Origin of the sequence: Hoskinsella mucinilytica (assembly GCF_045223415.1) — a bacterium.
Classification (GTDB): Bacteria; Bacillota_I; Bacilli_A; order Erysipelotrichales; family Erysipelotrichaceae; genus Hoskinsella; species Hoskinsella mucinilytica.
In genome coordinates this window covers 1-51,557 of the sequence record NZ_JBEQZJ010000031.1, presented here as the reverse complement: position 1 = coordinate 51,557, position 51,557 = coordinate 1, and the positions used below count along the sequence as shown (strand labels likewise).

42 protein-coding genes are annotated in these 51,557 nt (G+C 35.5%); 38 read left to right on the top strand and 4 right to left on the bottom strand.

Translation table 11 applies throughout. From position 1 onward, the window contains the following. Positions 1 to 344: 344 nt before the first annotated feature. Positions 345 to 1,955 (bottom strand): LCP family protein, encoded by a 1,611-nt coding sequence (locus tag UGRO018_RS12140; RefSeq protein WP_416326757.1) that lies wholly within the window; start codon positions 1,953 to 1,955, stop codon positions 345 to 347. Positions 1,956 to 2,270: 315 nt separating this feature from the next. On the opposite strand from UGRO018_RS12140, the gene UGRO018_RS12135 reads away from it, so the two are divergent. The 18 genes from UGRO018_RS12135 (at position 2,271) to UGRO018_RS12050 (ending at position 28,071) form a co-directional block, all read left to right on the top strand. Continuing rightward, positions 2,271 to 4,541 carry an ATP-dependent helicase gene (locus UGRO018_RS12135; RefSeq protein WP_416326756.1) on the top strand — a complete coding sequence of 757 codons (2,271 nt, stop codon included), beginning with the start codon at positions 2,271 to 2,273 and terminating at the stop codon, positions 4,539 to 4,541. A 9-nt stretch (positions 4,542 to 4,550) separates the two neighbouring features. Further along, the gene (ligA, locus tag UGRO018_RS12130) at positions 4,551 to 6,530 is read left to right on the top strand and encodes an NAD-dependent DNA ligase LigA (RefSeq protein WP_416326755.1); all 1,980 of its coding nucleotides are present in this window, start codon (positions 4,551 to 4,553) and stop codon (positions 6,528 to 6,530) included. Next, the gene (locus tag UGRO018_RS12125; RefSeq protein ID WP_416326754.1) at positions 6,530 to 7,624 is read left to right on the top strand and encodes a CamS family sex pheromone protein; all 1,095 of its coding nucleotides are present in this window, start codon (positions 6,530 to 6,532) and stop codon (positions 7,622 to 7,624) included. The genes ligA and UGRO018_RS12125 overlap by 1 nt, the downstream gene beginning before the upstream one ends. 19 nt (positions 7,625 to 7,643) lie before the next feature. After that, positions 7,644 to 7,937 carry an Asp-tRNA(Asn)/Glu-tRNA(Gln) amidotransferase subunit GatC gene (gatC, locus tag UGRO018_RS12120; protein WP_416326753.1) on the top strand — a complete coding sequence of 98 codons (294 nt, stop codon included), beginning with the start codon at positions 7,644 to 7,646 and terminating at the stop codon, positions 7,935 to 7,937. 1 nt (position 7,938) lies between these two features. Next, entirely contained in the window at positions 7,939 to 9,360 is a 1,422-nt protein-coding gene (locus UGRO018_RS12115) for an amidase family protein (RefSeq protein WP_416326752.1), read from the top strand. Next, entirely contained in the window at positions 9,357 to 10,781 is a 1,425-nt protein-coding gene (gene gatB / locus UGRO018_RS12110; protein ID WP_416326751.1) for an Asp-tRNA(Asn)/Glu-tRNA(Gln) amidotransferase subunit GatB, read from the top strand. Before UGRO018_RS12115 ends, gatB begins: the two co-directional genes overlap by 4 nt. A 48-nt stretch (positions 10,782 to 10,829) precedes the next feature. Further along, positions 10,830 to 11,432, top strand: a complete 603-nt coding sequence (locus UGRO018_RS12105) for a hypothetical protein (RefSeq protein WP_416326750.1) — start codon at positions 10,830 to 10,832, stop codon at positions 11,430 to 11,432. 34 nt (positions 11,433 to 11,466) lie between these two features. Beyond that, on the top strand, positions 11,467 to 12,801 hold the full coding sequence (gene rlmD, locus UGRO018_RS12100) for a 23S rRNA (uracil(1939)-C(5))-methyltransferase RlmD (protein WP_416326749.1): 1,335 nt from the start codon (positions 11,467 to 11,469) through the stop codon (positions 12,799 to 12,801). Positions 12,802 to 13,324: 523 nt separating this feature from the next. After that, positions 13,325 to 14,281: a substrate-binding domain-containing protein gene (locus UGRO018_RS12095; protein WP_416326748.1), complete on the top strand. Its 957-nt coding sequence runs from the start codon at positions 13,325 to 13,327 to the stop codon at positions 14,279 to 14,281. Continuing rightward, positions 14,265 to 15,728 carry a sensor histidine kinase gene (locus UGRO018_RS12090; protein WP_416326747.1) on the top strand — a complete coding sequence of 488 codons (1,464 nt, stop codon included), beginning with the start codon at positions 14,265 to 14,267 and terminating at the stop codon, positions 15,726 to 15,728. The genes UGRO018_RS12095 and UGRO018_RS12090 overlap by 17 nt, the downstream gene beginning before the upstream one ends. 33 nt (positions 15,729 to 15,761) lie before the next feature. Beyond that, on the top strand, positions 15,762 to 17,243 hold the full coding sequence (locus tag UGRO018_RS12085) for a response regulator (RefSeq protein ID WP_416326746.1): 1,482 nt from the start codon (positions 15,762 to 15,764) through the stop codon (positions 17,241 to 17,243). A 156-nt stretch (positions 17,244 to 17,399) separates the two neighbouring features. Next, positions 17,400 to 22,727 (top strand): alpha-N-acetylglucosaminidase TIM-barrel domain-containing protein, encoded by a 5,328-nt coding sequence (locus UGRO018_RS12080; RefSeq protein ID WP_416326745.1) that lies wholly within the window; start codon positions 17,400 to 17,402, stop codon positions 22,725 to 22,727. A 112-nt stretch (positions 22,728 to 22,839) separates the two neighbouring features. After that, a complete protein-coding gene (locus tag UGRO018_RS12075; protein WP_416326744.1) occupies positions 22,840 to 23,214 on the top strand; it encodes a YkvA family protein in 375 nt (124 codons plus the stop codon). A gap of 24 nt (positions 23,215 to 23,238) precedes the next feature. Next, positions 23,239 to 23,652, top strand: a complete 414-nt coding sequence (locus UGRO018_RS12070; RefSeq protein WP_416326743.1) for a DUF3788 domain-containing protein — start codon at positions 23,239 to 23,241, stop codon at positions 23,650 to 23,652. Positions 23,653 to 23,812: 160 nt separating this feature from the next. After that, positions 23,813 to 24,295 (top strand): MGMT family protein, encoded by a 483-nt coding sequence (locus UGRO018_RS12065; protein ID WP_416326742.1) that lies wholly within the window; start codon positions 23,813 to 23,815, stop codon positions 24,293 to 24,295. 204 nt (positions 24,296 to 24,499) lie between these two features. Next, positions 24,500 to 25,324, top strand: coding sequence for a PRD domain-containing protein (locus UGRO018_RS12060; protein WP_416326741.1), 825 nt, complete (start codon positions 24,500 to 24,502; stop codon positions 25,322 to 25,324). 107 nt (positions 25,325 to 25,431) lie between these two features. Beyond that, positions 25,432 to 26,847: a PTS transporter subunit EIIC gene (locus tag UGRO018_RS12055; RefSeq protein ID WP_416326740.1), complete on the top strand. Its 1,416-nt coding sequence runs from the start codon at positions 25,432 to 25,434 to the stop codon at positions 26,845 to 26,847. Further along, positions 26,848 to 28,071 (top strand): neutral/alkaline non-lysosomal ceramidase N-terminal domain-containing protein, encoded by a 1,224-nt coding sequence (locus UGRO018_RS12050; protein WP_416326739.1) that lies wholly within the window; start codon positions 26,848 to 26,850, stop codon positions 28,069 to 28,071. Positions 28,072 to 28,098: 27 nt separating this feature from the next. Here the strand turns inward: UGRO018_RS12050 and UGRO018_RS12045 are convergent, their stop codons facing one another. Next, a complete protein-coding gene (locus tag UGRO018_RS12045) occupies positions 28,099 to 28,821 on the bottom strand; it encodes a UTRA domain-containing protein (RefSeq protein ID WP_416326738.1) in 723 nt (240 codons plus the stop codon). A gap of 83 nt (positions 28,822 to 28,904) precedes the next feature. On the opposite strand from UGRO018_RS12045, the gene UGRO018_RS12040 reads away from it, so the two are divergent. The 7 genes from UGRO018_RS12040 (at position 28,905) to UGRO018_RS12010 (ending at position 35,447) form a co-directional block, all read left to right on the top strand. Then, complete coding sequence (locus UGRO018_RS12040) at positions 28,905 to 29,723, top strand: polysaccharide deacetylase family protein (RefSeq protein WP_416326737.1); 819 nt, start codon at positions 28,905 to 28,907, stop codon at positions 29,721 to 29,723. A 70-nt stretch (positions 29,724 to 29,793) separates the two neighbouring features. Further along, on the top strand, positions 29,794 to 30,327 hold the full coding sequence (locus UGRO018_RS12035) for a flavodoxin family protein (RefSeq protein ID WP_416326736.1): 534 nt from the start codon (positions 29,794 to 29,796) through the stop codon (positions 30,325 to 30,327). A 69-nt stretch (positions 30,328 to 30,396) separates the two neighbouring features. Next, positions 30,397 to 31,161: a peroxide stress protein YaaA gene (yaaA, locus tag UGRO018_RS12030; protein ID WP_416326735.1), complete on the top strand. Its 765-nt coding sequence runs from the start codon at positions 30,397 to 30,399 to the stop codon at positions 31,159 to 31,161. Between the two features lie 194 nt (positions 31,162 to 31,355). After that, on the top strand, positions 31,356 to 32,657 hold the full coding sequence (locus UGRO018_RS12025) for a PTS sugar transporter subunit IIC (protein ID WP_416326734.1): 1,302 nt from the start codon (positions 31,356 to 31,358) through the stop codon (positions 32,655 to 32,657). Positions 32,658 to 32,696: 39 nt separating this feature from the next. Continuing rightward, positions 32,697 to 33,470, top strand: coding sequence for a MurR/RpiR family transcriptional regulator (locus UGRO018_RS12020; RefSeq protein ID WP_416326733.1), 774 nt, complete (start codon positions 32,697 to 32,699; stop codon positions 33,468 to 33,470). Continuing rightward, positions 33,467 to 34,651 carry a MalY/PatB family protein gene (locus UGRO018_RS12015; RefSeq protein WP_416326732.1) on the top strand — a complete coding sequence of 395 codons (1,185 nt, stop codon included), beginning with the start codon at positions 33,467 to 33,469 and terminating at the stop codon, positions 34,649 to 34,651. Before UGRO018_RS12020 ends, UGRO018_RS12015 begins: the two co-directional genes overlap by 4 nt. Positions 34,652 to 34,709: 58 nt before the next feature. Then, a complete protein-coding gene (locus UGRO018_RS12010) occupies positions 34,710 to 35,447 on the top strand; it encodes a nucleoside/nucleotide kinase family protein (RefSeq protein ID WP_416326731.1) in 738 nt (245 codons plus the stop codon). Positions 35,448 to 35,474: 27 nt separating this feature from the next. On the opposite strand, the gene UGRO018_RS12005 is transcribed toward UGRO018_RS12010, so the two are convergent. After that, entirely contained in the window at positions 35,475 to 35,675 is a 201-nt protein-coding gene (locus UGRO018_RS12005) for a cold-shock protein (RefSeq protein ID WP_416326730.1), read from the bottom strand. Between the two features lie 281 nt (positions 35,676 to 35,956). On the opposite strand from UGRO018_RS12005, the gene UGRO018_RS12000 reads away from it, so the two are divergent. The 9 genes from UGRO018_RS12000 to UGRO018_RS11960 all read left to right on the top strand — a co-directional run bounded on the left by UGRO018_RS12000 (position 35,957) and on the right by UGRO018_RS11960 (position 47,093). Beyond that, positions 35,957 to 36,430: a hypothetical protein gene (locus UGRO018_RS12000; RefSeq protein WP_416326729.1), complete on the top strand. Its 474-nt coding sequence runs from the start codon at positions 35,957 to 35,959 to the stop codon at positions 36,428 to 36,430. A 146-nt stretch (positions 36,431 to 36,576) separates the two neighbouring features. Further along, the gene (locus UGRO018_RS11995) at positions 36,577 to 37,215 is read left to right on the top strand and encodes a Crp/Fnr family transcriptional regulator (protein ID WP_416326728.1); all 639 of its coding nucleotides are present in this window, start codon (positions 36,577 to 36,579) and stop codon (positions 37,213 to 37,215) included. A gap of 6 nt (positions 37,216 to 37,221) precedes the next feature. Continuing rightward, positions 37,222 to 38,067 carry a MurR/RpiR family transcriptional regulator gene (locus UGRO018_RS11990; RefSeq protein ID WP_416326727.1) on the top strand — a complete coding sequence of 282 codons (846 nt, stop codon included), beginning with the start codon at positions 37,222 to 37,224 and terminating at the stop codon, positions 38,065 to 38,067. Between the two features lie 12 nt (positions 38,068 to 38,079). After that, positions 38,080 to 38,883 carry a Cof-type HAD-IIB family hydrolase gene (locus UGRO018_RS11985; RefSeq protein WP_416326726.1) on the top strand — a complete coding sequence of 268 codons (804 nt, stop codon included), beginning with the start codon at positions 38,080 to 38,082 and terminating at the stop codon, positions 38,881 to 38,883. 13 nt (positions 38,884 to 38,896) lie between these two features. Further along, on the top strand, positions 38,897 to 39,718 hold the full coding sequence (locus tag UGRO018_RS11980; protein WP_416326725.1) for a purine-nucleoside phosphorylase: 822 nt from the start codon (positions 38,897 to 38,899) through the stop codon (positions 39,716 to 39,718). Between the two features lie 322 nt (positions 39,719 to 40,040). Beyond that, complete coding sequence (locus UGRO018_RS11975; RefSeq protein ID WP_416326724.1) at positions 40,041 to 43,646, top strand: collagen-binding domain-containing protein; 3,606 nt, start codon at positions 40,041 to 40,043, stop codon at positions 43,644 to 43,646. An 18-nt stretch (positions 43,647 to 43,664) separates the two neighbouring features. Then, the gene (locus UGRO018_RS11970; protein WP_416326723.1) at positions 43,665 to 45,191 is read left to right on the top strand and encodes a SpaA isopeptide-forming pilin-related protein; all 1,527 of its coding nucleotides are present in this window, start codon (positions 43,665 to 43,667) and stop codon (positions 45,189 to 45,191) included. 80 nt (positions 45,192 to 45,271) lie between these two features. Next, the gene (locus UGRO018_RS11965) at positions 45,272 to 46,144 is read left to right on the top strand and encodes a class C sortase (RefSeq protein ID WP_416326722.1); all 873 of its coding nucleotides are present in this window, start codon (positions 45,272 to 45,274) and stop codon (positions 46,142 to 46,144) included. Next, positions 46,128 to 47,093 carry a Cna B-type domain-containing protein gene (locus UGRO018_RS11960; RefSeq protein WP_416326721.1) on the top strand — a complete coding sequence of 322 codons (966 nt, stop codon included), beginning with the start codon at positions 46,128 to 46,130 and terminating at the stop codon, positions 47,091 to 47,093. The genes UGRO018_RS11965 and UGRO018_RS11960 overlap by 17 nt, the downstream gene beginning before the upstream one ends. A gap of 26 nt (positions 47,094 to 47,119) precedes the next feature. On the opposite strand, the gene UGRO018_RS11955 is transcribed toward UGRO018_RS11960, so the two are convergent. Further along, a complete protein-coding gene (locus tag UGRO018_RS11955) occupies positions 47,120 to 48,127 on the bottom strand; it encodes a D-alanyl-D-alanine carboxypeptidase family protein (protein WP_416326720.1) in 1,008 nt (335 codons plus the stop codon). A gap of 158 nt (positions 48,128 to 48,285) precedes the next feature. On the opposite strand from UGRO018_RS11955, the gene vanR reads away from it, so the two are divergent. The 4 genes from vanR to UGRO018_RS11935 form a co-directional block, all read left to right on the top strand. Further along, complete coding sequence (vanR, locus tag UGRO018_RS11950; RefSeq protein ID WP_416326719.1) at positions 48,286 to 48,978, top strand: VanR-ABDEGLN family response regulator transcription factor; 693 nt, start codon at positions 48,286 to 48,288, stop codon at positions 48,976 to 48,978. Then, positions 48,968 to 50,068: a sensor histidine kinase gene (locus UGRO018_RS11945; protein ID WP_416326718.1), complete on the top strand. Its 1,101-nt coding sequence runs from the start codon at positions 48,968 to 48,970 to the stop codon at positions 50,066 to 50,068. Before vanR ends, UGRO018_RS11945 begins: the two co-directional genes overlap by 11 nt. Further along, entirely contained in the window at positions 50,065 to 51,180 is a 1,116-nt protein-coding gene (locus UGRO018_RS11940) for a sensor histidine kinase (protein WP_416326717.1), read from the top strand. The genes UGRO018_RS11945 and UGRO018_RS11940 overlap by 4 nt, the downstream gene beginning before the upstream one ends. 18 nt (positions 51,181 to 51,198) lie before the next feature. Beyond that, positions 51,199 to 51,557: hypothetical protein (locus UGRO018_RS11935; RefSeq protein WP_416326716.1), on the top strand; the 359-nt coding region annotated here is incomplete at its 3' end.

Sequence of the window (51,557 nt, the reverse complement as noted above, 5' to 3'; positions counted from 1 at the left end):
TTGGCTTCTGAAATAATGGTGAAAAAGCTTGGGTTAAAATGAAATGCAAAAGGGGTGGGTATGAAGAATGGGCAGAAGAATCGGCTACCTATCATCGCAAAACAAAGAAATACGAAATACTGCTAGAATGTCCAAAATGCCATGGTGTAATGATTTGGCATAATAAGAAAGTTGAACAATGGGAATCAGGATTTGATCCTGAAGATTTACCTTTTTCATCATCAATTTTTATAATGCCTTCTAAGCTAAAATGTTCATCTTAGATAACTTTTTAGCTTTTTTCTTTGGGTTTACTGCTAGAAGAACTTTCCTATAAAATAAAAAAAGGACCGAAGTCCTTTGCATTAATGTGGATCAATTGCCATATCAGACCAAACAAGTGTAGGGTTCTGATTTAAAGCAGGAGAATCTTTATATAAATCTGTTAAGTCAAAATGGAAGTTGTTCATTTGTAATTGATGAGATGCGCCATCATAAGCATTTAAGAATGCTTGTACTTCTGAGCGACTAAACAAATAGCAATCACTGGTACCTAAACTTGCCGTACTTGCGGCGATTTGATAATCATAAGCACCTGTATCACTTGTGATAGAGGAAATGGTCCAGGATGACATATCTTCTAACTCATTGGAGACAAAATCGGCAATCTTATCACTAGGCATATTTGTGATGACGTAGTTTGGCACGATATCAAGAAGATCATTCAAATAGCCAAGAGCAGATGGAGAAACCATCTTATTGATGATAGCTTTGATGATGCGTTGTTGTGCACGTTCTCGACCGGGGTTATCATAGCCTAATGTTTTTCTATGTCTAGAATAGGCAAGCGCTTGTTTTCCGTTCAAATGCTGTTTTCCTTTGGTAAGACAAATCAAATCATCTTTGGCAAAGCTTCTATTTTCATCTTGTTCACAGAAATCGATTTCAACATCAACGTCAATACCACCAATGGTATCGATGATCTGAATCAAAGAGTTAAATCCCACACGAGCATAAAAATCAATCTCAATATTGAAGTAATTCTCTAATGCATTTACACTATTTTCGATGCCATCATTTCCAGTATGCGCAAGCTTATCATTTTGATAATTCATTGCCGGATTTGGAATATATCCATCTCTTGGTAAAGATACCATATCAATGTGTTTTGCGATTGGATTGACGATAAGGATCAAGTTTGTGTCGGTTCTTGTTTGTTGATCCGGGGAACCCATATTATCCAGACCGCTTAAATACACTGTAAAGGTTTCTTTTGTGATATCTTTGGTAGATGCGGAAGCACTGGATTTCACTTGCGTTTCGTATGATGCAATGGTTTTGACTTTATCTTTGAATCCATCAATATTGGCGGCAGACATATTATAATAGGTTTCGGATATACCGATTGCTTGAATGCTTTGTATATCGATCATGTCTGTGATCAACTGGGTATAATCAATAGATTCAACTTCTATGTAATTGGTCACATTCTTATTTTCCAACTGTTGCTTGATGAAATCGGCACTGTTTTTATCTGTACCGGTTTGAAAACCGATGGATACATTTTCTAAATCGCTTTCCTTATTGATGCTGGAATCTTTTGGTACGATGATCATCATATTGGTAGTGGTTTCCTCACTACTTACTGTGGAGGAAGATACTTTTTTCAATGTGGATCTTGTCTTATCAAGAAAATATCCACCGGTACCAAGCATGACACATAACAATAAAATAAATACTCTTTTTACATAAACGGCCCATCTTGGAAGTTTTTTCAAAGAAAGGATGAAGAGAATTGCGAAAATGAGTGCACACACAACAGCAGCGATCATGATCCATTTTTGGGGAATGATACGAAATGTGAATGCCACATAAAATGCCATTATCATAATGACGAGAAGTATCAATAGGAAAAAAAGGTCAACCGTTCTTGTATAATAACGCTTGTTTTTTTTCTTTTTTGTTTTATTTGCCATATTTTATACACCTCAACCTTTTCAATTATAGTATACTTCCTTTTAAAATACTATGAATTTTTTATGAATATTTCGTAAGAAAGTAAGCGAAATATCCTTATTATGAAATGGATAACATTGGGTAGTCAAAAAAATAAAACACACTCTCATTTATCAAAAATCAATGAAATCATACTTTTCGTCCTATCCAAAAAAAGATGGGTGAAAATACAGTAAGGGTCAAGCAAAAATCATCTACTTAAAATTACCTTACAATCTTTCATTTGCATAGAGATTTAAAGTGGTTTATGATATACTATTGCAAGAGGTGATTTTGTGTCGTTATTAGATCAATTAAATGAAAAACAAGCAGAGGCAGTGAGATGTGTCGATCATCATCTGCGTATCATTGCAGGGGCAGGAAGCGGTAAGACCAGAGTCGTGACGACCAGAATCGCTTATCTGATCGATGAGCAACATGTTTATCCGAATAAGATCTTAGCCATTACGTTTACCAATAAGGCCGCAAAAGAGATGAAAGAGCGTGTGGAAAACATCTTGGGCGATGTTGCACATGCGGTACAGATCTCAACGATTCATTCTTTTTGTGTACGTTTGTTGAGAGAGGATATTTTGGAATTAGGCTATCCCAGAAATTTTACCATTTTAGATAGCGATGATCAGAAAAGTATATTAAAAGATGCATATAAGCAACTACAAGTTGATGTAAAGTCTTATAGCTATAATGGAGTATTGTCTTATATCAGTGGCAATAAAACGAATTTTATCGATCCTAATGTAGCAAAAATGAATGCTGGGCCATGGGCAGGAGAACAGATAAAGGCAGATATCTATGCTTTTTATCAGAAACGTCTACAAGAAATGTATGCCTTGGATTTTGATGACCTGTTGATTTTTGCTTATCATATTTTAGATCAATTTGATGAGGTAAGAGCAAAATGGCAAAGAAGATTTCGCTATGTTCATGTAGATGAGTTTCAGGATGTCGATAATCTACAATATGCAATCATAAAGAAAATCGTAGGAGATGATTCTTATTTATGTGTGGTAGGAGATCCTGATCAGACCATTTATACATGGCGTGGAGCACAGGTTGATATCATCATGAATTTTGAAAAGGATTTTCCAGATTCTAAAACGGTTATTTTAAATCAGAATTATCGTAGCACGCAGCAAATCCTAAATGGAGCGAACGCATTGATCAAAAACAATCGCAATCGTATTGATAAGGACTTGTTTACGGAAATAGAGGGGGATAGTCGTATCATTCATTTTACTGCAATGGATGGGGATAATGAACCTGTTTGGGTAGCGGGTAAAATCAAAACATTACATCATGCACATATCCATTACAGAGATATTGCGATATTATACCGTAGCAACTATTTATCTAGAGGATTGGAAAAAGCGTTATTGGATGCACATATACCATATCGTATTTATGGAGGCGTAAGATTCTATGATCGTGCGGAAATCAAGGATGCATTGAGTTATTTAAGATTGCTTGCGCCGGCAAATGAAGAAGATCCAAAGGAAATGTTTAAAAACCTTGCGGTAAAAAGAGTCATCAATTCTCCGAAACGAGGAATCGGGGCAAAGACGTTGGAATTGATAGAAACGCAGAGTCAACATGATGATACGAATATGTATGAAGTTTTGAAGCATTATGAGATCGGTAAAGGAAAAGCCAGAGCAAGTATTTTGGAGTTTGTGCGTGTGATAGAAGAGTGTCGTAGCTTACTTGATACCATCAGTATCGATCAATTGATGGAACGTGTATTAGAAGAAAGTGGCTATCTACATATGTTAAGAGAGGATAAAGAAATCGAGCGATTGGAAAATATCAAGGAATTGATCAATGATATCGCAGATTATGTAGAAAAAAATCCGGAGGGAAGCTTAAATGATTACCTGCAAGAGATATCCTTATATACAGATAAAGAAGAAAGTGATCGTGGCGAATTTGTACAATTGATGACCATTCATGCCGCAAAGGGTCTGGAATTTGACCATGTGTTTGTATATAGTTTGTGTGAAGGTATTTTCCCGAATGAAAAAAGTGTCGGTGAAGGCGGTCAAGAGGCGTTGGAAGAAGAGCGACGTCTTGCCTATGTTGCTTTTACCAGAGCAAAGAAGCAATTGTTTTTAAGTGATTCTTATGGATATAGTTATATTCTGGATAAAGTTAAGACAACTTCAAGATTCATTGCGGAAATACCTGAGGAGTATTTAGAAGATGTTGGTGCGAAACCAAAAAATACGTTCTCCTCTGATATCGATGCCTTTTCAGGTGCGGATTTTCTATCTATGCAATCACGAAGAGCACCTTCCTTTTCTAGACGAGAGGAAGCACACTTAGATGATATGGTGCAAGAAGCACCGCAAAAACTTGCTACAAGTATAGAAAAACCTGTAGATAAACCGAAGAAAAAGGGTAAGATAAGAAAAGGAGATCTGGTTAATCACGTATCCTTTGGAGATGGTGTCGTGATCAAACTGGAAGGTGAGCTAGCTGTCATTGCTTTTGATCAAAAATTCGGTATCCGAAAGATTATGGCAACTCATCCATCTCTTACAAAAAAATAGGAGGTTTCTATGAGTCAGCAAAGAATATTGGAATTACGCCGTATCTTAGATCGGCTTTCTTATGAGTATTATGTATTAGATCAACCAACGGCTTCGGATCAGGAATATGATCGCTATTATCAAGAGCTTGTATCCTTAGAAGAACAGTTTCCGGAATATAGAGATCCTAATTCTATCACGCAACGTGTCGGTGGTGTTGTTTTGGATGCTTTTACTAAGGTTGAACATCAACGTGCCATGCTTTCTTTAGGAAATGCATTCAACTATGAGGATCTAAAAGCATTTGATGATCGTGTAAGAGAAGTAGAACCACAAGCTCGTTATGTTGTGGAATTGAAAATAGATGGACTTGCGATGTCACTCATTTATCGTAATGGAACTTTTGTACAAGCGCTCACTCGAGGAGATGGCGTGGTTGGAGAAGATGTGACACATAATGTTCGTACCATTGCAAGTATTCCCATGCATATTCCTTTGATGGATGAAGTAGAGGTGCGTGGAGAGGTTTATATGCCCAATGCTTCCTTTCAGATGTTGAATGAACAACGTGCAGAAAAAGGGGAAGAGTTGTTTGCGAATCCAAGAAATGCTGCCGCAGGTTCTATTCGACAATTGGATAGTAAAGTTGCCGCCAGTCGCAAATTAGATGCTTTTTGGTATTATTTTGTCAATGCACAAGATTTTGATATCCATGGACATGAAGAGGCATTAGAAAAAATGGAAGACATGCATTTGCGTGTGAACCCATTACGTAAGCTATGTGAAAGCATTGATGAGGTATGGAGCTTTATCGAAGAAATTACAGAACAAAGAGAACAGCTTCCTTATGCGATCGATGGCATTGTCATTAAGGTTGATTCTTTAGATGCACAACAACGACTTGGTACAACGATCAAGGTGCCGAGATGGGCAATTGCTTATAAATTTCCGGCTGAGGAAGTGATTACGAAGTTATTGGATATCACGCTTAGTGTTGGAAGAACAGGAAAGGTTACACCTAATGCGGTTTTAGAACCGGTTCGTGTCGCAGGAACAACCGTAAGTGCCGCAACCCTTCATAATGAAGATATGATCAAGGAAAAAGATGTAAGAATCAATGATGATGTTGTGGTTAGAAAAGCAGGCGATATCATACCTGAAGTTGTGCGAGCTTTGATTGAACGACGAGATGGGACTCAAGGAACCTATCATTTTCCAAAAGAGTGTCCGATTTGCGGTAGTGAATTGGTAAGACTTCCGGATGAAGCTGCCCATTATTGTATCAACCAAGATTGTCCTGCAAGGGTAGTGGAAAGCATCATTCATTTTGCCAGTCGTGATGCAATGGATATCGATACACTTGGAGATAAAAAGGTGGAATTCTTTCATGGCAAAGGCTTATTGAATTCGGTAGAAGATATTTATCGTTTGAAAGAACATAAGGAAGAAATCTTAGGCTTTGAAGGATTCAAAGAAAAGAGCACGCAGAAAATGTTAGATGCCATTGATGATAGTAAACAAAACCCGCTTGAAGATCTGATCTTCGGACTAGGCATTCGTCAGGTAGGAAAAAAAGCCGCTAAGATCTTAGCGAAACGCTTCTTGACCATGGATGCGTTGATGAAAGCAAGTCATGAGGAATTAACTGCCATTAAGGATATCGGAACCATTACTGCAACCAGTATCATTGCCTTTTTCCATGAACCTAAGAATATAGAATTGATTTATCATCTGAAGGCTTATGGGTTAAGGATGGATAGTGATCCAGAAGAAATCAAGGAAAGTATCTTTACCGGAAAAACGGTGGTTTTGACCGGAACCTTACAAAGGATGAGCAGAAATGAAGCCAAAGCAATATTAGAAGGTTTGGGTGCAAATGTCAGTGGTTCGGTGTCTAAGAAAACAGATTATGTGATCTATGGCGAGGCTGCCGGTAGTAAGCTTACCAAAGCCAATGATTTGGGAGTTGCGACAATGGATGAGGAAACCTTTATGGAAGAGGTGAGCTGATGAAGAAGTGGAGAAACGCTAGTATCATCATGTTGCTGTTGGTATTTGCTTTGAGTGGCTGTAACAATAAGCAAGATGATAATAAAAAGACAGATAACACGAAAGAGACACAGGCAATTAATGAAGATGATTACTCAGCATTATTGCCTTTCAACGTGAGCGATGCCAGATACATGCATGCCGGGCAGGTAGACAATCTAAATGATACGGTAGCGATCAGTAATGGGTTGATGGAGCTTAGCAAGGAACATTTTTCCCCCAAGACTTATGCATATCGAGAAAGTCAATTCCTTGATTATAATGCATTGAATACCACCCTTTTGGGAAGTGCCAGTGAAACCAATCCCAATGGGTTAAATCCATCAGCAGAAGCTGTGTTTCAGACAAAAGTGAATGGTACCTCAAATGAATTAAGCGGACCTCGTTTGTTGTTGGATGTATTTGAACTTGATTGGTATCAAGGGGAAGAATTAAAAGGCTTGTCTGTCAGTATGGTGATCAGAAGCAAGATCACCAAAGATGAAGTTCAGCATACCATTGATGAAACAGCATTAAATAGCTATTTGAACGTCAATTCTCAAAAACTGATAGAATATTTACGAGATACTTATCCACAGGTAAAAAATCTACCGATTTATTTAACTGTTTTTGATATCTCAAGTGATCAAGATGGTGTTCCGGGACACTTTATCCAACAGGCATATTGTGAATCTAGAACCGTAAGTCTTTCATCAATTGAAGATAAATGGGTGTTATTTCCCACAAATGTTAGCGGTAAAGCCGATGAAGGTGTCAATACGGCATTTACACAATATCGCAATCAATTAGATGAATTGGGCTTGTGGGAAAATAATTCAATGATCGGAACCGGAAGATTTCAAGATGAGCATTTAACGGAATTAAAGATCAAAGTAGTTGCACATGCGAAAACAGGTGCAGAGATGAATGCAATCGTTCAAATTCTAAATGAAAATTTATCGTTGTTTACTTCAACCGATTATCGAATTACAGTAGATATCAGCTGTGATGATACGCATTATGCAGTGATCGAGCGAGTTAAGGGAAGCAGCAAAACAACAACGATATATATATAAAGGTGATAAGGAGGAACTTATGGAGACTTTTGATAAAGCGTATTTTGAAAGACTTGCCCATGACATTATGTTTGATGTCAATGAGCAGGAGGTAAAGGAGCTTCAGGAAGAATTTAAAGATTTGATGGAACAGATCGATGTATTAGATGAGATCAACACAGATGACGTAGAAGAAATGATTTATCCATTCGAAGCAGAAACGCTCTTTCTAAGAGAAGATGAAGTAAAAAATGTTTTGACCCAAGAAGAAGCATTGGGCAATGCAGCGAGCGTACGTGCAGGTCATGTACATGTTCCAAAGGTGGTGAAGTAATATGGATTTTCAAATGATAGAGAAAAAAGAAGTAGAAACAAGAGTAAAAGAAGCCTTGGAAAAGGCAAAAGGTTTACAGGAAAAGCTAAATGCGGTAGTAACCTTCTGTGATGTGGAAGAGCAATTAAAAGCGTTGGATTCCATCGATCCAAATGCTCCATTTTACGGTATGCCGATCGTTTTAAAAGACAATGTGAATACATTAGGAATCAAAACAACCGCAAGTTCACGTATTTTAGATAACTATATCCCGGTATACAATGCGGCTATCGTGGATAAATTAAAAGCGGCAGGAGCTGTTATCATTGCAAAGGCAAGTATGGATGAGCTTGGTATGGGTGGAACAAATAAGAATGCATATACAGGTATGGTTCATAATCCATGGGATACCAATCGTATTTCAGGTGGTAGTTCAGGAGGTAGTGCAGTTTTAGTAGCAAGCGGTGCAGTACCATTTGCCATTGGTACTGATACAGGTGATAGTGTGCGTAAGCCAGCTGCCTTTAATGGTGTTATCGGTATGAAGCCCACTTATGGAAGAATTTCACGTTATGGTATCATTCCTTATGCATCAAGTTTAGATCATGTCGGTTATTTTACAACTGCAATCGAAGATGCAGCCAAAGCATTAGAAGTGTTAGCAGGAAGAGATGATCGTGATATGACCAGCTCTTATCAAGAAGTAGAAGCATATGCTTCTCAAATCAATGCCGACATCAAAGGTAAAAAGATTGCCATTTTAGAAAATGTACAACAAGGAGTTACAAATCCTGAAGTAAAAGCAAATTTCGATGCCTTGATGGAATCCTTGAAAGAAAAAGGTGCTATCGTGGAAGTCGTACATTTTGATGATAAGCTAATGAAAGCCATTCTTCCGGTATACTATATCATTGCCAATGCAGAGGCTACCGCAAATCATTCGAATTTGGATGGTATCCGATTCGGTATGAGAGAGGATGGAGCAAGTGTGGAAGAAGTTATGATCAATTCTCGTACCAAAGGTCTATGTTCTTATGTAAGAAAACGTTTTGTTATCGGAAGCTTCTCTTTATTTGAGGAAAATCAAGAAAAGATTTTCCGTAAGGCACAAAAAGTCAGAAGATTGATCGTAGAAGAATTGGCACATTGTTTACAGGAATATGATGTTGTTATCGCAAATGCCAGCAGTGATGTTGCGCCTCTTGCACAAGAAAGCAAGGAAGAGCATTTAGATAGTGATGCTTTGGTTGCGGAAAACTATATGGCAATTGGTAACTTTAGTGGTTATCCAAGTATGACGATGCCTACCGGCTTTGTGAATGGATTACCGATCGGTATCAATATGACAGCAAAACCTTTTGAAGAACAAACCTTATTTAATATCGGTAAGGCGATTGAAGAGATTACCGGATTAAAAGGAAATGATGTGGAGGTGTCAAAATGAAGTTTGAAACAGTCATTGGAATTGAGATCCATTGTGAATTAAAAACCAAAACCAAAATGTTCTCCAGTGCTCCTGTTTCCTTTGGAGAAACAGCAAATACATGTGTCAATGAAATAGATTTAGGACATCCAGGAACCCTTCCTTGTGTAAATAAGGAAGCAGTACGTCTTGCGATAAAAGCGGCTACTGCACTACAATGTACGATCGATCCATTGGTAAAGTTTGATCGAAAGAATTATTATTATTCTGATTTACCAAAAGGATATCAGATCACACAACAATTTCATCCGATTGGAAGAAATGGTAGCATCGTCATTGAAACAGAACAGGGTAGTAAAGAAATTCGTATCAATCGTATCCATATGGAAGAAGATACCGCAAAACAATTCCATTCAGATGCAGGTACATTGATTGACTTTAATCGTGCAGGAACACCATTAGTGGAAATCGTAAGTGAACCGGATATCCGTAATGGAAAAGAAGCCGCAGCTTATGTAGAGAAACTAAGAACGTTATTATTTTATTTAGGTGTCAGTGATGTTAAGATGGAAGAAGGAAGCATGCGTTGTGATGTGAATGTTTCCATTCGTGAAGAAGGCAGTGAGGTGTTCGGTACAAGAACAGAAATCAAAAACCTAAACTCCATCAGCAATGTACAAAAGGCCATTGATGCTGAAGTAGCTCGTCAAAAAGAAGTGATCGAAAGTGGCGGAACAGTTGTTCAAGCGACAAGACGATATGACGAAACACAGAAAACAACTGTGATGATGCGTAAAAAAGAAGGAAATGTGGATTATAAATATTTCCCTGAACCTAATATTACCCCAATTCGTTTGAGTGAGGATTGGATCAAAGAAATTCAAGCGAATATGGAAGAATTGCCTGATGCAAGAAAAGCTCGTTATATGAGTGAATTAGGCTTGAAAGATTATGATGCAGGTGTATTGGTAAACAATAGAGATCTTGCGGATTTCTTTGAATTGGTATGTAAGTATACCAAAGATTACAAAAAAGCTGCAAACTGGGTCATTGTAGATATGATTGCAGCCCTGAACAAAGCAAACTTAAAACTGAGTGAAAATCCATGTGATCCAAAACATTTGGCTACCATGATCGATATGGTCAATGCCGGTGAAATCAGTGGTAAACAAGCAAAGGTTGTATTTGAAGAAATTATGAAGGGTAAGGATCCAAAACAGGTAGTTGAAGAAAAAGGTATGAAACAGATGAGTGATACATCCCAACTATTATCTATCGTAACTACAGTGTTAGATAACAACCCACAATCCATTGAAGACTTCAAAAATGGGAAAGACCGTGCTGTTGGTTTCCTAGTCGGTCAGGTAATGAAAGCCAGCAAAGGTCAAGCAAATCCAGCTATGACAAATAAAATGATTCAGGAAGAACTGAAAAAAAGATAGCATTATGAACCTTTTTCTTGTACAATAAAAGGTGTTGAGGTGAAAATCATGAGTAAAAAGAATAAAAAAGCAAGCTCAAAACAGAAAACTAAGCTGAAAAATTCTAGTAAGATATTATATACAACTGCAGTAATCGTCTTATTGATTCCGCTAGTTTTATTGGTATATATATATCTAGGCGCAAAAGAAAACAGTGGTAAGCCAGTGGAAGGAACTCGTTTTGATAATTCCCTAAACCCTGCTATTACACAAGAGCAGTTGAAACAGGTTGAGGATGCCATGAAATTTGATCAAGTGGAAAAGGTTGAGGTTAATTTAACCAGTGCCACATTGAGAATTAATTTGGATACCAAAGATGATATCAGTGAAGATGCATTAGAAGATGTCTTAAATAGTGCGTATGATAAAGTAAATGCAATTTTACCGATCGAAACGTATTTTACGAATAAAAATGAAACAAAAATGTATGATTTAGATATCCATGCATATAACTTTATTCCAGATGATACCCATAGTGAAGATGATCAGATTTATAAAGAAAAAATCAAAAATGCATCCAATAAAAAAGCTGTGGATGATACCTTGACTTCACCAAGAAATAAAGAAAAAGCAAATGAATTACTGAAACAGCAAGAAGAATTAAATAAATAGTGAAAAGGGCGATTGCCCTTTTTTGAGGTGTAAGATGAAAAAAAATGATAACATAAGAGGAATTTGTTCTGGTTATACAAGAGAAGGCTTAGGGGTAGTGAAGGTGGATGGATTTCCATTCTTTGTGAAAGGTATATTGGAACAAGAAGAAGCAGAACTTGTCGTTACGATGATGAAAAAAACGTATGGATATGCAAAAGTATTAAACATACGGAATCCATCCAAAGAACGTGTAACACCACTTTGTCCTGTCGCAAAGCAATGTGGTGGCTGTCAACTTCAACATATGTCTTATCAAGAACAGTTACGATTTAAACGTCAAAAGGTTCAAGATGTAATCGATCGCATTGCGAAAATTGATGTGAAAGTAGAACCTGTATTAGGTATGAAGGAGCCTTGGTACTATCGAAATAAATGCCAGATACCGGTTGGTTTAAAGAAGGGAAATGTGGTAACAGGATTTTATCGCATTCATTCTAATGACATCGTAGATACCGATGGCTGTCGCATACAAAGTGAACGTATCAATGAAGTATTGGCTTATATGAAGCAGGAATTAAAAACATATGGAAATGCCGATGTATTTCGTCATCTACTCATCAAGCATGCTTTTGTAACAGGTGAGGTCATGTTGGTTTGGATCGTTCGTAAATATCCTTTTGATCATATGAAAGAGATGGCAGAAAAGATTTGTAAGGCACTACCCTATATCAAAAGTGTCATCGTAAATATCAATACGAGAAACGATAATGTTATATTAGGAGATCAAGAAGTCACGTTATATGGTGCTTCCTATATCACAGATTCTATTGATGAACTTTCTTTTCATATTTCCAGTAAATCCTTTTATCAGGTCAATCCACTTCAAACGAAAATTCTCTATGATACTGCCTTATCTTTTGCTTCCTTAACTGGATGTGAGAGTGTCATTGATTTATACTGTGGGGTAGGAACCATTTCTATGTTTTTAGCACAAAAGGCGAAAAAAGTGATTGGTATTGAAATTGTTCCTCAAGCTATTAAAGATGCTAAGGAGAATGCATATCATAACCATATCGAAAACATTGAGTTTATTTGCAGTGATGCAGCAACTTATGCCAGTAAACTCAGTGAGCAACATATGAAACCTGATGTTATTGTTGTAGATCCGCCACGAAAAGGATTGGATGCCATTACGATCGATAGTATGGTACGTATGCAACCAGATCGTATTGTTTATGTGTCTTGTGATCCGGCAACCATGGCTAGAGATTTAGGTATTCTCAAGGAAAAGGAATATCAAGTGAAAAAAATACAACCGGTAGATATGTTTGCACAGAGCAATGGTGTAGAAACGGTTGTACTTCTTTCGAGAAACCAGATAGCTTAATCAATGTAAAGTGGAATTTGCCGAGGGTAATGAAAAGTTTGGATTGATAAAATTGCGTAGAGAGCCGAAAATACAAGCCGAATATATTGTATATTGCAAGAGGTAAAGAGGTATTTAGGATTGCCGATGTATGATGCTCCTAATGCGGTAGAAATTGAAACAACCGAGGAAACATTTGACGTTTATTTGACATTTCCAAATAACTACGCACTGCATAGCAAATGAAGTTGGACACATGATCGGCTACTGATGCGAGTTACCAAGCGAAGAATTACTGCGGGAATTAAATTAGGGTGTCAGGGCAATATTGTTGTTTGTGTTGCTTTCTCACGAAAAATGATATGAAAAATATATAGATGGCAGGGTTTTGAGAACCTTGTCTTTTTTGTTTGTGAATGACAGTCCATTATGATTGTGATATGATGAAGACAGAAACTAATATGGACAATAGGGTAGTAAAGATTGCTCTTGCATAAAAAAAACGACATGCGTTATAATAATGCGTGGAAAAGAGGACACCTGTATGAAAAAAATCATTCTTTTTATGACATCGTTACTTTTATTATCTAGCTGTACGAATCAACCTCTTAAGGATGAAGAAAAAGATAAACCGTATATCTTATTTGCGACGCCTTTGAGCGATCACATGATATGGCTACAAGCAAAAGATGGTTTAGATGATGCTTGTGAAGCTTATCAAGTGCACTGTGATTGGATAGGGCCTAATGTGATCGATACCAATAAAATGAATGATGTGATTGAAACCGGCATTTTACAACAAGCGGATGGTATCATCACACAAGGAGTCATAGACGATGAATTGATCAAAGCTGCGAGTGATAATGGCATACCTTTGATTTTGGTAGATAGCGATCAACCTGAAAGTGGAAGATATGCTTATATGGGAAAAGATTTTAAACAACAAGCACAACTTCTTTTAGAAGATATTGAATCAAATTATGGAAAAGATAAGAAATTGATCATTGCTATCCAAGTAGCTGAAGGAGAATTCGGGATTGCTCAAGACCAAATCAAAGAGGTCAAGGAAGTCTTTCAAAAACATAAAGGTGGTTATGAGCTAGTAAGTATCAGTGAATCAAAATCGGATGTAGTAAGAGCAAAACGTGAGTGGATGAATGTTATGAGTGAGCATGATAACGTGAACGTTGCGATAAATTTTGCCGCAGAATCTGCAGTACCTTGTTCAGAAACGATCATAGAAAAGGGATTAAGAAAGAATGTTTTGATCTATGGCGTAGATGATATGCCAACAACCATAGATTTAATTAAAAGAGGAGATATTGATGGCAGTATCGTTACATCTTTTTATGACTATGGGTACCAAGGGGTTAAAATGATCATGGACTATATTCAATCAGGCAAAAAACAAGATGTCAGTGTTTTAAGTCCGAATCTTGTTATCGTTAATGAAAGTAATGTCAACACCTATAAGGGGAAACTTTATGAAGCAGAAAAGTAAAAGCTTTCGTTCTCGTTTAAGAAATGCAAATATGATCGTGGTCATCTGTATATTGATTTTTCTTGTTATGTTTTCCATGATCAATAATAACGTTTTAGATCGCTATGATGATCTATTACAAGCTTATAACGGGATGCTGGATTATTACAATCAAATGGAAGATGCTTCTATGAATTTCAAGGATTATCTGTATACAGAAAGTGAAGAATCGATGGAAGAGTATCAGAAAGCTTATGAATCGGCTTGTACCAGTTTGAATCATTTAAAAGCAAATCAATATATTGAAGAGTCTTGGCGATTTCAGCTTCTTCAAAACATGACATCAAAGTTTAACGATATGTGTCAGAAAACGGCAATAGATTTTGAACAGGATTCAGGAATTTACGAAGAAGATTATGATACTTTACAAAGATATTATTATCTTATTAATAATACAAGTAGCGATTATTATCAAATGATTACAGAATCCATGCAGTCACAAAAAAGCATTTTGACAAAATTAAAACAAATTACAGATGCATCTAGTATCCTTTTGATTGTTATTTTATCCTTTTGGGTCATTTATTATACCATTCATATTACAAAGTCATTAACACGCCCATTAGAATTATTACTTTCTAATATCCAAAAGGTGAAAGAAGGGAAATATGATTTACGTCAAATATCTGATTCAGGACAAGAAATGGAAGAATTATGTGATGCTCTTACTAGCATGGCAACGCAAATACAGATAAATTTTGATAGTGAACGAGAGCGAGCGAACCTTCAAAGACAGTTATTAGAAAAGGAAAATGAAAGTTTAAAGAAAGATGAATTGCTTGTACAAAGTGAATTAAGAATGCTACAAAATCAAATCAATCCACATTTCTTATTTAATACTTTAAATATGATTTACCGTCTTGTGGAAACGAAAGAAACAGAAACTGCGGCCAATATGATATTGAAAACAAGTCAGTTGTTGCGTTATGGATTGGATATGCAAAATAAAATTAGTAATATTCAAAATGAACTAGAGGCGATACGTGCTTATATCGAAATTCAAAAGCTTCGTCTTGGTTCACGAATTGATTTTATCATTCATGTAGAGCATGAAGAGGAATTAAATCATATTCCTATTCCTGGCATGATCTTACAGCCATTGGTGGAAAACTCTATCAAACATGGATTAAAAAATATTATGGAAGATGGAGAAGTGGAAGTATATATAGGACTAGAAGATCATGATGTGATCCTGTCGGTATCCGATAATGGGGAAGGCATGGAAGAGTCACTACTTCGTACTTATTTGGAAGAGAGCGAAAGAACTGTTGAAAATGAAACCCATTTGGGATTGTATAATGTTAGAAAAAGATTAGAGATGTATTATAAACAAAATGTGGAAATTCAAATAGAAAGCGATATTGATTGTGGTTTCTCTTTTCTCATTAAAATCAAAAGACCAATCTAATGATTCCATATGTAAGGAAAGGAGGAGATTATGATGTATAATGTATTAATTGCTGAGGATGAAAAAATCGAACGAGATTATTTATATCATCTATTAAAAAAATCCAATGCGATGATTGGTGAAATTTATTTAGCATCGAATGGAGCTGAGGCTGTGGAATTGTTTCGCCAACATAACGTGGATATCGTAATGATGGATATCAATATGCCTATAAAAAATGGATTAGAAGCATTGAAAGAAATCAGACAAATAGAGTTTAAGGAAAGTGTCTGCTTCATATTTACCTCTTATGATTATTTCTCTTATGCACAAGAAGCGATTCATTTACATGTAGAGGATTTTATTTTAAAACCTGCAGACCATCACATCATATTAAACAATATCGCAAAAGCTATTGAGATCTTAAAGAAAAATGAAAATCAATTTCAACAAACATCTGCATTGATCGAGAAGATCAATCATACAAAACCATTTCTTGAAGAAGAATGTGCTAGACTTCTTTTATCCGGTCAAAATGAGATTATTGTACAGAAGCATTTAAAGGTATTGAATATTCATTTTCTATCTGGTCTTTGTACGGTCATTCATGTTTTAGAAAATGAAAACGATGCTTTGAATAGCATCAAGGGGGAAATCGAGGATTTAGGAATGTCATGTTTGATGACAAGGATGAAAAATGATATCGTTGCTTTTATCATATCAAATCGTAAGATGAATGAAAATGATAAAAAGGCAATTACGGGTATCCTACAAAAAAGAAATCGTGTGTTTGGAATTGGCAGTATTTATGAAAATATGGAATTGATGTATCAATCCTATATGCATGCGGTCATAGATCGAGAAAAAGAGCCTATTCTTGATGAAACTAAGCAAGAACTTGGGAAAGATGAATTGAATTATTTGATTCTGGATTTATTAGAATGTTTTGAAGATGGTAATGAAACAGTGATGATGGAAAAGCTAAAGAAATTGGCTCTTGATTGTATTCATAGAGAAAAATGTGAGGATCAAGCGGGAAATCAATATCTTAGTGATATGCTAGATATACTTGTGGAAAAGTTACAATCTCAATATGAGATCATGATTCAGAAACAAGATATTCATTTTGATGTTAAGAAAGATATTCAAACAACAGAAATGGAAATCGTATATAAGCTCAATGCAATGTTGCGTTCCGCAAAATTAATGAGGTATCAAAACTTAGATCATTTATCAAAGAGGGCGATTGAATATATCGGACACCACTTCAAAAAACAAATTAGTTTAAATGATGTTGCTGAAGAACTGGAGGTGTCACCTTCTCATCTAAGCCGTGTGTTAAGCAACAATAATGAAAAAGGATTTAGTGATATCGTCAATGATTTTCGTATCAAAGAGGCAAAGCGATTGATCCGTAAAGGTTTTATTTTGAAAGATGTTGCATTTCAAGTTGGATTTCGCTCACAAAGCTATTTTGCGAAAACATTTAAAAAAGCAGTTGGTATGTCACCAAAAGAGTATCGTAATCTCTTTTAGGTTATCCACTGCTTTTTTCTTTCTTTATAAGGTTATGTTCGCAAAAAAATGTTAAAGAGTGCAAAATAGTACAATTTCTTTTCCTTTATAATAATGATATTGAAAGAAAAAGGGCTTTCATGTATGTACGTTGTAAAACGTAGGAAAGGAGTAAGAATGAGTAAGATTTTAGAGAAGGGTTCTAAGGTTATTCTGACAGGGTGTGTTACGCTTAGCATGTTTGTAGGGCAACTAGATTTTTTACAGGCAAAAAAGGTACAAACAAACATAGCGAAAGATGCAACAGTTACCGTCAATGGGGAAGATTTGATCTATGGAGGGAATAAAGAACATATCAATGATGGGGATGATTCGACACTGTGGAAAAGTGGTACAGTAGAATGGCCAAGCACAGTTAAAATGAAATTAGCAGAAAACTCATCTGTAGAAAAAGTTGTAGTGAAATTGGGCGCAGATGATTTAAGTGCTTTGGGTGTGGATGTTGAAATTAAATATGCAATCAATGGTATTACAGATTCTGAAAGTGATTGGCGCTCTTTTGCGCCTAAAAAGGAAGCGCAGCCAATGGGAAGTGTTGTGGAATTTGAGGCTTCTGAAGTAAAAAGTATTTCAGATGTCATGATCATATTTTCTAATCCTGTTATTCTAGATGCTTCTAATCCATCCATAACAACAGAAAGTTGGATGCAAGTAAAAGAAGTAGAAATTTATGCTTCCCAAGATGTAAAACTATCAGACTATAACAATATTGCGTCACAGGCTGAAATAACAACTGATGGAATTGGTGCAAATGATAGTCAAACTTTGGTGGATAATGATGAAAGTTCATTATATAAATTCCATAATAATGCGATGTCTGAAGAAAAATATATTAATTTATCTTTTGGTGAAGCAAGAACGATGGATGCATTTGAAATCTTCTTTGAACACGTTGAATCTGAACCATATAACTATGCATTTGAGTATAGTATCCTCGGTTTAAAAGAAGGCGAAAGTGAATATACAACTTTGGTAAGTCACCAAATAGCAAATCGAACCGACAACTATACACAAGAATATACGATAGAACCAGCAATGTATACAGATATCAAAATTGTGATGCATAGTTGTACAAGTTCTGCTGGGTATGGTTGGCCTGCAGTAGCAGAATTCAAAGTATATGGAAGTGAAGCTAAGGTAGAGGACAATGAAAGTATTGCGTTTCAAAAACCTGTGCATACCAACTATAATCGTTCCAATGCCGCAAGCATCGTAGATGGAAGCACAAAAACAACGTGGACCGGAACGATGTATCCAGCTTATGCAGATATCGATTTAGAAGAAAACTATGATTTAAGTAGTATTGAAATTTATACACCAACAAAAGGTTATACACAATATGAAATCTTTACGAGTATGAACGGAAGAGATTTTACGAAACTTGCTGAAAAAGATAGCACAGCGAGCTGTCCCGAAACCGGTGAGGTATATGATGCTACCGGAACAGAGGCTCGTTATGTTCGAGTTTATGTGACTTATCATTCAGCGAATGCTAACTCCATTATCAATGAAGTACGTGTCATGGGTACAGCAAGTGGTACACCGATCCAAGAACGACCAGAAATCAATGTGCAATCATACGCTGATACTTCTTATGCTGATCAATTGGCGAATATCACAGTAAATGATACGCTTGATGAAGTGAGAGGAATCATCTCACGTAGATTGGGTGCTCAATATGTAGATTGGTTTACATTAGAGCTTGGTGAAAACACACTAGGTCATGATTATGATTTCTTTGAATTAACTAATCAAAATGGAAAAATTCACATCAAAGGAAATAATGGTGTTTCATTATCTATGGGATTAAATCACTATTTGAAATACTATTGCAATGTTAATATTTCTCAAGTAGGCGATCAGGTTACGATGCCTAGTGAAGTGGTACCTTTAAAAGATACTATTTTCCAAGAAACCAAAGCAAAAGTACGTTATGCATATAACTATTGTACCTTATCTTATTCTATGCCTTTCTATGGTGAAGATGAGTGGCGTGCTGAAATGGATTGGTTGGCATTAAATGGTGTTAATGTTGTTTTAGATGCTACTGGTCAAGAGGAAGTATGGCGTCGTTTCTTAACAAAAATCGGTTATGACCATGAAGATATCAAAGATTTTATCGCAGGACCTGCATATTATGCATGGGCATATATGGCTAATCTATCCGGATTTGGTGGTCCTGTTCATGATTCTTGGTTTGAGGATCGTACAGAGCTAGCAAGAAAAAATCAGTTGTCTATGGTGAAATTAGGTATGCAGCCGGTATTACAAGGATATAGTGGTATGGTACCAAATGATCTTGCTGATCATGATGCAGCAGTTGCCGATGATATTATCAAACAAGGTACTTGGTGCTCTTTCCAACGACCAGATATGTTAAAAACAGATACTGATACATATGCAAAATACGCAGAATTATATTATGCATCTCAAAAAGAAGTATATGGTGATGTAAGCCAATATTATGCAACAGATCCATTCCATGAAGGTGGAAATACAGGCGATATGTCTCCGGAAACCGTTTCATCTGAAGTTATGAACAATCTATTATCTTTTGATGAAGATGCTATTTGGATCATTCAATCTTGGCAAGGTAATCCAACAAGTGCATTATTAAATGGTTTGGATGGTTATGAAGAACATGCCTTGATCTTGGATCTTTATGCTGATAAAACACCTCATTATAACGATGAGAATGCATATGGTGATGAATTAGAATTTGATGGTAAGCCATGGGTATTCTGTATGTTAAATAATTTTGGAGGACGTTTAGGTCTTCACGGACATCTTGATAATTTGGCTAATAATATTCCCGAGGTATTTAATACAACGAAATATGTTGCGGGTATCGGTATTACTCCTGAAGCCAGTGTGAACAACCCACTACTATATGATTTCTTGTTTGAAACCGTTTGGACAAGTGATGCAAGCAAGGACCTAGAAGTTATTGATTTAGATAGTTGGTTGGATGATTATGCAACTAGAAGATATGGAAAAGAAAGCTCCTCTGCGCAAGAAGCCTTAAAGATATTGAAAGATACTGTTTATAAGGCTGATTTAAATCAATTGGGACAAGGTGCTCCGGAATCTGTTGTAAATGCAAGACCGGCATTTGATATCAATGCAGCATCAACATGGGGCAATGCAGTTGTAAGTTATAGTAAAGGTGATCTTGAAGAAGCTGCTAGATTAATGCTAGAAGATTATGATGTATTAAAAGATAGTGAAGGCTATCGTTATGACCTAGCTACGATCTTACAGCAGGTATTATCAAATAGTGCTCAAGAGTATTTGAAGACAATGAAAGCTGCGTATAACTCTGGTAGTGTTGAAGAGTTTACAAAAGCAAGCAATGATTTCCTTGATATTATCCAACAGATGGAAAAAGTAACAAGTACAAGTAAATATTATTTATTAGGAACTTGGGTAAATCAGGCAAAAAATCTTGCGGCAAATACAGATGATTTCTCTAAAGAACTATATGAATTAAATGCAAAATCATTGGTATCTACATGGGGCTCAATCAGTCAAGCAAACGCTGGTGGGTTACATGATTATTCTAACCGTCAATGGTCTGGATTGATTTCCAGTTATTATCAGAAGCGTTGGGAAATATGGATTGAAAATAGAAAGACTGAATTAACAAATGGTGGAACAGTAAGCGATCCGGATTGGTTTGAATGGGAATGGACATGGGCACGAAGTGATGAAGATTTTACTTCTACACCTAGTGATCATAACCTAAATGAATTAGGAACTTATATTCTAGATACCTTCAGTGTGGCAAATCCGGCTGAAGATGATAAAAATGATATCGATGTAAAAACGATGAGTGTTGAAACAGGTAGCTATCAGCATGATAATGATAGTGAAGGTGATCCGAACTATGTATTAGATGGCAATCTGGGAACCATGTGGCATACTGATTGGAATGGATCAAGTCGTGAGGATCAATATTTGATCTTTACTTTGGATGAGGAACAGGTAATCAGCGGTCTTCGTTATCTTCCTAGAATGAGCTATAATAATGGGTTTATTTTAGAGTATGAAGTGTTGATCAAAAATTCAGATTCAGATAATTGGCAGAAAGTAATCTCAAATGGTACATTTGATAAATCAAACTTTGGATGGCAAATCTTGAAATTTGATGACAATAAAGAATACAAAGCGAAACAAGTGAAGTTCCAGGTAATTGATGCATATAGTAGAGATACAAACCAATATGCTGCATTAACTGAAATGCGTATTCTAAAGGGTAACGCACAAGAAACAGCCGATGTTAGTGCATTAAACAAAGCAATCGAAGAAGCAGAAAAACTAGATGAAAAAGCTTATACTGCAGAAAGTTGGAAAGCAGTAGCTGAGGCGTTGGAAGCAGCTAAGAAATTAGATGCAAACAATACGCAAAAAGAAATCGATACTGCAAAAGATGCATTGAATGATGCAATGAAGGCATTGGTAGAAAAAGCAGATGTGAATGCATTAAACAAAGCAATCGAAGAAGCAGAAAAACTAGATGAAAAAGCTTATACAGCAGAAAGCTGGAAAGCAGTAGCTGAGGCGTTGGAAGCAGCTAAGAAATTAGATGCAAACAATACGCAAAAAGAAATCGATACTGCAAAAGATGCATTAAATAATGCAATGAAGGCATTGGTAGAAAAAGCTGATATGACTGCATTAAACAAAGCAATCGAAGAAGCAGAAAAACTAGATGAAAAAGCTTATACAGCAGAAAGCTGGAAAGCAGTAGCTGAGGCGTTGGAAGCAGCTAAGAAATTAGATGAAAGCAATACGCAAAAAGAAATCGATACAGCAAAAGATGCATTGAACAATGCGGTGAAGGCATTAGTAAAAGTGGAATCAGAGCCAGAAGAGCCAGTAGAACCTGAGAAACCAGAAACACCTGAAAATCCTGGTGATTCTGAGGATAATGGTGATCAAATCGGTATGATCGATAGCGCTACACTTCCGATTACCGTACTTGGATCTTTTGAAAAAGGCACACAGTTAAATGCAAAGGAACTATCTAAACAAGAAGTTTTAGATATGAACAAGTTATTAAGTAGTAAGGGATTATTAAAAGAGCTTACGATTGAACGTGCATTTGATTTATCACTTGAAAAAGACGGAATCATCATTCAACCAAATGGTACCATCACAATTAGAATCAATGTAGATGCAGATTTATTGAAAAAAGATCTTCAGGTAATTTATATTGATGATAATAATCAAATCACAAAGCTAATAACTAGAAAAGGTAGTGATTATGTAGAGTTTGATACAACGCATATGTCAAAATATGCAATCGCATCTAAAACGAACACAACACCTAACAAGGATATAGATACAGGCGATCATACAAATGTAGGTTTGGCATTTGCTCTAATCATGTTAAGTGGTGCAGCTATTGTCATTCTTATGAAAAAAAGACAATCTGAAGAATAAAAACGAAAGAGGAAGTAATGCTTGAAAAAGGATTGCTTCTTTTTCCTTTATATTACTGACGAAAGGATTGAAATATGATAAAATCTTTTTATAAGATAGCAAAGGAAACAAGATGGCAATGAACCTGAAAGATCGTGCAAAAAGTTTAAAAAAGGATATTCCTACCATTTATTTTGTTTTAAAGGATAAGGATACACCATGGATAGCGAAACTCTTCGCTGGAATAACTGTGATCTATGCCCTTTCACCAATTGACTTGATTCCTGATTTTATCCCTGTCTTGGGATATTTGGATGATGTCATTTTGCTTCCACTTATGATTGCAATCACGATACGGTTTATCCCTAAAGAATTATGGAAACGTCATCACGATGAGGCAAAAGCTATGTGGAGTCAAGGAACATCAAAAAAATGGTATTATGCGATACCGATTGTATTATTTTGGTTTCTGATCTTATGGTTTATTTTGAAGATCATCTTTTTTTGATATATGAAAAAAGGAGAATACATTATGTATGAAAGAATGCTAAATAAAAAGGAAAAACCAGATATGGCAGAAATGGCGGCATACTGTGGAGATTCACAAGCTTTATTTCTATCATTAAATAATTGGTTATCAGACAACTATCAAAGTGAGCAACAGATCTCATTCCCCTATGGTAATCAATATGGTTGGGGAGTTGCTCATCGTAAGAAACAAAAATTGTTATGTCATGTGTTTGCAGAGAAAGGGGCTTTTGTAGTAATGATGAGATTATCTGATCAACAATATGCATCAATTTATGAAGAATTATTACCATATACAAAAGAGTTCATCGATCAAAAGTATCCTTGTGGTAATGGAGGGTGGATACATTATCGAGTGATGAATCAAGAACAATTGAACGATATACAAAAACTGTTGTCATTAAAATGTGCTAAGTAGATGTTTGATGGTAGATATAAATGTAATATGCAGAAGCCTTGCCATAGGTTTCTGTTTTATTATGTTTGTCGAAATTGATCAAAAAATCATATCATTTTAAATACTGTCTCATTGCATGATGAATGATAATGTATTATCCTTTAGTTAGGAGGTGAGTAGCATGGCAAATGAAGCAGAGAAAGATTTCAACGCAATGTTACATGATCATAAGGATATGCCAAAGTATCAAATTATTACAGATCAAAAAAGTATTGAAAAATATGGAGGAAGCAATATGTATTTTGCACCTCCAATCGATTATGATGAAATCATGAAGAAGATACCATATGGCAAACTCATTACGATTGGCAAGATCAGAGAATATTTCGCAAAGGAAAATCAGGCTGATTTCACAGAGCCAATTACTGCGGGAATATTTGTATCGATTGCAGCATGGGCAAGCTATCAACGTAAAGAAGAGGAAACGCCTTATTGGCGCACGTTAAAGGCGAATGGGGAATTGAATCCAAAGTATCCTGGTGGGATAGAGGCACAAAAGAAACAATTAGAGGCAGAAGGCCATACCATCTTGAAAAAAGGAAGAACACATATACGTTATTTTGTGAAAGATTATGAAGCAGCATTATTTGATTTAGATGGTTGAGCGTTTCATTGTTCAAAGCTGTTATTTGTCTAAACAAATTATATGAATCTTTATGAAAATATGTATAAATGGTTTGTTATTAGAAGAATTAATGAATATTTGTTTAAACAAATATTGAAAAAGGATTGACAAAGTGATTATCTCCCTGTATGATATAGATGCAAACCTAAAGCGGTTACATGCGTTGGATGGGAGTGAAATGTTATGAAAATTACAAAGATTTTTAATAACAATTTAGTGGCCACGATCACACCGGATAAACGTGAAGCATTATTAAGTGGAACTGGAATAGGGTTTGGTAAAAAAACCGGTGATCAAGTGGATCATCACAAGATCACAAGTTATTATTATATGGAAAATCAAAGAAAAAAGCTGTTGTATCAGATCATGGAAACGACTCCTGTCATATATCTAGAGATTGCGGAGGCAATATTAGAAAAAGCTACCATGAAGCTACAGAAAAACATTCAGGAATCTTTATTGCCTGGTTTGGTAGATCATTTGTATGTTGCGGTTATGAGAGCAAAACAAGGAAAGACGGTGCCTAATCTGATTCTGACGGAAACAAGTGTGATGTATCCAATGGAATATGAAGTAGGAAAATGGGCACTTCGTTATATCAAGGCGCACCTTGGCGTTGATTTACCTGAGGATGAGGCAGGATTTATCGCAATTCATATACAAAATGCTGAAGATGATTCTCATGAAGATGTGTCCGATATGTTGATGTTTGTGAAAGAAACGATAGATATCTTAGAGGAAACTTTTCATTTGAAGCTGGATATCACAAAAACGGATTACTTAAGACTTACATCACATTTGAAATTCTTTTATCAAAGGATGATGAAGCTACAAACAACAACGATGGTTCATGTAGAGGATATGTATTCCATGCTGTTAAAAAAGCATCGTGATCTTCCTTTGTGTATGGAACGTCTAGATCGGCTTTTGGTTCAAGAGTATGGCTATCATAGTACCTTGAGTGAAAAGGTATACCTAATGATGCATATCTTGAAGATGATACAATAGAAAATAGGATTGTCACTGGTAATGCAGGCAACACCTGAATAAAATACATGGCTGAATGTCAGTGTGTATTTCTTCGGGTGTTTTTATTTTTGGAAAGGAGAAGCAATATGGCTATTTCATATGAAAAAATCGCAAAAGAATTAATCGAAAAGATAGGTGGTGCAGAAAATGTGATATCTGCGGCACATTGTGCAACACGTTTACGTTTGATCGTAAAGGATCGCAGTATCATCAAGGATGAAGAGGTAGAAATCATTGATGAGGTAAAGGGCGTATTTTATACGGGTGGACAATATCAGATCATATTAGGGGCCGGTATCGTCAATAAGGTTTATGCGGAAGTAGAACGAATGGGGATTTCTACAGCCGCTAAAGCAGATCAGGCAGTCATGGCACAACAAAATACATCAAAAGGGAAGAATTTGATCCGTTTATTAGGTGATATCTTCGTGCCGATCATTCCTATCATTGCCGCAACCGGTTTGTGTATGGGGTTGAGAGGATTATTGACAAATGAAATGTTGTTAGATTGGCTTGGCTTTGGTAGTGCTGGGTTATCAGAATCCATGACCGTTATGCTATCTGTGTTATGTGATACAACCTTTGCTTTTTTACCGGCACTTGTTTGTTGGTCAACCTTTAAAACCTTTGGGGGTACACCATTGTTAGGTCTTATCATTGGTTTGATGTTGGTATCGACCTCTTTACCAAATGCCTATGCAGTGGCAACACCAGGCAGTGGGGTAGCACCGATTTTAGCATTTGGATTCATTCCATTGGTAGGCTATCAAGGAAGCGTATTACCAGCCATTATCATTGGTGTGATCGGAAGCAAGCTAGAAATAAACATCAGAAAGATCATGCCTAATGTTTTAGATTTCATGGTTTCTCCGTTTTTAGTTATTCTTATTATGATGTTAGTATCTCTTTTGGTAATCGGACCTGTTTTCCATAATGTAGAAACCTTGGTATTGAATTTAATGGAAAGTTTATTACATATGCCATTTGGTATCGGTGGGTTCTTAGTTGCTTTCTTATATCCATTCCTAGTTATCACAGGCGTTCATCATATCATGACGACCTTAGAGGTATCTATGTTGGCCGCTACAGGGTTTAATCAATTAAATGCATTATATAATATGATATTCTTTGCTTTGGGATTTGCCGTATTGGCGATTACGATCAAGACAAAGAAAAAAAGAATCAAACCAGCAGGTTATGGAGCGTTCCTTTCTCAAATGCTTGGTGTTGGAGAACCCGGTATGTTTGGATTCTTACTTCGTTATACGATGAAGCCATTTGTTGGAGCTTGTTTGGTTGCTGGTTGTACCGGATTAATTGCGACCATTTTGGGATTGACTGCTAAAGGAATGGGTGCAGGAGGATTGATCGGTTTCTTATTATATATGTATGATGGAAATCAGTTAATGTTGTATTTCATATTGATTGCGATAACCGCTGTAGCATCCTTTGTCATCACTTGGTTGTTTACAGTACCAAAAGAATTCATGGAAGAGGAATAAATGATGCAAGCAGGCTTTGCGAAGCAATCGATCACCCCTAAAATAGGATTACCAATGGCAGGCTATGAAGGTCTGAGAAAGAGCACCGGGGTATTGGATGAGCTTCATGTACGCTGTATTTATCTGAAACAGGAAGAGGAGGTCTTTCTGTTTCAGTATGATCTCCTTTATGTAGATGCTACATTTTGTGAACAATTGAGTGAGCATATATGTAAAAAGTATGGGATAAAAAAAGAGCATGTTTTGATCAATGCTATACATACTCATAGTGGTCCTGCACAAATATTAGATAAAACCGGAATCAATCGACGTTTGGATTATATCGATGGAGAATATGATGAAGAACTAGTTCGCTTTTTACTAGCACAAGGTATACTAGCTGCACAACAGGCATATGACAATTGCGAAGAGGCAAGTCTATCCTTTGCGCAAGATCATTATCAAGATATTGGTACAAATCGCAATCAACCGGATCGATTGATCGATGATATGCTTTCTGTGCTTCATATTCAAACAAGCAGTCAAAAAACAGCATTGATCTTTTCTTATGCTTGTCATCCAACAATCTTTCATGAGGAAAATAGCTGTTATAGTTGTGATTTGTTGGGACCGGCTTTTGAAGCATTAGAAAAAGAGCATGAAGTGGCGATGTTTTATAATGGTGCTTGTGGAGATGTATCTACTCGATTTACCAAAAAAGGAAGTGGAAGAAAAGAAGCCAAACGTCTTGGTTTGTTGCTAGTTGATCATGTCAGAGAAACCCTTGGTAACTTAGCTCCTATGCAAGGAGAGCTTCAAATAAGTTGCTTTACCTTTACCTGTCAAACAAGAACGTATCCAACAGTGGAAAAATTACAAGCATATGGTAAACAACTAGATACCAAAACAAAGGAATATGAGCTGTATCTTTTATATGAGAAGATGTCTTGTTTTCTTAAAAATCAAAGATTATCATTACCTATCCATATCCTGCATATTCATCGATTGGCCTATGTGTATGTTCCAGTAGAGCTGTTTTCCGCACTTGCCTTGTATTTAAAACAACAAGTGAAAGATCAAAGTGTGGTTTTGGTAGGGTATGCAATGGATTATTACAGTTATATGCCAGATCAATCAGCCTATCATGAAAGGCCGATTGGTTTTGAAGCCGTGATCACACCGTTTGAAGAGGGGTGTGGAGAAAGATTGATGGATGAGATAGCTATGATATTACATAAGGAATAAGAAGCTGTATCTCAAAGTGCTCAAACCCTATTTTAAAGAAACTGTTTCACAAAAGGTGAAATGATCAGGAGCATGTCGAGATTCCGTATATTCAAACATTTTGCCATCATCAAGATATGCATTATTTAAAGTAACTCCCACACAATCAAAGCCATGAAGCGATAACAGTTCTTGATCTAGTTTTGTTGCTTTTTCTACACGAATCATTCGTCTAGCAGCAATGACATGTAGCTTCAAGGTATCTTCAATATATTGATAAATGGAATGTTGTGCGATTTCAACACTCAAATCAGGAATCATATCTTTATGGAAATAATTGATATCTAAGACCAAAGGTTCATTGTCAAAATAACGAAGACGATGCAAATGATAAACTTCGCTTCCTTTAGGAAAGCCGGTTTTTTGGCTAAGTTGATCATCAATTATCAGCGTTTGAAATTTTAATACGCTAGTGGTTGTTTTTATCGATGGATTCATTTGAATGGAGGCTAATCCTTTAAAGTCATGCAGATCGATTTGAAAAGAAGCGGCAGCTTTGTTTTCCAACAAAACAACACCTTTTCCTTTGATGCTTTGTACAAACCCTTCCTCTTGTAATTGAGCAATGGCTCTTCGAATCGTATTACGACTGCATGTAAACTGTTGGGTCAATACCTGTTCGGTAGGTAATAAATGAGAGGTGTCATAGCACCCATCTAAAATATTCTGTTTCAATGTTCTATAGATTTCCGTAAATTTTGCTTTTGGCATAGGGAATCACCTCTACATGGTATTGTAACGTGGAACTGAGAAAAAGTCAAAATATGTTTAAACAAATTTTAAGGAGGAAAAAGATGCAGAGAATATATCTATGCTTTCCTATGGGGAAAACGCTTGCTTTTACATGTAGCTATGATGATGGTAAGGTTATGGATCATCGTCTTGTTGAATTAATGAATCGTTATGGAATGAAAGGAACTTTTCATTTGAATAGTGCATTTTTCCAAGAAACACAAGGGCATCGTTATCCTTATATCAAAGAAAAGGATGTTGTTCAATTATATAAAGGACATGAAATTGCTTGTCATACATGTCATCATATTACGATGACAAGAACAAATAGCGTGTTAAATATAGAAGAAGTGTTACAAAATCGAAAAGACTTAGAGACAATATGTCAAAAACCGGTTACAGGATTTTCCTATCCCAATGGCTGTTACGATGATGAAGTGATTTCTACATTGAAAAGTTGTGGTATTCGTTATGCGAGAACAACCAAAAGTACGATGTCCTTTGATTTACCAACAGACTTTATGAGGTGGCATCCTACGTGTCATCATCGTGAAGATATCTTTGCTTTGAAAGATCGCTTTTTATCAGTTCATTATGGAGAACGTTTACAAGTGTTTTATCTATGGGGACATAGCTATGAATTCGAAAGAGATGATCATTGGGAGCGTATAGAGCAATTCTTTCAACAGATGCAAGGACATCCTCAAGTATGGTATGCGACCAATCATGAAATCGAAGCTTATATGGATGCAGGAAAACGATTGATCTATTTTGCGGATCAAAGCAGTGTCTATAATCCAAGTGGAATGGATGTTTGGATACAGGTAGATGATCGCTGTCTTAAGATCAAAGCAAATGAACAATTGAAATTAAAAGAATGAGGATGGTAGTTACCATCTTTTTTCTTAGATGTGATAAAATAAAGATAATAGAAGTAGGAAGGAGAACAATATGAACATTGTTGTATTAACAGGAAGTCCACATAAAAATGGAACATCTGCTTTATTGGCAGAACAGTTTATCAAAGGAGCAAAAGAGGCAGGACATGATATTTATCGCTTTGATGCTGCGTTTCGTAAGGTACACCCATGTATTGCCTGTGATCATTGTGCGAAGGATGTTTGCGTATTTCAAGATGATATGGTAGAGCTATATCCAAAGCTTTTGGCATCAGATATGATCGTTTTTGCGACACCGATTTATTATTTTAGCTTTTCAGCTCAATTAAAAATGGTGATCGATCGTTTTTATGCTTATAATCAGGAGTTGATAGATGCTAAAAAGAAAGCTGTTTTATTGGCTACTGGAGGAGATGAAGATGCTTGGTCATTTGATGTGATTGCCAATCTTTATCATAATATATGCAAATATTTATGCTTAGAAGATCAAGGCATGGTGTTAGCGCAAAATACCTTTACCAGAGAAATGATCGAACAAACCACATATCCCAAACAAGCCTATGAATTGGGAAAAGCACTGAAGTAAGGATCGATGGAAAAAAGCATCTTACTTTTCCTGGGAAATGAGAAATGATAAGATGAAACCGGTGATTTTATGAAGATAATCATTGCTCCTGCGAAAAAAATGCGAGAAGAAATTGAATATATGAGCCCAAGACAGCAACCAGTCTTCTTTCAGAAAACAAGACGTATCCAAAAACAATTAGCTACTTTATCTATCGAAGAAATAAGATCCATGCTTCATTGTAGTGAGACCATCGCAAGACAAGCATTTGAAATGTATCATAAAAAGAGAACGTTAAAAGATGGAGTACCGGCTTTGTTGGCTTATGATGGAATACAATATACGTATATGGCTCCACAAGTTTTTGATGATGAAGAATTTTCCTATGTGGAAGAACATTTGCGTATTCTATCCGGATACTATGGGGTCTTAAAGCCTTTCGATGAGGTTGTTCCTTATCGTTTGGAATTGGATAACATATTACCACGAAAGGGATTTGAAAATTTATATGAATTCTGGGGAAAGCTTATGTATCAAGAATTAACCAAAACAGATCATGAATTATTAGATCTGGCGAGTCGACAATACAGTAAGATCATTACACGATATTTGGGAGAAAAAGATCATTATGCACGATGCTTTTTTATGGAGGAAGAGCATGGAGAATATCGAGAAAAAGGCGTATATGTGAAAATGGCAAGAGGAGAAATGGTGCGATATCTTACTGAGATCAAAGCATCCGCAATCGAAGAGGCAAAAGGTTTTGAACGATTAGGATATCACTTTGAGCCGAGGCTATCTGATGAAAAAAACTTTGTATTTACAAGAAAAACAGGAAAAAGAAATAGTCGATGATGACTATTTCTTTTTGAAATCTATGAAATTTGGAACATCCAAAACATTGAATTTTATCGAATTTATATAAAAAATATTCCAAAAAATGATGAAAATCAGAATAAAATATGGAATATATTCCGAAAATGGTAATGTACAATTAGAAAAATCGCATTAGAATGTAGATGTAAACGCTTAACGAGGAGGAAATTCAAATGAATGGATTTACACATTTTATCGAAGAAAAAATGGTACCAGCTGTATCTAAGGTCACAAGCCTTCGTTACTTTCAGGCATTGAGAAGTGGTTTTATGGTCATCATGCCATTGACCATCATCGGTTCTATCTTTATGTTGGTTACTGACTTTCCATTAGCAGGCTATGCTGATTTTATGGCAGGAATCTTTGGTGCTGATTGGGCAAGTTATATCGAACCGGCTTATCGGGCAACTTTCAATATGATGGGATTTATGCTGGTTGGAACAATGGCTTATAAACTTGCGCAAAGCTATGAACAAGATGCTTTATCCAGTATGGTGTTAGCTTTGGTGGCTTTTGTGGTAGTGACACCGAAATCCGTAGTAACCGAAAGCGGAGAGATCGTCAATAAGGTATTGAGCTTTACATGGCTTGGCACACAAGGTGTGATCACAGCTATTTTGGTAAGTATCGTATCAGTAGAAATCATTCGTTTCTGTATCAAAAAGAATTTGGTGATCAAGATGCCGGACTCTGTACCGGAAATGGTTTCTAAATCATTCAGTGCTTTGATTCCGGGTATTCTGATCGTTACCATTATGTTGATCGTCAACGGTATTTGTATGATGAGTGCTGGTTCACTACATGAATTGATTTACTCAATTATTCAGGTACCACTTCAAGGTTTGACATCCAGTTTGTTTGCAATCGTGCTTGTTGCTGCATTAAATGGTTTCTTATGGTGGTTTGGTATTCATCCTACCGTTGTAAACTCTATTGTGAATCCACTATTGATTGCGAATGCAGATGCTAACCAATCCTTATTTACCGCAGGACAATTGTCTTTACAGAATGGTAACGTCGGAACGATCCAGATGATCGATCAATTTGCGACAATCGGTGGAGCCGGTATGACCATTGGTCTTATGATCGCTATGTTGATGGTTGCACGCTCTGCCCGTTTAAAAACGATGTCAAAGCTTGCGGCAGTTCCAGCTTGTTTCAATATCAATGAACCACTGGTATTCGGTCTACCGATCGTATTCAATCCATTGATGCTGATACCGGTAACCTTAGCACCGATCGTATCAGTTATGATTGCATATTTGGCAATGAGCATCGGCTTTATGCCATTATTTACAGGAGTTATGGCTCCATGGGCAACTCCACCGATCTTCTCTGGGTTCTTAGTTGCAGGATGGCAAGGGGCCGTAGTACAAGTAATCGCAATCATTGCATCCGTTGCGATCTACTATCCATTTGTGAAAGCATTGGATCATCAATATGCGAAAGAAGAACAATTGACAATCGAAGAATAGAAGATTTATGATATCCTATAGAGGAAAGAAGGGATTTTCATGAACCAACATAAACATATTTCCAATCTATCTTTCAATATTTCTACACACTCTGCTTCTTTGACTGCCATGGAAAAAGCGATGATACAAGAACTGATCAAAAAACGTTATTTGTTTACGTATCAAAGCTTTACCATTGCGAATATTGCGGAAACATTGAATGTAAGCAGTACTAGTTTACATCGATTATCGAAAAAACTAGGCTACGCCAGCTTTACATTGTTGAAAGAGGATTATTTTGAAATCACAGAAGATCATTCATCTCACACTTATCCATCGGATTATCGTATGATGTTAGCAAATACGTATGATATGGTAGAACGCACCATCACTGATGAAATGATCACGTTATTGGTTCAAGCAAAAAACATCATCATATATGGAATGGGCATGAGTAGTTTTCTGGGAAAAATGTTTCAAATCAAGCTACAACTCATGGGGATTTCTACACAACAATATGATGATTCTCGCTATATGCGTGTTTCCTCTAAGCAGCTCAATGCCAATGAGGATGTCATCGTACTTCTTTCCCGAAGTGGGAAACCACCGGAATTGATTGAGGTTATGGTAGAAGCAAATAAACGCAATGTTGCATCAATTTTGATTACCGAAACACCGGATTCACCGCTTGCAGGGATGGCACGCTATGTCATCTATACTGCCAATGTGAACGATTGTGATGATGCCATCGATACAAGAGTACATGTGCATATTGCTATGGATCTGATCGTGAATGCATGTGCTTTGGAATTAAAGAAAAGGAATGGATTATGAGCAAACAATTTGAACAGCTATTAGATAGAACCACAAATGGTTCAATGAAATGGGAAGCATCTTATATTGAAAAGCGATTTGGGCTATGCAAAGAAGAACAAGAAAAGATATATCCATTGTTTATCGCAGATATGGACTATCCTATGGATCCTAAGATCCACCAAGAGCTTTTGAAAAAAATGCAAGATCCTGATTTTGGTTATTATCATATACAAGAAAACTTTTATGAAAGCATTCAGCATTGGTATGCCAAAACACAAGGAAAACAAGTAAAAAGAGAATGGTTGTTAGCCTCCATCGGTACCATTACTACTTTGAATATTTTATGTGATCAATATGCAAGAAATAAAAAAATCGCCATGTTAACACCGGTATATGGTTCCTTTCAAAACTGTAGTAAAGTAGGAGAAACCATCATGATTCCTTTAAAGTTAAAAGAAATGCGATATGTCATGGATATGACACGCATAGAAAAAGCCTTCGCTGAAGAAGGCGTGAAGGTTCTGTTGTTTTGTAATCCACATAACCCAAGTGGACGTTGTTGGGAAAAAGAAGAATTAAAACAGCTGGTAGCATTATGTAAGCAATATGATGTGTTGTTGTTGTCGGATGAGATTCACAGTGATATACAAGTGAGCGAACAACCATTTGTATCCTTAATGGAATTTTTCGATACCTATGATCGTATCGTTATTTCCACTTCACCAAACAAAACATTTAACATATCAGCGCTTTGTACATCCTATCTTATTTGTGCAAATGCGCAGATACTGAAAGAATATCAGGCATATTTGGATCGTTTGCATTTAAGCTGTAATCGAATGGGAATCGAGATGTGTACCTTAGTGTATGAGCATGGGTATGATTGGTTAACAAAGCTCAATGAGAATATCAAAGAAAACATTGCACTTGTAGAAGGTATCTTGGGACAAACAGATATGAAGGTCATGATGCCGGATCGAGGATATTTGGTATGGATCTATCTTCCTAACGTTCATGATGTGGATGTGTTTGTAAGAAAGCTAGCAAAAACAACGCATGTTTTAATAGAAACAGGATCACGTTTTTTAGATCAATATCAAGGATGGATCCGAGTGAATACAGCTACCAGTAAGGAATTATTGAAAGAAGCTATGTATCTATTAAAAGACTTTTATTTAGAATATAAAGAAGAAAGATAACGGGATAGGTTATCTTTTCTTTTGGTATCGTGATAAAATATAGAAAAAGGAGAAACATATGACACAGACATTTCACTTTTGTATCAATGGTCAAAGGGTAGAAGCACACTATGATGATGAATTTATCCAATATACGATCTTACCTTTGATCCATCATTGGCAAGTAATGGCACAACAAAAACAAAGAAGGATCGTCCTTTTTTTGGCAGCTCCACCAGCTGTTGGTAAATCCACCCTTGCGACTTTATTTGAAACACTATGTGCGAAAGATCAAAGCAAACCACAGCTTCAAGCATTGGGCATGGATGGTTTTCATCATTATCAGTCTTATATATTGACGCACCAAGTTATGGTCGAGGGAAAAGAAGTACCGATGAAATCAGTCAAAGGATGTCCTGAAAGTTTTGATTATGAACGCTTTGAAAACTATCTTTTACAGATAAAGGAGAAAGATGGAACTTGGCCTTATTATGATCGAAGTCAACATGATGTAGTAGATGATAGGATCAATGTTACAAGCCCCATCGTCTTGGTTGAAGGAAATTATCTTTTATTAGATGAGGAACCTTGGAATAAGCTTGTAACACTTTGTGATGAAGCTATCTTTATCGATGCAACGAAAGAAGCGCTTAAACAACGATTGATCCATCGTAAGATTCTGGGAGGTAGCTTACCACATGAAGCAATACAATTTTATGAACAAAGCGATGGTAAAAATGTTGAGCGTATTCTTGCTCATCGTTTGCCCGCAGATATAGAACTTGTATTTGATGGTAAAGACTATCATATCAAATAAAAAAAACCACGCAATGTGGTTTTCTTCTTATAAAATTGTTACGTTTGCTGCGTGGTCACCACGTTCGTTAGTTTCGATATCGAAATTAACGCTCTGACCTTCTTCTAAAGAACGAAATCCATTTGTCTGGATAGCTGAATAATGTACGAATACATCCTTTCCAGCTTCACTTGTAATGAACCCGAATCCTTTTTCTGCATTAAACCATTTTACTTTACCTGTACTCATGTTGAAGTACCTCCTTTTCGTGAATAAGAAGCTACTCAAGTTATAAAAAACACATAACGTGAATCAAACATTGAGATAATTACAATTCCCGATATGTGAATATTGAAATCATAGTTATTTGCTTTGCCTTACTTGCTCAGTATAACATATCCAAACGAAAAAGCAAGAAATATTTGAAGAATGCGACTTTTTTAGGCATGATTAGGCACAAGAATGAGGAAACTTGTTTGACTTTTTCATAAATAGAGGGTACACTGAGCTTAGAAGGTCGAGGTAAAGGAATGAAACAAGAACACAAATTGGTTTATCATCCTAAGATTGGTATTTGTGAAATAACAGAGTATAACCAGAAAACAAAAAGGATGACCTTGACATCCATCTATGATACGGGAAATCAAAGTACCTTTCCATTTGAAAATATCAAGATGGTCGGAATAAGAGATATTATGACCAAGCATGTAGCACAACAGCTTTTATACGATATTCTTCATCCGGATACTGATGAATTGGAATTATTAGACCCTTCCAAGCGCATCATTGAACAATGTATCCATGGACCGGATATTGAAAAACAAGTTGCGTATTTATCCTATATGATGTATTTAAAATATGCGAAAGGAAATTCTGGAGTGATCCTTCAAACTAATTTAGGACGTTTGGAAGATATCCTGATCAATGAGCTTTCCTATGTTTTGGGTATGGAAAAAGAAAAATTAGAAACTGATATGATCAGCTGTTATCGCCAATTATCTTGATAGGTGATGACGGCTTTTTTTATTAATGTGTATAACATTTATATAGAAAAGAAAATTACGAATTACATAGGTCACGATGTTGCCATCGCTGGTTTTCATTTCATTCACATAATGATATAATAAAACCGATAGACAGGAGGTATCCCATGGATGAACTGCATAAGTATTATCCAGTACTTGCTGAGCTGGAATGTATACAAACAATAACAAGGATTCATGTAGCTGAAAAAGAAATCATCAAAGATTCTAACCAGTTATGTCCGGGATTTCCCTTGCTGGTAAAGGGAAGTATGCGGATCTCTTTGATATTAGAAGGAGGGGAAGAGAGCTTTCTCTACGATTTATATCCAGGGGATTATTGTCATGAAGTAATGAATTGTCTAATGCATCAAGAACCCGGTAATATACGCTCTATAGCATTAGAAGAATGTGATCTCTATATGGTACCAGTGCTCGTGTTTCAACAAAAATTGATGAAGGAAACTGCTTTTCTACAAGATATATATGAGGATGCAATCCTGAAATTGCACAAACTGTTTCAGAATAATCAATTAGATTATCAGTCCATCGAAGAACGACTATTAGGCTATTTGTGTGAACAAAAAACGAATATCATCTATACCACACATAAGGATATCGCATTTGTGCTACACTCAGCTAGAGAGGTAATATCCAGAAAATTGAAGGATTATGAAAAACAAGGCTGGATTGCATTGAAAAAGGGGAAAATTATCTTTTTGAATAAAGATGCTATACAAGAAGCATATAGAAGGGTAAAGAGGTGAGAAAACATGTTGATATTAGAACAGCTCCATGAAATAGAAAAATTCAGTGATTTAGAACAAAGAGTCGCTGATGAAATTTTAAAAGATCCCAAAGCAGTATTGAATCTAACCATAGAGGATCTGGCAAAGAAAGCCTATACCTCAACTGCAACTATTGTTAGACTATGTAAAAAGTTAGGTTTTGGTGGATATGGAGAATTTAAAATCAAATTGGCAACAGAAATCAACACATTTGTATTACAAACGGAACGTATTATGCAAGAAATGCCGATCAATAAAGAAGAACAACCAAAAGATATTTTACAAATCATGGTGAATTTGCATTACCAAGCATTGACCGATGTATTTCATTCCATGGATATTGCGGCAATGAATAAGGCAGTAGATTTGCTTGAATCTGCGGATATCATCACCTTATACGGTAGAGAAGAATCGTTATTGATCGCCGAAGATCTTCATCTGAAATTCAAACGTATCGGCTTACCCTGTGTACTAGAAGCCATGCATGGTTTTCAAAATCCTACTTTATATCGTGATGGACAAAAACAAGTCGCATTGATCTTTACACGATATGCTGAATCATCTGATTTCAAACAGCTTTTTCAAATGCTACGGATGCATGATATACCGATGATCGTAGTGACAGCAAATAAAGACAGTCAGATTGCGAAATTATCTGATTCCCTGATTTTGTTTGATAATGATGAAAGTATCATTAAGATGGGGTCTTTTGGTTCTAGAACAAGTATGCTCTATGTGAGTGATTGTTTATATTTGATGTTGTTTTCCAGAAGATTTGAGGATAATCAAGAACGCTTGAAAAATTACTATGTACATATGAAGCTAAAATAAGGAGACGCATTCATGAAAAAAGTCATATTATTAGATATTGATGGAACACTTACCAATGATGATAAGATCATTACAGAAAAAACAAAAGATGCCTTGATCAAAGTACAACAGCAGGGTGCAGTGTTGGTACTTGCTTCAGGTAGGACAACAAGAGGATTACTGGCACTTGCGAAACAGCTACAAATGCAACAACATCATGGATTACTAGTTTCCTATAATGGTGGTAAGGTCGTGGATTGTGAAAGCAATGAGGTATTGTTTGATGAAGTTATGACGGTAGAAGAAGTAAAAGCAGTATTACATCACATGAAACTTTTTGAGGTACAGGCAATGATCGATCATGGAGATTATATGTTTTTAAATGATGCATATGGTTTTATGGCTCAATATGAAGTCAGAGGCGGTGGCTTTCTGGCTTGTGAAATCAAGGATATGGAAGCATTTATTGATTTTCCTGTGAACAAAATACTGACATGTGGTCAGCCAGACTATCTAAAAGCTCATTATCAAGAGATGATGGAGCCATTTAAAGATAGCTTGAATTGCATGTTTACAGCACCATTTTATTTTGAATTTACAGCAAAAGGCATTGATAAAGCAAAAGCTATTGCGGAAGTAATGGAAAAACGAGGGTTTCAAAAAGAGGATATGATTGCTTTTGGTGACTCTCACAACGATATCAGTATGCTATCTTATGCAGGCGTAAGCGTTGCTATGGGAAATGCCGTTAAGGAAGTGAAAGATATAGCGGATATGATTACCTCTACAAACAATGAGGATGGTATTGCTGAGGCTTTAGAAAAGCTGTTATTTTGAGGAGGAAACAAACATGTTTTATGACTTAGTAAAAGAAAGTGCTGAATATATCAAAGAATTTTGGAAAGAACCGATTGATGTTGCCATCATCTTAGGAAGCGGATTAGGTGGAATCGTGGATATCATGAAGGATAAAAAAATCCTTTCCTATAAAGAAATACCCAATTTTCCACAAAGCCATGTAAAAGGACATGAAGGAAATTTAGTATTTGGAAATATCAACGGTACTTGTGTGATGGCAATGCAAGGAAGATTTCATTATTATGAAGGTTTTTCCATGAAAGAGGTTGCTTATCCGGTTTATGTCATGAAATTGCTAGGAATTACAGATATGATCATAACCAATGCTTGCGGTGGTATCAATACTGCATTTCATCCCGGTGATCTGATGATCATAGATGACTTTATTAATTCTGTAGGCACCAATCCTTTATTCGGCCAAAATGATGAACGCTTTGGTCCAAGATTTCCCGATATGTCCGAGCCATTTAGTTGTGAGTTAAGAGAAAAGGCCATGCAAGTAGCTAAAGAACTTCAGCTTCCTTATCAAAGAGGAGTCTATACTTTATTCCAAGGTCCTTATTATGAAACAGCAGCTGAAATCAGAATGTTTGCAAAACTTGGAAGTGATGCTATCGGTATGTCAACAGTACCGGAAACCATTGCAGCAAATTATTTGGGTATCAAAGTTTTGGGGATTGCTTGTATTACGAATATGGCAACTGGTATCAGAAAAGAAAAGCATAGTCATGAAGAGGTTCTTCAAATGGCGAATGCATCCAGTGAAAAGCTTTGTTTGTGGATTCAGACATTATTAGAAGAATGGAAAAAATAAATAAAATAAAAAACGCTTTGAGGATGGACTAATCTTAGTCAAAATCAAGGCGTTTTCTTATGGGATGATCTATATTTAAGTTTTAAAGCAATTTATTATATCACAAAAACGTCATGGTATATACCATTAATTCATTTTTTTGCGAAAATTGGAAATAATTTCAAAAATGCCCATAAAAAAAGGGGGTGTTTTTTAAAAAATCTGATTTTGGTATAGACCATTGACTTGGTCTATACCATCATATAAAATGTAATCGTATTCAGAAGACATATCGAAAGACAAGATATATTATCAAAAAAATTACAGGAAAGGTGGTTAGGCTATGGATCAGGTTTATCGAAGCTTTAGAAAATTTGCAACGATCTTATTGGCAATGTTCATGTTCGTTTCCATATTTGATGCACAGCTGATTGGTGCTGAGGGGTCCAGCAGTTCAGCGAAAATCAGTCATATATGTGATGAGCAAAACATTCCGGAAGCAAAAGCCAATGAGGAGCTTTTAATTCCTTGGACAAGTACTATAGAAACCGCTACATCTGATTTGGTTAATTATACCGAATATGTAGGAACGATGGAGACAAACCTATGGTCAACACCTAATCAATTAAAATTGATCGTCCAAGAGGAAAACAGTGGTACAACCAGAACATTGGTTGAGGGAACTGATTTTAAGATTTTATACCAAAGAGCTGATGGATTTTATGAGGAAGACAAAACAAAAGTAACGACCTTCCAAAATTTCAAACTTCAATTCCTTGATGAATCTAAAACATTCTTTAAATTAACTGTTCACTATAATACTTACGGAAAACTAAGTGATATCACTGATCAGGAAGAACAAAGAGAGTTTATAAGTGAAGGTGTTTGGAAAATCGAACATAACAATAAGATCAACCAAAGCGCATCTTATATTTATAAGAATCCAGGTTATAAAGTAGTTGAGGTTGAGGAAAAGGATGAAACAATCCAATCTGATAGCAATCCATCTAAAAATTCTGAGACAGAGCAACAAGGAACTAAGGACGATAAGAAACAGGCTAATAATGCATTGTTAAGTAGCTCAGAACAGAAAAGTTCTGTAGGCATTGTTCCTCCATCTGTGAATGCCAATATAACTTATCCTGACAGATATAGAGTTTGGGAAAATAAGAAAACAATTGTTGAAGAAAGTGCACATCAAAATTCACAAGAAGGCAATCAATATAAATTTGGTGAATTTGGAGAGAAATACGATATATTTAATATCTTAGCCAACTATAATGTATTTACTTTTGATTACTATCATGGAACTCATGTTGTTGGTCCTATGATTGTTGGGGGAGAAACAGTTTCAAGCGGTTTGGGTGGACTTTCACATAACGATACTGAATCTAGTAATCAAATTACAGAATATATTCATACAGTACCTTCTTATTTTAAGGGAAGCATAAGCGCATCAAACACAATTATCACATCATCTTATGTACCTGTATTTATTGGTACAAATGGAAGTTATAATGCGGATATTAAGGATTTCACTTTGCAAAAGGCAAGCGATCAGTTATATAAGAACTTCTATTTTACAGATACAAATGATAAAACAAATGATTATGTTGATTTTGATAAGGCGAAAAAACAATTCTCTGATCAAATTCAAGCATATCAAAATGTTTCGTTTACAGGTGTGGATGCTGCAGGACATCAAATAACAACGGTAACAATTAAAAATAGTGATTATGATGAAATTAAGAATGTTGGTGATAAGAAAGTAAGTGAGGACGGAACTTATTATTTTGAAAAAACTAGTGACTCCGGGGGGCAAATAGGTTTACGATTAAAACTTGGATACAATTATGTTTTTGAAAATGGATTGTTTAGCAAGATTCAATATATTGTATATGACTATGATTCATATAAAGAAGCAACAACTATGACAACATTCTTGAATATTCCAGATCAAGATGAAGTAACTTTTCCAGCTCTATATAAATCACAGTCAGATGCTTTGGGTACGGCAGCAGGTATTAATGAGGATCCTAATAATCATATAGATCCAGCTTATCAGTTTTCTAGTAGTGAAGTTGAGGAAGCGTTTAATATCGCATATTTTCTAGCGAATACGAATAAAATATCGGTTAAAATTCATCTTGTTGGACACGTAGTAGCACCAAATGCGCATGTTGATATTAGCAGTGGAGACTATAATGGTGCTGTCATCGCAACAAGTGTAACTAGTCAAGCTGAAGCACATATGTGGCCATTTAAGTTAAATACTTCTATTGCCTTTGATAAAACTGTAAATGGTAAAACTCCGGAATTAGGAGAAAAATTTACATTCAATTTGAAAAATGTGTATAAGCCAAATAGTGCTGAAGAAATTGCTGATCAAACAGCAATGAATAATTCTTCTGGAAGAGTATTCTTCGCCATTGATAACCTAAGTGTTAAGGGTGATTATATTTATGAAATCAGTGAGCAGGATCCGGGAGCAGGATATGCAAAAAACAATCAAAAATATTATGCGTTGGTTTCCTTAGAAGAATCATCCAGTAGTTTAAGTGGTGGTAAGATTATTCCCGTTTTCAAAGGATTTTATAAATCCTTCAATTTAGATAAAGAAGAGAAACCAATATTGTCAGAAGAAATTGGTATGACATTAACATTTAATAACAAGCGAGAATTTGGAGTAGAAAAGCAGTGGTATGACTATGATGGTAATTTGACGGATGGAATAGGAATGCCTGAAATTAATGCAACCTTGATGCAAAGATATGTAGAAGATACCGGGAAGGTCGTTACTTACAATTTGTATTCTCAATATGGGGATGGTTCAGGTAAACGATTGATTGAAACAGTCTCTACAAAAGGTCTAAAAAGGGGAGCAACATATTCTATAGCATTAAAGTGTGATGCTAACACAAAATTTGACAGTGTGGTCATGAAAGAAGGAAATGATAGTACTTCTATCACGCATAATGCTGAAAAAGTAACAGTAAGTGGAATTGAAGAGGATACTGTTGTAAATATAACTGTGAATACAGTAGCTTCTAATTCAGAATATCCTGCGAAATTAGATTTGCTTGAAGATGATGCAAACAATAAAGTAGCATTTGCTGGAACTCCGATTGTTGGTGAAACAGTATATAAGACCTTTAAGTTAAATGAAGAAAATCATTGGTATCAAGGCTTTGATGATCTTGATGCAAGTGGCGAAATCGATGAATACCCCAATAAGAAATTCAAATTCTATTATTACGTAAAAGAAGATCCTGTGACAGGATTTAAAACTGAATATCAGAATAATCAAGGTACGATCAATGGGACAATCTTTATCAAAAACAAAGAAATTCCACAAGATCTTATTTTAAGAAAAATCAGTAGTACTGGTAATAACAATTTCTTAAAGGGTGCTGAATTTACATTAACAAATATCACGGATTCAAAAAATCAATTTGATCTTAAATTTACTTATAATCAAAACACAGATTCTTATAAGATAGATGAAAAAGGGGAAGATATATTAACGACAAATGGTGAAACAAATATCAAAATTGAAAAATTGCCAATTGGAGATTATGTATTAACCGAAACAAAAGCACCAGGTAATCCAGGGGATTATGAAATTGATTTTAAGAATATATTGATTCACATAGATCGAGATAAAAGCAAAAGCTATTACATTTTAGGAGTTGATGCTGTACCGAATGATTCAAATGAAAAGGTACAAGCCAACTCACAAGATGGAGCATTAAATTATGCTGATACCAGTGATAAATTGGAATATACATTCACTGTTGAAAATACACCCAATATTGTGGTTCCTGAAACAGGTGGAACATTTGATGGAAGGTATCAGAGGTTAGGTTTCTTAATCGCTTGTGGCGGATTGGCCATGTTTGTGATTTATGAATGCAAGCGAAGCAAGAATATGAAGAAGAGTAAAAACTAAGAAAGAGAGGAAAAGAGAATGAAAGTATTTAAGAAATTAAGCATGTTATTCGTTGCGGCGGCAATGATGATGACAACAACTACAACAGCATTTGCAGCAGATTCAATGAAAGATGGTAAAGGGACTGTCCAAATTAATAGAGACGGAGCTGAATACAAGGCTTACAAAATTTTAGATTCTAAGACAAAAAGCACAGGTGGGAAGGATATTGCTGTTTATACAGTAAATAAAGACTATGAGGATTTCTTTCAAACATCTGGTTATACTTTTGTGGCAGATGATGGCATTCAGTTAAATGGTGAAAATCTTGCAAAGCTGTCTCAAAATTTACGTGATAAAGATACAAAAGATGAGTACAGACAAGATCCAAAAATGAAAGCATTGACTAAAGCATTAATAGATTATTCTGAAAAAAATAATATACAACCAAGTTATACATTGGGTAAGACTGTAACAACAGTTGATCAAGGTTATTATTTAGTTCTTGAAAATTCAAATACAATTACTGAGAAAAACGAGAATACAGGTCGTGTTCCATCTCAAGCAATGTTAATGAAAGTTGAAGATGGAAGTACAATTAGTATTTATCCTAAGGATTCAGAATTTACAGTAGAGAAAACAGTGAATAATGCCGAATCAAGTGTAGGTGGTGTTGGTGTTGTACAAGACTTCAAAATCACTTCAACAATTCCTACTTATGCTGATAACTTTAAGGAAGTTCAATATAATGTAATTGATACTATGTCAAAAGGTTTAACATTGCATGTAAATTCTATCACTGTTAAAGTGGATGGTGTAGAAGTTATGAAAGATGGCGATGATTTTGATAAGGATTACATTAAATCATTTACAACTATCGTGAATGATAAGGGAGAAACAGTAACTGAATTTGATTTTAATTATGAAGGTTTACGTACTGCTTCAAAAATGGGTGCAACAGTTGAAATCACTTATCAAGCTGAAATAAATGAAAAGGCAGCTGTGTACGATCCAAATACTAACACAGCAAAAATCGAATATACAACAACTCCAAGTGGAGGTCATTCTGCAATTGAAGATAAAACAGAAACTTATACTTATGCAATTGATTTAGTAAAAAAAGACGGTAGTAATAAAGATACAGTTTTACCAGGTGCTACATTTGAATTAAGAAACTCAGATGATGAAGTATTAAAAACAGTAACATCTGATGAAACTGGTAACATTCACTTTACAGGTTTAGCAGCAGGAACTTATACACTTACTGAAATTAATGCTCCTTCAAACGGTTATGCTAAGTTAGACGGAGCTATCAAATTTGAAATTACAGCAAATCAAGACAAAAAAACTTGTACTGTAAGAATTGTTGATGGTGATGCTAGTATTACTAATGATGCTTCTTCAGACAAAGGTGTAATCTCATTTGAAATTTATAACTATAAAGGTATTAGTCTTCCTGAAACAGGTGGTATGGGTACTACAATCTTCATGATTGGTGGAGCTTCTTTAATTGCTTTAGCTGGTGTTATGCTTGTAGTTTATTCAAAGAAAAGTAAAAAAGCATAAGAAATCATGATATAATGCTGATATAAGCCGATGATTGGATCATCGGCTGTATCGCATAAAGCTTAAGAGAGGTGCAGGGAATGAAACAACGCATAATCATGGGAATCATCATACTGATTATGTTAGCTGGAATAGGATTAATGGTTTATCCAAGTTTGGCTAATTTTATTAATAATCAGTTTGCTGTTTCAGTTATCGGTGATTATCAACAAAAAATAGATAATATGGATCATGCTGAAATAGAAAAAATGATGAAAGAAGCATATGATTACAATAATTCTTTACCTGGAGCTTTTCCAGCTGATCCATTTAGTGGAAAGAACATCTCAAGAAAAACACAAGCAGATTTTAAAGACTTCTTTATGGTTCAAAAAGATGAAATGTTAGGGTATGTTGAGATACCTAAAGCAGATATTTATTTGCCTATATATTATGGCACAAGTGAAAAAGTTTTAAAAAAAGGTGTTGGGTTAATAGAAAACTCTTCCTTGCCGGTCGCCGGAGAAAGCTCTCATGCATTATTATCAGCACATACTGGTTTGCCTTCTCAGGAATTGTTTACTGGAGTTGAAGAGTTGAAAGATGGTGACGTATTCTTTATTCATATACTGAATCAGGTTTATGCATACCGTATTAATCAAACAAAAGTGGTTTTGCCAGAGGAAACAGGAGATCTATTAATACAAAAGGATAAAACCTATGTAACATTGATTACTTGTACTCCATATGGTATTAATACACACAGACTTTTGGTACGTGGGGAATATGAACCTAATTTTGATTTTACTTCTGAGGAATACACTTCTTTATACAGTAAACATAAAAATGATTGGTTATGGATGATACTTATCGGTGGCTTCGTAGTTGCAGGCATCGGAGGCTTTATCATCTTCAAAAAGAAGAAAAAAGAAAGCGAAAGAAAGGAAGGATCACAGAATGAAGAGAATAATTAGATCTATTGGAATGTTATTTGCTACAGTTTTTATGTTCCTTGCTACTTTATCGATGCCAATAACTGCTACTGAAAGTGGAAGTATTACAGTAATAAATAAAACGCATGATGGTGAATTATTGGCTGACATCAATGTAAAGCTTTATAAGGTGGCTGATTTCACAGATGGATCTAGAACAAAAATAAAAATGACATCAGAGTTCTCGGATTTTGATTTAAATGTTCAGGATATTTTGACATCTATGGAAGCAGAAGATGCAGCAAAATCATGTAGTGAATTTATTAATGCTAATTCATTAGCTCCTATTCAGGAAGCAAAAACTGACATAGATGGTAAGACGATATTTACAGGGATAGATGATGGTATTTATTTGATTGTTCAGAATCAAACTGATCCAAAGGATTATGAATTCACTTCAACACCATTTTTTGTTCAAGTACCTTATACTGATAAGGATGGGAAAGTGATTTATCAAGTCACAACACAGCCTAAAAATGATATTATCTATCCTAGCAATGATTTGGAAGTGTCAGTAGTAAAATTATGGAAAGATAACAATAATCGTGATCATACGAGACCTGATTCTATTGAGGTAGGGTTATACGGAGATGGAGAATTGGTTGACACTGTTTCTTTAAGTGATATCAACAATTGGTCTAATATCTGGGATGGACTTTCCAAAGATGTTGTTTGGGATGTTCAAGAGCTTGAAATACCAGATAGTTATCGTATGACAGTAGAGAATAATCAAAATCAGTTTATAATTACCAATCAATTGGTAGTTCATAGACAAAATATTACACATGGTGCAATAGAAACGGTGAAAGGCAATAAAACAACCATTAAATCAGTGGTTACAGGAGATACAACAATGTTAGGCTTTTATATCGCATTGTTTGCATTATCTGGATTATTAATCATCATTTATGTAAAACGTTGTAAAGAATAATAAAAGAGGAACGCATTTGCGTTCCTTTAATTTGTGATTTTAGCAACTTCTTCATAAATATGAATAGCATCATTAACATGGTTATGATCTTCCATAGGCTCACCTGAAGCTTTTGCGCTAATGAACATATAAAGATGATCGTTATCTAATTTAGCAACACTAACCAAACAGCATTCAGCTTCTAATGTATATCCACTTTTGCCACCTATGATCTCTCCACCACGAAATGATAGTGTTTCAGGTTGTAATGTAGATTCTAAAAAATCAGATGAAGTACCGTATAATAACAATGTACTTTTGAGTTTTAAATGAAGTGATGGAATTTCATATTTTGTTGTGGTTAGTATTTGTTGAAATGCAGTATTTTTCCATGCATGTTTCATCATTCTTTCTAGATCTTGGATGGTTGTGTAATGTTGATCATCATGTAAGCCGGTTGCGTTGACGAAGTGTGTTTGTGTCATACCATAGGCTTTTGCTTTGACGTTCATTTCGGCTACGAAGGCATCCATGCTTCCAAATAAGTGGTTTGCGATTACATTAGCTGCATCTGCACCACTGGGAAGAACCAATGCATATAATAGATCTTCATAGGTTACGTTATCGCCTGCTTCTAAGCCTGCGACACTGGCATTTGCTTCAACTAGACCTTCTAAATCTTTTTCTTCGACAGTAACTTTGGCAGTTAAGTCACTGATGTGATCAAGTGCTACTACAGCGCTCATAACTTTTGTGAGAGACGCTGGATAGATTTTTTTAGTTATGTTTTTTTCATATAATGGGGTATTGTCTTCTAGATCGATAAGAATCGCATACTTACTATTGATTGAGATATCCTTTACATGATCTTTGATACTCTGTTGTTGTGTTAAGATAGATGTTTCTTTTTGTGGTAAAGTTGTGTCACCCTTGTTTAAGGTATTAGGGAAAAATTTCCCCATAATATAAAATCCGATATCACCAATCAGGAGAAGAGCAACAAGGATGAGATAAAGACGATGTTTATATGTTTCATTTAATTTATTGGTTTTCATGTATTCCTCCATGCCATGTATAAAAAGTGTAACCCTAAGAAGTTCTGGTGTCAATATAAGAAATGACGTGACCTTAAAATTTTCTTACTTTTATAGAAACGAGGGATTTTAGATATGGAATTTGTTATAATAAAGAAAAGTAGGACTGGAGGGATACTATGGCTACAACGATATTAGTTATAGATGATGAAAAAGAGATTGCAGATCTAGTGACATTATATCTGGGCAATGAAGGATATCAGGTTGTTACTTTCTATGATAGTGAAAAGGCCTTAGAATATTTGATGCATCAAAGAGTTGATTTAGCAATGCTAGATATCATGATGCCGAAAATTAATGGCTTTGAAATATGTAAGTGTATCCGTGAAAAATATACGTTTCCGGTCATTATGTTGACTGCAAAGGTTGAAGATATGGATAAGATACAAGGACTTTCTTTAGGAGCAGATGACTATATTACAAAGCCATTTAATCCTTTAGAGATGGTAGCAAGAGTAAAGGCACAGTTAAGACGTTCTCAGAAATACAACCAAACACAAAATGAAAATGTGAATATCATAGATTTCAAAGGATTGATCATAGATAATGATTCTCATCAATGCACATTATATGATAAGCCATTGAGCTTAACACCGATTGAATTTTCTATCTTATGGTATTTATGTAAGAATAGAGGAAAGGTTGTTCCTAGTGAAGAATTGTTTGAAGCAGTTTGGAAAGAAAAGTATTTTGACAGCAATAATACGGTCATGGTACATATTCGTCGTTTGAGAGAGAAAATGCATGAGCCACCTAGAAATCCAAAATTTATCAAAACTGTTTGGGGAGTAGGATATAAAATTGAAGAATAATACTTATCGTAAATTAAGAAGAAGGTTGACCGTCCTTTTTCTTTGTAGTAGTTTTCTTGTGTTAGGGGCGGTTTCTGTATTGATTGCTGTTTTAAGCTATTTAGCTAATCATTATGCCAGTATGGGAGTTTTAAGTAGTGCGGATTTTTTGTTGTTTTATTTGCAACATGCGTGGGAAGTAAATATGTTGTTATATGTTGTAGTTTATATTGCATTCTTATATATTTTTATTACCTTGTTTTATAAGAATATGAATATCCTTGTTTCTGTTTTACAAGGAGAAATGGTGGAAAAGATTCCTTTTCTGTTCCGATTGATACCTGAATTTCAAATTGCAAAAGATAAGGTTGAAGGAATGTTGGCGAAAAGAAATGAAAGTAAACAGCTTTCTGAAGAAGAAAGAGAACATAAAAATGAATTATTGATGTATCTTGCTCATGATTTGAAAACTCCGTTGACAAGTATGATTGGATATATTAATCATATATTAGATCATCGTGTAGATGAAGAACAAATGGATAAAAGTCTTTCTATTGCGCATGAGAAGGCTCATCGTTTGGATGAATTGATCGATGAGTTTGAGGAAATACTTCGATATGATGATAAAGTAAATATGTTGGAGATATCGGCTATTGATATCACTGCTTTGATTGAACAACAAATTGATGGATTCTTTCCGCTTATGGAAAAAAGGAACATTAAAACAGAATTACAGTTACCACAGCACATGGAAGTAGAAGCTGATTATGATAAGTTACAACGACTATTCGATAATCTCATGAGAAATGCGATTACATACAGTAATTCAGATTCTATTATAACTGTGAAGGGAATAGAAAACGAAGACAGTATACAATTAGAATATCGTAATGATGGAGAAGACATCGATGAAGAGTCAATCAGCCATTTATTTGATAAATTCTATCGGGCTTCTACTGCAAGAACAAGTAGTAGTGGAGGTGCAGGACTGGGATTAGCCATTGCGAAGGAAATTGTTGAATTACATCATGGTACCATAACCGTACATAAGGAAAAGGAACAAATCGTCTTTACAATACGATTATGGAAGAAGTTAGGGGGTAGATTATGAAAAAAAATTATCTGAACCCACTAAAATGGAAAGTCTTTATTCGTTATGTCATGATCCTCGGTATTTTTGTGTTGTTGGGACTTGGACTTGTCTTTTTGTTCGATAAGGTATTAAATGGTTTTATCATTGATATTTTACAGTTGGTCAATAGCAATCCTTTTGAAACATTCGGAAAGCTGTTCAAGATCTTCTTGCCTTTTATTGTTGCGAGCTTTTGTTTTATTTTGATTTATTTTTTATGCAAGGATCTAACCTTATCTGTGCGTACTTTGATGGATGGTATGGATGATGTCATGCGTAAGGAACGAAGCAAGATTAAGTTTCCCAAAGAGATGATCAAGGCTGAAGGTGCATTAATGGCAGTTGTGGATGAATATGAAAATTATTTAGAGTCTGCTAGGATCGATGAAGAAAAGAAAAAAGATTTGATCTATCTTTTGGCACAGGATATTCGTATGCCATTGGCAAAAATTTTGATGTATTTGGATTTTTTGAAGCAAGAACATAGAATCAGTAGCGATATCAAGATGGATTATGTGGTACATGTCTTAGATGAATCATTGTTATTAGAAGATATGATGAATGAGTTTTTTGATATCACTAGATTTAATTTACAGTATGCTAAATGGACTCCAGAAGAGATGTTTATGGATCGTATGATGGAACAGGTGATCGATGAGTGTTATTATATGGCAGATGAAAAACAAATTCAGATTCGTCTTGTCCAGGATTCGCATTTGTCGCTTTTTGCTGATAGTGCGAAAATCGCAAGAGTCATTCGAGATTTATTAAATACGATGGTTGCGCTAGGTAAAGAAGGAGAAACCATTGATATTTCTCTTAGACAACGCAAAGAAGATTATTACGTCCATATGCAGGTGGATAGCCAGCATTTCCATAGTGATCAGATTGCACATATGTTTCATAACTTTTATCGCTTAGAAGAGATGAATGGGGCGAATAAAGGGCATGCGATGGGTCTTGGTATAGCAAAACAGATCATTGATATGCAAAAGGGAACACTTCGTGCAGAATCTATCGGAACAAGGTTTAGTTTTTATGTCAGAATTCCTATTCAAGTAAAACCCGGACAGGAATTGACGATATCATAATAAAAGGAGAACAAAAAAATGAAAGCTGAAGTAAATAGTGTATTTCCCGTTGCATTTGAAGAAGAAGGAACGGTCATGGATTTTGTGGATGGAGAATTCGTCTTTGTGATCAAGGATGATGAATGGACCGAATATGAGAAAAAGGCACTTATGCGTAATACTTTAGAAATTGATCTGGTCACAAAATACGATATCACGATTTTTTTAATAACGGTATTAGATGCAATTGATACGAGTGACTTTATTTTTAATATTCATGAAAATGATGATCCTACTGCAATGTTTGAACAAGAGTGTGTGTCATGTAGTATTTATCTGATTGATAAACATCAGATCGTTCAAGGCGCAAGACATGTCACATTAAGCAAACAAGCTAC

Bases quoted from the DNA above. Each gene is read 5' to 3' on its own strand.
- UGRO018_RS12140 (WP_416326757.1), bottom strand. From the start codon at position 1,955: ATGGCAAATAAAACAAAAAAGAAAAAAAACAAGCGTTATTATACAAGA.
- ligA (WP_416326755.1), top strand. From the start codon at position 4,551: ATGAGTCAGCAAAGAATATTGGAATTACGCCGTATCTTAGATCGGCTT.
- UGRO018_RS12125 (WP_416326754.1), top strand. From the start codon at position 6,530: ATGAAGAAGTGGAGAAACGCTAGTATCATCATGTTGCTGTTGGTATTT.
- gatC (WP_416326753.1), top strand. From the start codon at position 7,644: ATGGAGACTTTTGATAAAGCGTATTTTGAAAGACTTGCCCATGACATT.
- UGRO018_RS12115 (WP_416326752.1), top strand. From the start codon at position 7,939: ATGGATTTTCAAATGATAGAGAAAAAAGAAGTAGAAACAAGAGTAAAA.
- gatB (WP_416326751.1), top strand. From the start codon at position 9,357: ATGAAGTTTGAAACAGTCATTGGAATTGAGATCCATTGTGAATTAAAA.
- UGRO018_RS12105 (WP_416326750.1), top strand. From the start codon at position 10,830: ATGAGTAAAAAGAATAAAAAAGCAAGCTCAAAACAGAAAACTAAGCTG.
- rlmD (WP_416326749.1), top strand. From the start codon at position 11,467: ATGAAAAAAAATGATAACATAAGAGGAATTTGTTCTGGTTATACAAGA.
- UGRO018_RS12095 (WP_416326748.1), top strand. From the start codon at position 13,325: ATGAAAAAAATCATTCTTTTTATGACATCGTTACTTTTATTATCTAGC.
- UGRO018_RS12090 (WP_416326747.1), top strand. From the start codon at position 14,265: ATGAAGCAGAAAAGTAAAAGCTTTCGTTCTCGTTTAAGAAATGCAAAT.
- UGRO018_RS12085 (WP_416326746.1), top strand. From the start codon at position 15,762: ATGTATAATGTATTAATTGCTGAGGATGAAAAAATCGAACGAGATTAT.
- UGRO018_RS12080 (WP_416326745.1), top strand. From the start codon at position 17,400: ATGAGTAAGATTTTAGAGAAGGGTTCTAAGGTTATTCTGACAGGGTGT.
- UGRO018_RS12075 (WP_416326744.1), top strand. From the start codon at position 22,840: ATGGCAATGAACCTGAAAGATCGTGCAAAAAGTTTAAAAAAGGATATT.
- UGRO018_RS12070 (WP_416326743.1), top strand. From the start codon at position 23,239: ATGTATGAAAGAATGCTAAATAAAAAGGAAAAACCAGATATGGCAGAA.
- UGRO018_RS12065 (WP_416326742.1), top strand. From the start codon at position 23,813: ATGGCAAATGAAGCAGAGAAAGATTTCAACGCAATGTTACATGATCAT.
- UGRO018_RS12060 (WP_416326741.1), top strand. From the start codon at position 24,500: ATGAAAATTACAAAGATTTTTAATAACAATTTAGTGGCCACGATCACA.
- UGRO018_RS12055 (WP_416326740.1), top strand. From the start codon at position 25,432: ATGGCTATTTCATATGAAAAAATCGCAAAAGAATTAATCGAAAAGATA.
- UGRO018_RS12050 (WP_416326739.1), top strand. From the start codon at position 26,848: ATGATGCAAGCAGGCTTTGCGAAGCAATCGATCACCCCTAAAATAGGA.
- UGRO018_RS12045 (WP_416326738.1), bottom strand. From the start codon at position 28,821: ATGCCAAAAGCAAAATTTACGGAAATCTATAGAACATTGAAACAGAAT.
- UGRO018_RS12040 (WP_416326737.1), top strand. From the start codon at position 28,905: ATGCAGAGAATATATCTATGCTTTCCTATGGGGAAAACGCTTGCTTTT.
- UGRO018_RS12035 (WP_416326736.1), top strand. From the start codon at position 29,794: ATGAACATTGTTGTATTAACAGGAAGTCCACATAAAAATGGAACATCT.
- yaaA (WP_416326735.1), top strand. From the start codon at position 30,397: ATGAAGATAATCATTGCTCCTGCGAAAAAAATGCGAGAAGAAATTGAA.
- UGRO018_RS12025 (WP_416326734.1), top strand. From the start codon at position 31,356: ATGAATGGATTTACACATTTTATCGAAGAAAAAATGGTACCAGCTGTA.
- UGRO018_RS12020 (WP_416326733.1), top strand. From the start codon at position 32,697: ATGAACCAACATAAACATATTTCCAATCTATCTTTCAATATTTCTACA.
- UGRO018_RS12015 (WP_416326732.1), top strand. From the start codon at position 33,467: ATGAGCAAACAATTTGAACAGCTATTAGATAGAACCACAAATGGTTCA.
- UGRO018_RS12010 (WP_416326731.1), top strand. From the start codon at position 34,710: ATGACACAGACATTTCACTTTTGTATCAATGGTCAAAGGGTAGAAGCA.
- UGRO018_RS12005 (WP_416326730.1), bottom strand. From the start codon at position 35,675: ATGAGTACAGGTAAAGTAAAATGGTTTAATGCAGAAAAAGGATTCGGG.
- UGRO018_RS12000 (WP_416326729.1), top strand. From the start codon at position 35,957: ATGAAACAAGAACACAAATTGGTTTATCATCCTAAGATTGGTATTTGT.
- UGRO018_RS11995 (WP_416326728.1), top strand. From the start codon at position 36,577: ATGGATGAACTGCATAAGTATTATCCAGTACTTGCTGAGCTGGAATGT.
- UGRO018_RS11990 (WP_416326727.1), top strand. From the start codon at position 37,222: ATGTTGATATTAGAACAGCTCCATGAAATAGAAAAATTCAGTGATTTA.
- UGRO018_RS11985 (WP_416326726.1), top strand. From the start codon at position 38,080: ATGAAAAAAGTCATATTATTAGATATTGATGGAACACTTACCAATGAT.
- UGRO018_RS11980 (WP_416326725.1), top strand. From the start codon at position 38,897: ATGTTTTATGACTTAGTAAAAGAAAGTGCTGAATATATCAAAGAATTT.
- UGRO018_RS11975 (WP_416326724.1), top strand. From the start codon at position 40,041: ATGGATCAGGTTTATCGAAGCTTTAGAAAATTTGCAACGATCTTATTG.
- UGRO018_RS11970 (WP_416326723.1), top strand. From the start codon at position 43,665: ATGAAAGTATTTAAGAAATTAAGCATGTTATTCGTTGCGGCGGCAATG.
- UGRO018_RS11965 (WP_416326722.1), top strand. From the start codon at position 45,272: ATGAAACAACGCATAATCATGGGAATCATCATACTGATTATGTTAGCT.
- UGRO018_RS11960 (WP_416326721.1), top strand. From the start codon at position 46,128: ATGAAGAGAATAATTAGATCTATTGGAATGTTATTTGCTACAGTTTTT.
- UGRO018_RS11955 (WP_416326720.1), bottom strand. From the start codon at position 48,127: ATGAAAACCAATAAATTAAATGAAACATATAAACATCGTCTTTATCTC.
- vanR (WP_416326719.1), top strand. From the start codon at position 48,286: ATGGCTACAACGATATTAGTTATAGATGATGAAAAAGAGATTGCAGAT.
- UGRO018_RS11940 (WP_416326717.1), top strand. From the start codon at position 50,065: ATGAAAAAAAATTATCTGAACCCACTAAAATGGAAAGTCTTTATTCGT.